This window comes from Roseivirga sp. AWQ4_251, from assembly GCF_056158225.1.
The window spans coordinates 1,091,796-1,149,466 of record NZ_JBSWSW010000001.1 but is presented as its reverse complement, the minus strand read 5'-3'; the positions used below and the strand labels follow the sequence as shown (position 1 = coordinate 1,149,466).

Below are 57,671 nucleotides of genomic sequence, written 5' to 3'. Positions count from 1 at the left end.
CGAGGAAGCTAAAGCCTTGGCTCGTGAAGGCAAACCTTTCGTTCATATCGATGGCGGTTTGCACGCCAGCGAAGTGGCCGGAGCACAGCACACCATTTCCTTAGCCTATGAATTGCTCAACAGCGATGACCCAAAAATCAAAGATATTCTGGACAATGTGGTGCTTTTACTCTGGCCATCTCTCAACCCTGATGGTCAGAATATTGTGGTTGATTGGTATCTGTCCAATGTAGGCACTCCTTATGAGGTGGCTCCGCTGCCCAAACTTTACCAAAAGTACATTGGCCACGATAACAACCGCGATTCTTACATGCTGAATATGATTGAATCACGCGTAGTAACCCGAAATTGGAGAGAATGGGAGCCTCAAATTATTCATGTCCATCATCAGTCGAGCCCCTTCCCTACCCGCATTTGGCTGCCTCCTTTTGCTGAACCTATTGCTACACAAACCCCTCCTATTATGGCTCGCGAAGTGAATATGATCGGTATGGCGATTGCCCAAGCTTTGGAATCCAACGGCCAACCGGGGGCGGTTCATATGGGAACCGGCTTTGATGCTTGGTATCCTGGTTATATCGATTATATGCCTATGCTTCAAAATATCGCATCTTTTTGGACAGAAACTGCACTTTATCGTTACGCCACACCTCATTTCTATACCATTAGTGATTTTCCACGAAACCGTTCCGATTTAAGAGCCGAATCGCTCTATTCCAGTCCTTGGAAAGGTGGCTGGTGGCGTTTGAAAGATGCCGTGGACTATATGCAAACCGCTTCAATTGCAGTATTGGAATACGCTTCAAAATATGGAGAAACTGTTTTGTATAACCGTTACCAATCAGGCCGAAATACCATCAAAAAGTATAAGGAAGAACCACCATATGCATACTTCATTCCGCAAGCGCAACGCGATCCTGTTCGCCCTGTGGAACTGTTAAAACGCTTGGCTTTTAGTGGCGTTCGGGTAGATCAGCTTTCTAAAGACCTTACTTTCAACGATGTTTTCTACCCTAAAGGCACTTGGGTAATCCCGATGGATCAAGAATATGCCGAGTTAGCAAGGCAGCTATTGGATGTTCAAAATTATCCCGACTTAAGAGAATATCCGCAAGGCCCACCAGAACAGCCTTATGATGCTGCCGGCTGGACCTTGCCTTTCACTTTCGAAGTCAATGTAATTCCAGCCATGACACCGCTAACGGATCAGGTTAAAAATGCCTTATCGCCCATTACCAGCAAAGCGGTAGACTGGAGTTCCACAACCGATGCCTCTACAGTCGATATGGCTCCAGGCTCAGGTTTCGACACCAATGCAAATGCAGCAGGCGTTGTAGCGCCAGCCGCAAAAATTACAGGTTCTGGCGCTATCGCGCTGGTTGATCCCAAAGAAAACAACAGCTTTAGGTTGATTAACAAAGCTTTGGCCTCCAATGGAAAAGTGAGTTACGTTTCGGGCAAATACGCCATTGAAGGCATTTCGAAAGGTGACTTAAGTCAATGGTCGAAAGAGTTGGCAGTAAACATTCAAATGACCAACCAAAAAGGAACTGCTGTAAAAAGCAGAATCGCCCTATACCGACCTCACACCGCCAGTATGGATGAAGGCTGGACACGTTGGCTATTGGAACGTTTCGGTTTTGAGTTCTCCAACATAGGCAATACCGATTTTCAATTAGGCAATTTAAACGACCGATTCGATGTAATCCTGTTTGCTTCGGAACGATCTTCAACCTTCACAAATGGCTTTAGAGAAGGCTCAATGCCAGCCGAATACGTGGGCGGACTTGGAGATGCAGGCATCCGCGCCATGGATGAATTTGTGGCGAATGGAGGCACGCTGGTTTGCCTGAATCAAAGCACCTTGTTTGCCATCGATGCGCTTCAGTTGCCAGTAAAAAATGTAACTGAGGGCATCAATCGAAAGGATTATTTTGCAGGCAGTTCTATTCTGGGTGTAGAAACCGATCCTTCACACCCTGTGATGGCCGGCATGCCCAAACAAGCCAATATATTCGTTTCCAATAGCCCAACTTTTGTGACTACTGAAGGTTTTGAAGGCCAGGTATTGGCTAAATATCAAACCAAAGGTTCTCCCCTCCGATCAGGCTACTTGTTGGGAGAAAAGCATATTCAGGGATTTGCGGCTTCGCTAGACGTGAAATATGGAAAAGGACATGTAATTCTTCACGGTTTCAGTCCACAATGGCGAGGGCAAACCATGGGTACTTATCGAGTACTTTTCAACTCATTGCTTTATAGCGGAGCTTTAGCACAAAGCCATAAACCCAACAATGATTTCTGGAAAAAACCGGAAGGAAATCGATAAAATATAAAGTCTAAATTTGACCGTTATGTAAATCAGAAAGCGGAAAAATCATGTCATAATCGTTCCAATTGAGGTTGCCATTCTTTACTTCAAAGGAGCGGAAATTCGCTTCAGTTTTGTATTTGGCAATCGAGGGTATTTTACTTTTATCTATAAAGTTTCTAAAATCAATTGTTTGCTCGGAATTGTCAGAAAAACGGATTCGAATAGTAAAACTTCCCTCGTAAAAAGCCTCAACAACCTTAGGAACTAAAGTTTTATATGCAGTATATTCTTCTGAAATTTTCATCTCAATCTTTCTGTAATTCTAACGAAAGGAACTGGATTATGGTAAACAAAATATTCAACCCATTTCTTAACAATATCGTCAGCAAAATTCTTCAAAAATAATTTAAAATCTTTAAGCTCCTTTCCTTTTAGAGGTTCGTATCCCTTCACATTGGTAATCTTAACCTCTATAACTTGACCATATTCTATTAGAAACTCTGCCTTGCTCTCATACTCTCCTTTTCTTGCATGAACATGAATTGGCTCATGTTCATTTGAATAGAAAAATATCACGATCCCTAAATATTCATAAATTTTTGGCACATCTATAATTTAAGCATTATTGAGAAACAGAACAGTTGATATTATAATTATAACTCAAAAAGCCTCCTTCCATCCATTAATACTTCAAATAATAAAACCTTGCATTTCAGCAAAAATGAGAAGTGATTCTTAATTTAGACAAATTAACTAACCATTATTTCTTCAATCCATGAACTCAAAAGCTTTATCCCTTCGACCTTTTATTGGCGCCAAAGATTATGAAACTTCTCGAAGCTTTTATCGCGATTTTGGTTTTGAGGAAAACGAATTATCTCCAGATATGTGCGTTTTTAAGCTGGAAGGAAACGTAGCTTTTTACCTTCAGAGATACTTTGTGAAAGATTGGGTAGAAAACACGATGCTCTTTTTGGAAGTAGAAGACACAGAAGCTTTCAGAAACGGGTTATTAAAACTCGATCTTGTTAAAAAATACGCTGGTGTAAGAATATCAGCCATCAGAAATGAACCTTGGGGCCGTGAATTCTTTGTTCATGATCCTTGCACCATTCTTTGGCATATCGGAGAATTCAAAAATTAGGAGATATTTGAATAGAATAGCATACTGGATCACATCGATAAATTGTGTCAAATAGTAGTAAAACTCTAAATTTTCAGAAATGACCACCACACCAGAACACGATCAACGTATTGCAACAATGACTTTTTCTTCGGTTTACCCGCATTATGTTACCAAAGCAGAAAAGAAAGGACGAACTGTCGAAGAACTTCATCAGGTAATTGAATGGCTCACTGGTTTTGATCAAAAGAAGCTTGATGAACTGATTTCAAGGAAGGTCACTTTTCAGGAATTCTTTGCCGAGGCTCAACTGAACCCAAATGCAGAATTGATTACGGGAACCATTTGCGGATACAAAATTCAAGATATTGAAACGCCTTTGACCAAGCAAGTTCGCTACCTCGACAAGCTTGTAGATGAATTAGCAAAAGGAAAGAAAATGGAGAAAATTTTGAGACAACCTGCTTAGTTAGAGCCAGAGAAAAGCATCAGAATCCGCTAATTTTTAGCATTTTCCTAAAATCTCTTCTGATTTTGATTTATCGAATTATGATATAAGTCCGAAAGAGGAAATACCATTTCGTAATTATTCCAATTGATATTTCCGTTATGGATCTCGAACGTGATGAAGTTCTCTTCCTGAGCATATTTTTCTAAACTCGGTTTTTCCAAATCAGATTCATCCACTTCATATTCCGCAAGCTTCTTCAAAAAAGGTTTAAAATCCACCTCCTGTTCCGACTCATCGGAAAACGTAAAACGTATAACAAAGTCGCCATTGTATTCCGCCTCAATCACGGTAGGCGTATCGGTTCTGAAAGGCTTATGTTCTTTATGGACTTTCATGTCATCATTTTTTCTAGAAGAAGAAACCCATATTGAGATAGAATGAATCCTCTCTTCCTGGGGTGAAACCGTAATGGGCAGTCACTACTATATATTCGTAACACTGCAGGTACAAACCTGTTCCGTAGGTAGTCGTAAATCGAGTCGATTCCTCTACATTATCTGCCCACACTTTTGCATTATCCATAAAACCAAGCATTCCAAAATCTCCATTCAGAATTACATTTCGGATTTTTGCCAAGCTTAAACGGGCTTCAGTATTCTGATAAACGCTTCCTTTTCCTGCAAAGCGGGTTCTTCTATAACCTCTTAAATTAGATCGTCCGCCCACGAAATTCGATTGGTAGAAAAGATAATCTCCAACATTTTCAGCAACTCCAAAACGCCCTGCCAAAGTCAATCTAAAAGGAAGATTTGGCGTGTAGTAAATTGAAAAATCGGTGGTTAATCGGGCAAAATTCACATCATCTCCATCGATTTCATTCAAATATTGCGCTTGAGCATTCCATCGAATTCCTTTGCTGGGATGAAACGGATGATCCAAATAATTGAGTTCTGCAAACATCTTCGCTCCCATCATTCGCTTACTCATAGTATTAAAAAGTGGGCTATCTTGTTGGGTATCCAGAATCGAATTGGGCCTTTCCTGAACATCAGCATACTCGAACATAGGACCAAAACCAAAAGAGAAAATTCTTCCAAAACGCTTTACCAGTGGAGTTTCTATATGAATTGTACTTAGTCTAATGCGGTAGTAATCGATGTTATATTCATATTGAGTATCATTTCCTTGTCCAAAATAATTGAAAGCAAATTTTGGATTATGCCCCCAAGCGTTGATTTCCAAATCCCAATCGTGAGCAAATAACGAATAGAACTTCGCTTCAGATTTTAGGTTAAAGCCTCGAGTTTTGGTCGAAAAATTACCGGCCACTTTCAAAGAAGCTTTTGGATTTCGCCTAAAACCTTGCCTTTCCATATACACACCCGCTCCAATGAAAAGTCCATCGTCAGGATTGATTTCAAAAGAAACACGCGGTCCCAAGTAATCATAGTCGAAAGCATCGCGGGTAAATTCATTGACCCAGGGATTATTCGAAGCCGTAGGATTCATCTCTTTTCCATGTTCAATGGCTCGAATATCTTCAGTATTATCGTAAACCTTGGTTTTGTGGCTCCAGCCTTTTACCGATGATTTATCTACAAACTTGTCGGTTCCTTCACCCCCAACTATGCGCACAATAATGCTTTTGTTCACATCTCCATTGATCCTGAATTCGTCTTCTCCTTCCAGCCCATACAACCATATTTCTTTGGTTACATCTCGAGAAAAAGTACGTGAGTAAATCTTCTTTTCCAGTTCATCATCGCTGTTGATTTTGAAAACCTCTACCCTAACGGAATCATCATTGATTCGGTCAATTTGAAAGCGTTCATGCTTGTTGCTCCCCACAATTCTTACAAATTTTGAAAGAAAGGTGTAATACAAATCAGCATATTCATCGAGTTTATTTCTTCGTGAAATCAGCTTGTCTTCAATTTCCTGAGCCGAAAAATCATAAACCTCTTCTGGAAACTGAAGTAAAGCTTCGTGTATAATTTCATCGGTGAGTTTCTCTTGAATTTCATGAGCAAGTTCCACCCAATCCTTTCTGGTTAGCTCATTCAACAAGTTGTTATCAATCTGCCTTCCTGCGTAATTAATGTCCTTATAATTCTCTATTTCATAGTTGAAATTAGAAAGCGACCTTTTAGCCGAAGGACGCTTAACCATAGAAGGAATAAGGCCATCCATCAACACAAATGCCTGATCTCGATCACGGGGTACGGCTTCAAACCGCGAGCCCTTATCTTCATTTTCGAACTCTGCCCAACGCCACTGATCCCAATGTCGGTCCCAATCACCAATCAACATGTCGAACAAGCGAGATTTTGCCAATTGACGCTGATCTACATAATTGTCATTGTCTTCATACAGGTGCTCAAACAGCTTTTCCGTACCGATAATATTTTTACTGTTCGCGAATCGATCGTAATTCGATAAATCTTCGTCAGGTCGTATTTCAGACATAAAAAGCGCATCTCCGTATTCTTCCAAAAAGTCTTCATAGCCTGGAATTTTAGTCGATTTCTTCACATAGAAAATCTCTGGAGAAGTGTGATGAACTCCGATAGCATCTGCCATTTTTGGAATAGCTAAGAATGCATAAGGATGAGCCGAAGAGATTTGATCTTTCAGAAGATTGTTCACCCAAGTGCCTCGAAAAGCTGTAGGAAGTACAAGGCCGGGAAACTTATCCAAACTCCTTAAATTATACTGAACTCCATTTTCAGCTTGAAACCTCATGCTTTTCGTCTGGTGGCCTCCACCCAATTGAAGAATGTCAACACCACCTTTAAATGTCTTCGGATCGAAAATAGGAGCTTTTATTGGAGTCACCCATTCCTTTCTATAATGGTTTCCCCAGAAAAAAGCCCAAAGGCCTTCTCTGTCAAAATCGGTATTTGGAGCCGCGGTAACATATTCTACCGAATCATTTTCTTTTTTAGTTTGAGCAGTAAGGCCGATGCAAACCAGCATCAGAATGGTAAAGCAAGTGAGTTTGGTTCTCTTCATATTTCTTGCTTAGGCAAAACTTCAACCAAATGCATAAACCGCTTTTCGGTTGTGTTTTTTATAAATACTGGGGAATTTGATTCACAAAATGATTTTCAAATCATGTGGATTTTCTTTCCCATTTCTCTTCAAAAGTGGCCTTACAGCATCGTCTAAGCATGGTATGTTTTTGGCAACGGAAAGATCAAACCAATTGCCATGCTAACTCACATCACTCAAATAGACCAAGCCAAAGAATATGTAACCCGGTTATACCAGGCCATTCACCATAAGGAAGTGGTGTATTATACTTTGCCTCATGCTTTGTGTTTACATGAACAGGTGAAAGAAATTGCCGAAGCAGAAGGATTGGAAGATTCAGAAAAGGTTGAAATGGCCTCACTGTTTTATTACTCAACTTACTGGACTCCAAAACATAAAAAGTGCGATAGAGATGATTTTGTAAAACGATACATCAATGAGTTCGATGTACCTTTAGATGCGAATGAAATCATTGCTTTGATGAATTCGATAGACAACAATTCGCATGAGAAAAGCCAAGAAGAATCCGTTTTGTATGATGCGTTTTACAGCTTTTTGGGTAAAAAGAACTTCATCAGAAATCTGACTCTAAAGGCTAAAGACGAACAGAAACAATCTTCGGCCATTGAGCTTCGCAAAAGGGAATTTCAATTTATGATCGATCATAATTTCAGAACCAAATATGCGATCAAGAAATTTGGGGAACGGAAATCAAAGAATATTTACAAACTACAAACCGTTGCTGATAAGGAAGTTGAGAAACAAAGCAAGCGCAAAAAGAAAGACAGAAAATTGGGGCGTGGAATTGATACGATGTACAAATCGGTTTATCGAAACCACATCAATTTGAGTGAAATAGCCGATGGAAAAGCAAACCTGATCATAAGCGTAAACACCATTATTCTCTCCATTATTGTCACTTTAGGAGGTACGGGTTATACCTTTTTCGAAACGGGATTCTTTAAATACGCGAGGTTTACAGTGCCAATTCTTGTTCTTCTGCTGAGTTCGCTAACAGCAGTAATTTTGGCCATTCTTTCCGCCAGACCAAATGTTACCAAAAAGAAAGTAAATAGAGAGCGATTGCTTGCCAAAAAGAGTTCAATCCTATTTTTTGGGAATTTCGCCACTGTTGAACTTCAAGATTTTGTGAGAGAAATGAGCGTTTTCCGTCAGGAACAGCAAAGACTTTATGATAGCATGTCAGTAGACATTTACCAACTTGGGATTGTGCTTCACCGAAAATACCGCTTGGTTCAAATTTCTTATAATGTGTTCATGATGGGACTCGCCATAAGCGTACTTTCTTTCTTAGGCATATTCATCTATTCACAAGTCGAAATAAGTGCTTTGGCTTCTGCTATAAATAAGTAGAAGAAAGTGGTTGGCTTGAAATCGGTCTTAAGCCAACCTCTTCTCAAGACATTTATTTCTTCGGCTTTTTAAACAATCCTGCATTCAATTCCTTTCCATCAGAATCGTCACTAAGCGTCCAATAACCTTCTGGAATATTGGCCAAACTACGCTGAACGAGTTTTACAGTTCCCTTTCGTTTTACATTATCCAAAGTGAAAGTCGACATGTCTTTGGCCTCAACTAAACCGTTCGCACCGTAGTAACCCATATGTCCTTCATTGTTCACAATTAGGCTATTTTTGAACTTATAGTGAGGCTGCGATTTATCTGGCCTTACCCAGAAGTAAGCATTATTTGCCACAATGTTATTCTCGAAGGTGAAATTGGAATCGATTGGCCCCATCCAAATAGCGCTTTCCGTAGCGCCATACAAAATGGAATTTGTAATCGAAAAGCCATCAACATTATTGAACAAGAGTACAGCATTTCTGCAGTTATAAAATATGCAATGATCGACCTTAGTGTTTTGTCCATGAGCCCAAATTGCTCCTTGAATTGGTGAAGCATTATTCTCACTTACAAACAGACATTGAGAAACCTCCAATCCCGAAATCTCTGGGTTTTCCTTGGAAATTGGATAATAGTAACCAACGGCCGCGTTAGGATTCCCCAAAAACTTCAACCCCTTGAATGAAACGTTTTTAGTAGCCACCAAAAAGCCTGTGGAATGGTTAAACTGAGTTTGCGAATTGTTTTCTGAAACTGAAATAATGATTGGCATTTTGGTGTAATCCCAATCGCTGTCATCCGGCATTATCACCGCTTCTATGGTGAATCTTGTGCTATCATTCAGCATTCTGGCCGTGTTCAAAACGAGCTTATCGTGCAAAATATACGTACCAGGATTCAGCTTTATATGGATATTACCGATGCCTGTAAAATCATTGGCTACTTCCACAGCTTTGGTCAAAGTCGCAAAAGGCTGATCCTTATTTCCTTCAAAAGAATCACTTCCTTCAGTTGGGTTTACATAAAGAGTTTGACCATAAATGGAAGGAGCGAAAAGTGTAATCGCGAGTGCTAGCAAAAATTTCTTCATTATTGTTTTTTCTGCCATTCTAGTTTAAGCGCTTCAAAATCTGTAGTTTTTGCTTGTACAAAGCCATTCAAAGTCGTTCAAACCGATTCTTTATATCTGACTTTGTAATTTTGAGCACCATTCTCACTTTCCAATGAATAGAAAATACCTTCAGCAATGCCTTTATAAAATCGAAGAAAAACTTGGTTGGGGTCCGAGCAGTGAATGGATGAATCAAGAATTTCAATTATTGAGCGACCGTATTTTTGAAGAAACAAAAGTGCGATTGAGTATCACCACGCTTAAAAGGGTTTGGGGAAGGGTAAGTTATACTAGCGATCCGAGCGTTTCCACACTCAATACTTTGGCGCAATTCTTAGCCTTTGAAAATTGGAATGATCTAAAACAAAACATCGCTCTTGATGAAACGCAGCCAGCTGAAATTTCTAAAAAAAGGAAGTTGCCAAAAGCAAAGTTATTAGCACCGGTGCTTGTTGTGTTGTTCAGCATTTTGATTTTGGTTTCTCTCAACAAAGGCCGAAGAAATATTTCATCCGAAGAAAAAGCCAAAGTACAATTCAGCAGTAAACCCGTTTCGTTGGGGCTACCTAATTCAGTGGTTTTCAACTACGACTATGCCGACATAGAAGCCGATTCCTGCGCCATTCAGCTTTCATGGAATCAGCAAATGACCATTCCAGTCAAAAGAGAAAATCATGAAGCCACCGGAATTTATTACTTCCCGGGTTATTTCAGGGCAAAACTGATAGCCGATGGACAAATTTTGAAGGAACACGATGTACTCATAAAAACGGATGGCTGGATGGCCACCATTGGGCTCATGAATAAACCCAGATACATCTACAAGAATGAAATGGAAAACTCAGGTAGCCTTAAACTGAAGGAAAACATAATTGCCGAATATTCTGACACCGAGTCTCCTTGGCTTTCTTACTTCTACTTCAATGACTTAAAAAACATCAATGGTGATGATTTCACCTTGGAAACGCGATTCAAAAACACCTATCAGAAAAGCAATGGGATTTGCCAAAAAACTGGAGTTTCCATTCATGGAACAGAAGGCGTGTTCATGATTCCCTTCTCCATTCCCGGCTGCATTAGTGATCTCGGACTGATGATGGTCAATCAAATGATTGATGGCAAATCCAACGATCTCTCAGCATTCGGCACAAACATTAGCGAATGGCAAAACCTAAAATGTACAGTTTCCGAAGAAAATGTGGATATCTACCTAAACAATAAGCTTATTCGCTCCTTTAAAACCGATCAGAAACTGGGCAAATTGGTTGGCCTAAGTTTTAGGTTTGAAGGCAATGGCGAAGTTGACAAAGTCGTTCTGAGCAATTCTGAAGGAACAACTTACTCAGAAGAATTCTAGGTGAATTTCGCACCTCAATAGTCTTCAAGTAAACCTTACTTTTCAGATGCCATTTTGCAGCAACAAAAGCCATTGAAGAGCAGGCTTGTTTGCTCAATTTTCTGTACTTTAGATGTCCTTTCCGATTCAGGAAAAGACCAATCCGACTAACAGCCTATGTACCTGATATTTGATACCGAAACCACCGGTTTACCCAAAAATTACAATGCACCCGTATCAGATTTAGACAACTGGCCTCGCTTGGTTCAGCTTGCTTGGCAGCTGCACGACAAGCACGGAAACCTAATTTCGGCTCAAAACTTTATTGTGAAGCCAGATGGCTTTACAATCCCCTATAACTCGCAGCAAATTCACGGAATTTCTACAGAGCGTGCCTTGGAAGAAGGTCACGATTTGAAAGAAGTTCTGGAAGCTTTCACTTCCGATTTACACAAAGCCGAGGTAGCGGTTGGGCACAACATTGAGTTCGATTTAAACATTGTTGGTGCTGAATACCTTAGAACGGAACAAACCAATCAGTTGGAAGATGTCGATTCCATTGACACCAAAGATGTTTCAACAGATTTTTGTGCTATTCCTGGAGGAAAAGGCGGAAAGTTCAAATGGCCTACGCTTACAGAGCTTCACCATAAACTTTTTGGAGAAGGATTTGACGATGCTCACGATGCGGCATACGATGTAGCCGCTACCACGCGCTGTTTCTTTGGTTTGATCAAAGAAAGCGTAGTTCCGCCTCGCGGTGGAGTAAATATTGGCGAAGTTGAATATGAAGCTCCAAAGCTAGATGCCGCCAATTTCGCCAAAGCGGAAGAAGAGCAATCTTCTTCTAGCGGAGCTGGAAAAATAGACAGAGAGGCGCTTTCAGACCTGAAAGAAGTACCTTTCACCCACCTGCATTGCCACTCGCAGTTTTCCATTTTACAAGCCACTTCTGAGGTTGGCGCTATGGTGGAAGCCGCCAAAGAAATGGGCATGCCAGCCATAGCCATAACCGATCATGGTAATATGATGGCGGCTTTCCATTTTGTGAGGGCCGCACTTACTGCTGAAATCAAGCCTATTGTAGGTTGCGAATTCAACATTTGTACCGATAGAACCAACAAAAAACAGCAAGACAACGGCTATCAATCTGTTTTGCTGGCAAAAAATAAAACAGGGTACCACAACTTGGTAAAATTGGCTTCCATAGCCTATACCGAAGGATTTTATTACGTTCCGAGAATTGACAAAAATGACCTCATTCAATTTAAGGGCGATGTAATTGCTACCACGGGAGGTTTGTGGGGAGAAGTTCCTTACTTGATTCTGAACGTTGGAGAGACACAGGCCGAAGAAGCCTTTGTGTGGTGGAAAGAACAATTTGGTGACGATTTTTATGCGGAAATCAACCGACATGGTGTTCCGGAAGAAGATCACGTAAACCAGATTCTTCTTCAGTTTTGCGAAAAGCACAACGTTAAATACGTTGCCACAAACAACACCTATTATACCAAGAAAGAGCAGGCCGAAGCCCACGACATTTTGCTTTGTGTAAAAGATGCCGAGCAGGTCAGTAAACCTAAAAAGTACATAGGCAAGCGAGGTCGCGAATTCCGTTATGGTTTCCCTAACGATGAATTCTACATAAAATCTCCTGAGGAGATGAAAAAGCTATTCACCGATTTGCCAGATGCCATTTCGAACACAAATGAAATCGTTGACAAGATTGAGCCTTTCGAACTCGCTCGTGATGTACTTCTTCCAAAGTTTGACATTCCATCAGAGTTTCAAGATCCACAAGACGATGAAGATGGAGGCAAACGCGGTGAGAACAACTATTTGCGACACCTTACTTACGAAGGTGCCAAAAAACGATATGAAGAAATTACACCTGATATTCAGGAACGACTCGATTTTGAGTTAGAAACCATTGCCAATACAGGCTACCCTGGTTACTTCTTGATTGTTCAGGATTTCACCACCAAGGCCCGCGAAATGGATGTTTCCGTAGGACCTGGAAGGGGGTCGGCCGCTGGTTCGGCTGTTGCTTATTGTATTGGAATCACCAACGTAGACCCGATTAAATACGATCTCCTTTTTGAGCGTTTCCTAAATCCAGACAGGGTATCACTTCCCGATATTGATATTGACTTTGATGATGAAGGTCGCCAACGTGTTATCGATTATGTAATTCAGAAATACGGAAAAAATCAGGTCGCCCAAATTATCACTTATGGTACAATGGCCGCTAAATCTTCCATTCGAGATACGGCCAGGGTTATGGAACTTCCGCTGCAAGAAGCGGATAGAATTGCCAAGCTAGTTCCTGACATTAAACTGAATAAGCTTTTCACGTTAGATGATCGCGGGTTAAAGGAAAAACTGAAGTCCGATCAAATTCCTTTAGCCAATGAGCTAAAGAATATCGCTAGAGGTCATGACGATTCTGCCAAAGTACTAAACCAAGCCAGAATTCTGGAAGGTTCAGTTCGAAACACGGGAATTCACGCTTGTGGTGTAATCATTACGCCAGACGACATCACGAAATTCGCACCCGTTGCCGTAGCCAAAGATTCGGACATGTGGTGTACCCAGTTCGACAACTCCGTAGTAGAAAGCGCGGGGCTGCTAAAAATGGACTTCTTGGGGCTTAAAACCCTAACTCTGATTAAAGATGCGGTAAGAAACGTCAAGGAAAGACACAGCATAGAATTAATTCCGGACGATTTCCCTCTTGATGATCAAGCAACTTACGAGCTCTTTCAACGTGGTGAAACGGTTGGGATTTTCCAATACGAATCCAACGGTATGCAAAAATACCTTCGTGATTTGAAGCCCACTGCGTTTGCCGATTTGATTGCCATGAACGCCCTTTACAGACCAGGGCCATTGGAATACATTCCTTCCTTCGTAAGAAGAAAACACGGTGAAGAAGAAATCACCTACGACTTGGACGACATGAAGGAATACCTAGAGGAAACTTATGGTATTACGGTTTACCAAGAGCAGGTAATGTTGCTTTCGCAGAAACTAGCTGGCTTTACCAAAGGTGAAGCTGACGTTTTGCGTAAGGCGATGGGTAAGAAACAAAGGGCCGTTCTCGATAAAATGAAGCCTAAATTTGTGGATCAGGCCAAAGCCAAAGGTCATGGAGAAAAGCAATTGGAGAAAATCTGGAGAGACTGGGAAGCTTTTGCTTCTTACGCCTTCAACAAGTCACACTCCACCTGTTATGCTTATGTAGCCTTTCAAACGGCCTACCTAAAAGCCCACTACCCTGCCGAGTACATGGCTTCTGTGCTCAGCAACAACATGAACGACATCAAGCAGGTGACTTTCTTTATGGAAGAATGCCAGCGTATGGGAATTCCCGTTTTAGGCCCCGATGTAAACGAATCGAATTATAAGTTTACTGTAAACGCCAAAGGTGAAATCCGCTTTGGTATGGGGGCTATTAAAGGTGTGGGTGAAGCAGCCATTGAATCGATAATTTCTGAAAGAAAAGAAAACGGGCCTTACCAGAACATTTTTGATTTTGCAGAAAGAGTAAACTTAAGGGCTGTAAACAAAAAGAACTTTGAATGCTTGGCCATGGCTGGTGGTTTCGACTGTTTTGAAGCATACCACAGAAGGCAATATTTATATGCTCCTGAAGGCGAACAAACCCTGATTGAAAAGGTAATTCGCTATGCGAACTCCATGCAAGCTGAAAAAGATGCAGCCCAAGTTTCTCTATTTGGTGGCGACAGCAATGTAGCGACACCTCTTCCGAAAGTTGTCGCTTGCGAGCCTTTCAGCGAAATGGAAAAGCTGAAAATAGAAAAGGACGTTGTGGGTTTCTACATTTCAGGCCATCCGCTCGATCAGTTCGAAATAGAACTAGAAAGCTTTTGCAAACCCATTTCCGACATTAAGAAATACCCAAATCAAGACATTTCCATTGGTGGCATTGTGAGTGGCGTTCGAAACGGGCAAACTAAAAATGGAAAGCCTTTCGCCATAGTTCATATGGAAGACTACAACAGTTCCGTAGAGCTGTTTTTGATTGGCGAAAACTACATGAACCACGCTCAATATCTTTGCCCAGGCGAATTTCTTTTCATTACGGGTCGTGTTGAGCTTAACTGGCGTAAAAAGAAAGAAATCAGGGAAAATCCGAATATCAATCCAACTCCGGAAGACTGGGAACTTCAAACCATGGCGATTTCTTTGCTGAGCGAGTTAAGGGAAAAACGTGGCAAAGGCATTAAAATCACAATCAATGCGCGCTCTGTAGATCAAGAATTTATCGATTTGATTACCCGATTGACTCAAGAGCATGAAGGTTCTACCGAATTGAGAATTCAACTGGTAGACAAGTCAGAGAATATTAGTGTTGAGCTGATGAGCAGAAAAGTTAAAGTAGACCCAAACAGTCAGCTTATAAAAGAGTTAAAGAAACATACTGAAAATGCAAGACTGCTGACCGCTTAATGGAACTATTTGATTTTCAAAAACCATCATAGCTATTGACTATAAGGCATTTACAACAACAATAAAGAGTTGAAACGCATTTTGGCTTCACTTGGAACTTTTTAAGTAGCTTTGCTGTCAATTCTTCAACTAATTAGGAAATTAAAACATAACTAAATAATAAAATGGGAAAAGCAATTGAGATTACTGATGCTAACTTCGAAGAGTTAGTTTTGAATTCAGACAAACCAGTTTTGGTAGATTTTTGGGCAGAATGGTGTGGACCTTGTAGAATGGTTGGCCCTGTAGTTGAAGAAATTGCCGGAGAATACGAAGGCAAAGCTATTATTGGTAAAGTTGATGTGGATGCTAACCCAAATGTGGCCATGAAATACGGAATCCGTTCTATCCCTTCTTTGCTTTTCTTTAAAGGCGGAGAAAAAGTAGACGGTGTTGTAGGCGCTGTGCCTAAAAGCACTTTGACTTCTAAATTAGAAGGTACTTTAGCTTAATTTAACACACGATTGAAAACATAAAAAGCCGCTTAAAGCGGCTTTTCTTTTTTCTGATTTATGGAGTTTTTCTCTATCAGTGAAACCCTCCAAAAGTTGATATTCACAAGTAAGTCAGGACTAAACCTTTATGATGAGTTTGATTTATGAACTTTAAATACTCCCTCTCCTACTATCCAAACTCAGCTTGTTATTTCAACTCCTTCTAGTCGTTGTACTGAGTCATAGTTCTGGAAATACCGATGGTGCAAAAGCCAATAATCATATCAATGGCCTTGTCCATGGCAAAAGGCAGTTCTTCAAATTCTTGCTTGGTAAAAGGTGCTAACACATAGTCAACCTGCCTTCCTTTTGGAAAGTCATCGCCTATTCCAAACTTAAGTCGAGGATAATTCTGCCCGCCTAAAAGCTCTTCTATATTTTTCAATCCATTGTGCCCAGCACTAGAGCCTTTTCCCCTCATTCTCAACTTCGCAAAAGGAATGGCCAAGTCATCTACAATCACTAGTACATTCTCGATAGGAATTTTAAGCTCCTGCATCCAATATTTAACCGCCTTTCCGCTTAGGTTCATATAAGTGGTTGGCTTGATCATGTGAATCGATCGTCCTTTGAATTTGAATTCTGCAGTATAGGCCAATCGCCCCATTTCAAAATTTACTCCCTTTTGATCGGCCAAACGATCGAGCGTAAGAAAGCCAATATTATGGCAAGTCAACTCATATTCAGGACCAATATTACCCAAGCCAACAATCAAATATTTCATGATGTAAAAATCTTTAATACAAATAAAAAATCCTGCTTTTAGGGCAGGATTTTCATTCTTTCAATAATTAAATCTTAGTCTTCAGAACCTTCTTCATCATCTCCAGAATCAACCAATCCTGCACCTCTTAGGGCTCTTGGGATAGTTACTGAAGCGATAGTTACCAACGGGCTGTTCAAAATCTCGAAGTTTTCAGGAGTAAGCGCACCTACTTTAGTAGATTTACCTAATCTCAATTTAGAGATGTTAACACCGATGAACTCAGGCATATCTTTTGGAAGAGCCTTGATAGAAAGTTTTGGTTTTTTGATTACCAAAGTACCACCATTCATTACACCAGGAGCAGTTCCTTCCATTTTAACTGGAATTTCCATTTTGATGTATTTTCCTTCGAACAATTGTAAGAAGTCAACGTGTAGAAGCATGTCGCTTACTGGGTGGAATTGAGAATCTTGAACGATAGCTTGGAAATGCTCTCCTTCAACGTTCAAATCTACGAAACAAGGCTTTGGAGTGTACAACACATCACGGAACTGGATAGCTGGTGCATAGAAATGCACTTGATCGTCTCCACCGTAAAGCACACATGGTACATTACCTTCGGCTCTCAGTCTCTTAGATTCTGTTTTGCCGAGATTTGCTCTTTTAAACCCTATAATCTCTACTTTTCTCATAAAATATAAATGTTAAATAAATAATTTACTGATTGAACCGTCATTGGTAATGCTTGTAATGGCTTTAGCGAAAAGCTCGGCCACGGTAAGCACTTTAATTTTTGGTGACTCTTCTCTCAAAGGAATGGTATCAGTCACTACTAATTCTTCCAACACGGAATTGTTAATGTTTTCATAAGCCTTACCTGACAAAACAGGGTGCGTACAAAATGCTCTTACAGAAAGGGCTCCTTCATCTTTAATGATTTTAGCAGCCTTACAAATTGTACCTGCAGTGTCTACCAAATCATCGACAAGTACTACATGCTTACCTTCAACATTACCGATAATTCGCATTTCGGCAACTTCGTTGGCCTTTTTGCGATGCTTATCGATTACTACCATTTCAGCATTGAAATGCTGAGCAAAAGCCCTGGTTCTTTTTACCCCTCCAACATCCGGAGAAGCAAAAAGCAAATTATCCAAATTCAGCTTGCGGATGTAAGGCACAAACACGGCAGCTCCATCCAAGTGATCCACAGGAATATCGAAGAAACCTTGAATCTGACCCGCATGAAGGTCGCATGTCATCACCCTATCGCAACCCGCTGCCACCAAAATATTGGCCACCAATTTTGCTCCAATGGCAATCCTTGGCTTGTCCTTTCTATCTTGACGCGCATAACCGAAATAAGGAATTACAGCAATCGCCTTGTAAGCACTGGCTCTTTTTGCTGCATCAATCATTAAACACAACTCAAACAAATTGTCAGCTGGAGGAAGCGTTGACTGGATCAAAAACACTCTATTACCACGAACTGATTCCGTGTAATAAGGTGCCATTTCTCCGTCACTAAACTTCTGCATTTCAATGGAACCCAACGATTTACCGTAGAATTCGGCAATCTTTTTTCCAAGATAAGCTGACTCTGTTCCGGCAAATAACTGATTATCCATATTACTGACGTTTGGTGCTTTAAAAATTGAACCGCAAAAGTAAAAATATTTATCCGAATTTCAGAGGGAAGAAAGAAGGTATTTTGAAGACTTAGTGATCTCCAAAAACTATCAGAATAATAAATACACCGAAGTGGATTGACAAAACAAAGTTAACCCATCAAAGTCTTCTGCCTTTTAAAAATCTGATCAAAAATATCAGCGGCTTGTTGAGCTGCATTTTCTGGTTTTAAAGCGGTATCTGAAATACCTGAAACCACCCTGGAAATATCGTGATCCACTTTTCCCGTTTGATGCCAAACGTTTGAGTTTGCAGCCGTAAGATAAGCTGAAAAATTATGGTGCCCCGAACCTGGTCTTTCTCCTATAATGTGAATCACCCCTTTGGTAACTGAGTTTCCGTTCTTTTCTCCAAATAGCTTTTCTCCACATTCATAACCAGCCCGAACCCTACCGTGCTTGATTACTATGTTTTCATGATTTACCGCATAGCCTTTCAGTTCCAATGCATCTCTCAAGAATCCCAAGAAAGGCAACAAATGACCATCATCGGATAAGGCCCGAACATTCAATCCATCCGAAATTATAATCTGAACATCGGGCACATCGGTTTTCCATGAAGACCTTATTCTTTTAAGTTGTTTAAGTGCACTTTCGCTCAACTTTTCGCCTGATTCAGGGTGATACACATAATCCTTCTTATTTAGAGAAGAGGTTGAAACCACAACCCCTGAGGGAACAGAATTCAAAAAAGATTGAGAAGTTTCCGTCCACAGACTTTTCTTCGCATCCTCATAAAGCGTTTTCACTTGAGTTTCAAGTTCAGGCTCTAAATCCCAAATTTCTTTCCCATAACCCTTCGCAATCGGAACCCCTCTTGCCTGAATTTCATCAATCTTCGCTTTACCCTCTTCATAAATTTCTGATTGAGGGCGGCCATCTCCCTGAACTTCACAAAACTTATAATAAACCCAAATCGGGTCGCCAAACTTTGAAGTAGGCCTATTGTCTTCACCTATTATTTCTAATCGCTTGAAGAAATCCCACATAGCATCGTTCACCTTATATCCAAACTTCTCGCGAACCTTCACATGATTGGAGAAGGAAGTCGTGAGGTAACTCAGCATAGGATCATTTTTTGTAGGAAGCGCCATCAAATAAGCTGGATTTGCTGGCATAATCTGCTCTATGCACCAATCCAAATCATCCAAACTGACGTCCATATGAAGGGTGGAGCAAACATCTAAACCAATAGGCAAACCATGCAATTTGCCCATAACCGTATCTTCCAAACAGCAACGAACCAATTGTTCCTTGGTTTTAAAAACCTCTGGACCAATAAAACCAGCCACATCATTTACATGCACCCAAGGCACTTCAGTCTCAGATTTACCTTCGGCCATTTTTAATTTCAAAGCTCTTAAAAAACCATATTTCCGCGCTTCGTGAACCAGCATATCAAACCCTTGCCCGTGGCCATTGGTGAAATCCGCACCTTGACCAGTTTCTGCATAAAGCCCATATTTCCCGGTTCTTTTTGCCACATGATCTAACATTTTCTGAATGGTGACATCAAAGGTTTGATTGGCTTCAACTGTTCCCGCTAAACTCTGAAACCAAATGCCAGTAGATCCTGGTTGATCGGCCTCAACCTGCGCTTGAATATCAATGTGCGACAGTACACAATTCGGGAGAACTTCTTCAAGGCCAAAGACACTGATTATATGAAACAAAACCTTCTCGATTTTTGCCACGGATTCTGGCTCACTAGAAACTGGGTTTGTACCTAAAACCAAATCCCCAACAGCGTATGACCAAGCATCAAATACCTGCCACATAATGTCCTCCACATTATCCGTAGGCGAATTCGGCTGAACGCGCGCGCTTAAATAGCCTTTGCTTCCTATTTTGCTATTTGGCAATGGATTGAAAACCTTCTGCCCTACTTGAATCAATTCTTCATTACTCATCAGCTTTACCGCACAAGCAATCATATCGCTGCTTAGGCAAGGCATCACCTGCTTAATCTGGTTTTCATTAGCGCTTAACAGAAAATCCTTGAGCCCAGCGAAAGTCCACAGTTGGATCTCAGAATTGTTATTGAAACTTGTGGAATCATTAATCAGCTCTTCAAGAGCATCGTTAAATAAAGAATGCTTGCTGAAATCTACCAACTTGGTGTTTGCGAGAAGAAACCGAGCATTTTCTCGAGACGCTTGGTCGAAAGCCGCTACCCCAAGTGTTTCATCACCTTCCTTGAATTCGTTAGCAGAACCAATAATCTGCCTGAAAAGCGTCAAATCCATCTCTCCCTTTTCAGCATTGATATAACTGAAAATATCCTGATCCTTCACTGGTTCTTTAATGGGAATCGCTTTTCTGCTTGCAGAACCTTCCGAAGTAAAAGAACAGCCATTGAAAACCATTAACGATGTGCTTATCAAACCAAGTTGATACAAAAACTGCTTTCGATTGATCGTATCCATAAAATCAAAAATGAAATAAGAACCGGTTAATAATTTAACCAACATTCTTACAAAACTCTACTCAAAGAAGAAATTCAATGGAAAAAGAAACCATTTTTCATTTAAATCAAACTAGTGACACTTAAAAGCATCAACATACTTTCTTCTTCAATGAAAGAAATTTTTATACATAATTTTCTTATGCATAAGAAAATTATGTATACTTGAATATGTCATCGAGTAAACTATTAAAAGGAAGCCTAGCCACCATTGTACTCAAGCTTTTAGAAGAGCATGAAAAAATGTATGGTTATGAAATCACTCAAAAAGTAAAGGAGCTTACCGCTGGAGAATTTAAAATCACAGAAGGTGCGCTATACCCTACCCTTCACAAATTGGAAGCTGAAGGACTCCTGACTACTCAGACACAAAAGGTTGATAATAGAATCAGAAAGTACTATTCGCTCACTAAAGAAGGAAATGCTGAAGCCAAAACGAAAGTGGCCGAACTGGAAGATTTTTTAGTGAATCTGCAAAAATTGCTCAACCCTAAACTCGGATTAGGATGAAATTGAGCAAAGAGCAACACGAACAAATTGTGTTTTACCTACAGCATTTGGATATAAACTCTCAAGAACTGTTTGAAGAGTTTTACGACCATATTGCCAGCTCTTATGAAGAAGCTATCAAAATCGATACTGAAAGAAGTTTGAAAGAACATATTTGGCAGTATCTGCAACCCGAATTTGGTGGAGTAGATGGATTTAAAAATGTAATCAAAAAACATAAACGCCTTATTCATTCTCAGATAACAAAGCGCTTTTTTTCAATAGCATTTTCGCATTTCAGATGGCCAGCCCTCATGCTTACATTAGCAATTTTTCTGACATTTTGGGCACTTACGAAAACAACTCATTCTCCCATTTTAGTTTATGCTATTACTGCATTAGGGTTACTAATCCCTTATATAATAACCACCAAAAACAGCATCAAATTCAAGAAGGAAATCAAGAAACTTCAACCTGGTTTTTCTTCGAACATGAGAAATACAGCAATTAAGGAAATCACTATTTTCTCAGGGGTTGGAACTTATTATTTGTGGTTTTTCTACAGAAATTTCATTGACAAAACTTGGTTCGACTACTACTTCAATCAAGTACCTATATTGCCAACCTTATTAATGGGCTTATCATTTCTATACGCCCTTACGATTTTGCAGCTGATCAAGGAAGACTTCAGGATTAAATTAACTCTATCATGAGCCTAACTGCTGAACAAGAAAAATATTTGAGTGAATACTTGAAAACGGTAGGTATTTGTACTCAAGAGCCTTTCGAGGAATTCTATGATCATATTGCTACGGCTTTTGAGAACAGCGATGCTGACGATTTAAAAGAATTTGTTCGTGAAGAAATTCAGCCTTCGTTTGGTGGTGTTGATGGAATAAAGAAAATCGTAAAAGCACAAAGCAAACTTCGAAGCAAAATGATTTGGAAAAGGGCCAAAGAAATTTACTTAGGTCTTTTCGGCTGGCCGGCTTTAGGGATGGTTATTTTAAGTTTCGCTCTTCTTCAAACATTAATGATTGCGTTTGGGCCAAAAGCGCTTACTCTTTTCTCAATTGTGGTAGGCTTATTCCTTCCCGCACTAATCGTTTTCTATGGCTTTACTAAATTTTATTTAGACTGTAGAAAACAAGAAAAACTTTACACAGCTTCTGATCTTAATCGTTCGATATTGATGATGGTTCACATTCCATTCACCCTTATCAACTTATTCGCTAATCTGCTGATTCCTATTACCATTGGCCGAAAAAGCTTTGCCCCATTAATTGCTGATCATGTTTGGATAGCAGCTTTAATTAGCACACTCATTTTGCTTTACGGCTTTACTTGCTTAAAGCTTTTTAAAGAAACTTTCATTTTAAAAATACAGACGGTATGAAACTAGCGCATTACCAAATCAATCAAATTAAGGAATATATTGGCTTGCAGAACATCTGGTACGATGATGTGAAAAATGAACTGCTGGATCATATCGTTTGCGCTGTAGAAGCCAAAATGGAAAGCCATAACTTGAAGTTTATGGAAGCTTTAACTCCAGTTTTAGATGAAATTAAGCCTGCCAAAATGCAACGCCAAAAATTGCTGACTGAGCTCAAAGCAACTTTTAAAGCTATCGGTAAAGAGTGGCTGTCCTTTTTTATGAGCTCAAAAATTGGCTTGGCATTCATATCATTAGCCTTCAGCATTGCTTTGGTTTCATTTACAAATCCCAAAGAAAGCCTCAAGCTCTTTCAGCTTATTAGCTTGTTGACGCTCTTTTTCTATTTTTTGATTGGCACATGGAGAAACAAATCGCTCCGGCCTCTGAACAATGCTCATTTCATCAGTAGATTGAACGCAATTTGCAGCTCTACCCTTTTGATTGGAGCCATTGTTAGCCTAACAATTTCTGATTGGCTAATCCAAAACCCTTTGTGGCTTATTGCTTACATGAGTATATTTTCTTCATTAATCATAGCGGGCCTTTTTGCGATGCAGCATTCATACAATCAGCTTAAAAAACATGCAACTCTCTAAAGAGCAACTAAACCAAATTAAAGACTTTGTAAACACCAGGGGCTTTACTCACATTGAAGTAGAACTCGAAGCGATTGATCATTTAGCTTCAAAAATTGAAGCTCTGCTAGAAGAAAAGCCAGACATCAGCTTCGACAAAGCACTTGCTAAAGCACATAGTTCCTTCGGAATTTGGGGGTTATCCTCTATTGAGGATTCAATCAAAGGAGGAATAAAACTGAAAATGAAGAATCAGTTTTTGCTTTCTTTCAAAGAGATTTTAACGAGCTGGCAAATCATCTTTATTCCGCTGGTCATTTGGATAGGCAACAGGATTTTATCATTTATTCCACAAACTCAGTATGGAACTGGCTTCCATATCTTTTTCCTTTTCTATGGATTTCTTTGGGCCATATTAGCATATAGCGTATACGCCAAGCCGATAAAGAAATTCAACAAACGCTCCATGTATGTGCAACTCAGTGGCTTTGGACTTTATATCACTCAGTTTTTATTGGGTAATGGATTTGCCCTGCTTACCAAAGAAATCTATATGGAAGGCACTCCTTTCTACAAAACCATATTTGTTTTAGGCTTTGTTCTCACAACCTTCAGCGGTATACTTTCCATTAAACTTATGAAATGGGGAATTTACCACTTCCAAAAATCTTACATCAAGTATTTGTGATTTATATCGCATCCAAGCCCACCCCTAAAAGAGATTCTACTTCACAGCATCCTGCACCAATTTCATCATTGGGCCAATTTTGTTGGGTTCTAACCAACGCAAAACGGTCACCATGTTGTTCTTTTTATCAACCACAATAAAGTTTCCGCCAAAACCTGCTGCATAGTAAATCGATTCGTCTGCCACTTCTTTCCATTTACGTGGTCCGCGATTTAACCACCACATATACCCATAACTCTCCATAGCTTCTGAAGACTTTTGAGCCTGTTCTACCCAATTTTTAGAAATCAGTTGCTGGCCTTTCCATTGGCCGTTGTTTAAAAATAGCAAACCAAAACGAGCATGATCAGCCGCTGAGATAAACAATCCTCCTCCCGAGTGACCACCACCCGTTACGGACTGCATATTAATTCCATCGATATTAACCCAAGCATTATCGTACCCAAACCATCGCCAAGTGGTAGAAGCGCCTATCGGATCCATGATTTTTTCTTTAAGAACCTGAGGTAATGGTTTTCGCCAAACCTGAAGCAGAGAATAAGCCAATACATTCACTCTTACATCATTGTACTCCATAAAAGTACCTGGCTCGCGTAATTCTCTATATCTCCAATCATCAATACCGCCATTTCTTGGAGGTCTATCTGCCCAGTCTTTTCCTCCCCAAAGTTCTCCAGACCAATCAGAAGATTGATTGAGCAAAGCATGCCAATCTACTTTAGCATTATGCTCTCCATCAAAAGTGCCGTCCCAAACGTATTCTGCTACTTTATCCTTTACATTAGCAATCAAGCCTTTATCAATCGCCAAACCCGCTACGGTTGAAAGGTAACTCTTGGTAACACTAAAAGTCATGTCCACGCGATCTACATCTCCCCATTGAGCAACGATATAACCATCTTTAATAATCATTCCGGCAGGTCCGCCTCTTTTTTTGGTTGGCCCAGCTATATGATGAAAAGGTTCGCTTTTAAAACCATCCAAAATGGCTATTCTTAAATCGCGAGAACCGCTGTATTCGTTTTCCTGTGCATATTTTACGGCTTCCTGAATTTTACCTGCATCAAGTCCAAGTGACTGTGCACTTTTTTCTTCCCAATTCCCTCTTTCAGGAAAATAATTTTGGGCTAAAGCGGGAGAAACCGAAAACACAAAAACGAATAAGCACGCTGAAAACAATCTTTTGTTCATGGGGTCTAATTTTAAGAACAACGATTTAATCAGAAAGAGTAGGAATGACAAACCCGATTTTATGGGCGGATAAAAAAGAGAAAGGAGGCCATCACTCCTCCTTTCAACCTAATCAAAAACACTTATGAATTAAATGTCTTTGTAATTGCATATCCCATACGGGCCTGCAAGATAACATTTAATTAACAATTACTTAACAAGTGACCATCCATAAAATTAAAGGCGGTACCTCACGGCACCGCCCTCACCTCAACCAAAATAGATCCAATACCCACACAGTTTGGATCATTTCTTTATTAACGCTTTACCAAACTAGCTTTAACTATGACTGATATACGAAGAGCATTATCACTCTGGATTTAGCGCTTTGAAAAAAATTTAACTTTTTTTATTCAAACTTAAATTATACAAAAATTTTAAACGTTCAATAAACACTTATTCTATTATTTGATAAAATACTTTTCAATATACACTACATACTTCACGGTTAAAATACAACAGTTTGAAAATCACACTTTTCCGTTTCTATAAACACGCATAAAACAAATGCACTCGGTTTATTAAATTGAATGCCTATTTTTACGGCCTCATAAAGAAAAAACACTATGGCACATAATCTCTTAAAAGGTAAAAAAGGTATCATTTTTGGCGCATTAGATGAGCGCTCAATTGCTTGGCAAGTAGCAAAAGTTGCGAAAGCTGAAGGCGCTGAATTTACTTTAACCAATGCCCCTATAGCCATGAGAATGGGCGCTATCAATCAATTAGCTGAAGAATGCGGTTCAGAAATCATTCCTGCTGATGCTACTTCTATGGAAGATCTTGAAAACCTATTCACTAAATCTATGGAAGTTTTGGGTGGCAAAATTGATTTTGTGCTTCACTCAATCGGAATGAGCCCAAACGTTAGAAAAGGCCGCGAATATGGCGATTTGAACTACGATTGGTTGATGAAAACCTTAGATGTTTCGGCAATTTCTTTCCATAAAGTAATGCAAACTGCAGAAAAGCTAGATGCCATGAACGAATGGGGTTCAATTCTAGGTTTATCATATATTGCTGCACAACGTACTTTCCCAGATTACTCTGATATGGCACAAGCTAAAGCCATGCTTGAGTTTATCGCTAGAAGCTACGGAGAGCGTTTTGCTCGTTTGAAAAACGTAAGGGTAAATACTATTTCTCAATCTCCAACCATGACTACAGCTGGTACTGGTGTTGGCGGATTCGATGTTTTCTATTCTTATGCTGATAAAATGAGCCCATTGGGTAATGCAAGCGGATTGGATTGCGCAAACTACTGCGTGATGATGTTCTCTGATTTCACCAAAATGGTAACCATGCAGAACTTAATGCACGATGGTGGTTTTTCTGCTTCTGGAATCACCGATGGCTTAATTGCTGAATTGAAGAAAGACTAATTACATTCTTTTCTACATATTTACAGCCTCCTTGTTCAATAACACGAAACAAGGAGGCTGTTTAATTTACCTCCAATCCTATGATTAGTTTTCCGAACACTAAAATCAACCTGGGCCTTTACATTACAGAGAAATTGCAGAATGGCTTTCACGCTATTGAAAGCTGTTTATATCCTGTGCCTTGGTGCGATGTTTTAGAGTTTGTTCCTTCAAAGAAGATCAGTTTTGGCAGTAGCGGTATTGTCATCCCTGAAGACGGATCAGATAATTTGGTAATAAAAGCTTACAAACGTTTAAAAAAGGATTTCCCATTACCTGAACTTAATGTTCACCTTTTAAAAAACATTCCAATCGGAGCTGGTTTGGGCGGAGGTTCAGCCGATGCTTCTTTTATGTTGAAAATGCTCAACACCGAATACCAGCTTTTTTTAGATGATAGTTTGCTTGAAGAGTATGCAGCAGAGCTCGGCAGCGATTGTCCTTTTTTTATTCAAAATAGGCCTGCTTATGTTTCAGACACAGGCACTACCATGGAGCATTTAGATTTCAATTTAAAGGGTACTTGGATTGTAATTGTAAAACCCGAAGTTCATATCTCAACCAAAGAGGCCTATGCTGGCGTTGAGCCGAAACCTAGCGATATCGATTTAAAGGCTCTTTTGGCTAAAAAGGATTTTGAGCTTTGGCGAAAAGAACTGAGAAACGATTTTGAAACCTCTATTTTTCCGAATCATCCTATTTTGGCTCAAATCAAGGAACAACTTTACGGATTAGGAGCTGATTACGCTGCTATGAGCGGCTCAGGTTCCGCGTTGTTTGGCCTTTTTGATAGTAAACCTGAAAACCTAGGCTCACTAACTCAATATTCTCACAAATTCCAGCAGCTCTAATTGCTTTTTTAATTCGCTTGAACTTGATCGCGAAATAAACCAAATTGAAGAAAGGTTTATTTAGATCATGATGCGTCTTAATTTTCTGGTTATCCTCACCTTCTTCAGTATAAAAGCCCTGAGTCAAAATCAGGAAATGAAGGTTTATTACGAAAGAGTTGACAACCAACTAAACATCTATGCCGACAACGAAAAGCTTTTTCCACAAAGCGTAACAGTTGATTTGAATATTAAGGGACTCAAGCCTAAAAATAAAGTCCCTGAATTCATTGTCGTTCCACCTCAATCCGATCGTTTTATTCTCATCGAACTTATCATTCCTGAACAATCGGGATATAGCTTCAAATATCAATACAGATATTCCATAGGTGATTTCAGTGCCGAACATGATGACACCTATGCTTACCAACTTCCATTTGAAAAAGGATCATCTTTTATGATGAGCCAAGGTTATAACGGCAACCAAACCCATCAAGGCAAAAATGCCATTGACTTCACCATGCCAGAAGGTACGCCTATTTTAGCTTCGCGAAGCGGAAAAGTAGTTCGGGTAAAAGAAGACTCAAACAGAGGCTGCCCTTCTTCGAAATGCCAAAACGATGCAAATTTGATAACCATACTTCATGAGGACGGCACCATGGCCGATTACCTTCACTTGCAGAAAAATGGAGCTCTAGTTAAAGAAGGAGATGAAGTTACAGTTGGTCAAAGAATCGGACTTAGCGGTAATACTGGCTGGAGTTCCGGTCCACACCTTCATTTCATGGTTTATACTTTTGGACTTCCTTCTCAAAAGTCAATCCCCACAAAGTTCGAAGTATCAGATGGCAATGTTGAATTTCTGACCGAAGGACGCAGATATACCGCATTCAAATAGCATTATGGAACTGATCATCAACAATAAAAAGCATGAAGTAGATGTAGAACCAGGAATGCCAATACTTTGGGTGCTACGCGATGAACTTAACCTTACGGGCACCAAATTTGGCTGTGGCATTGCATCCTGTGGAGCTTGCATGATTCACTTGGATGGTCTTCCTGTAAGATCATGCGCTCTTCCTGCTTCTGCTGCCGTTGGAAGAAGAATCACTACCATTGAAGGTATTTCCCTAAATGAGCAACTTTCAGCTGTTCAAAAAGCATGGATCAAGCATCAGGTTCCGCAATGCGGCTATTGTCAGTCAGGAATGATTATGGCCGTAGAAGGCATGCTGGCGACAAACCCAAATCCAGACGAAATCACCATAGAAAATTCCATTTCCAATATTTGTCGCTGCGGAACTTACCAAAGAATTAAAGAAGCCATAAAAGACATTCTTTCAGAAAATGAACAAAGCAATGGCTGATCAGAATTCGCATAAAAGAAAGATTTCGAGGAGAGCATTTATCATATCTGGTTCTGTGTTGGGTGGCGGACTTGCTTTGGGGCTGGGCGGAATAGCTTTTTCTAACTACAAACGAAAACAATTTAGCGGCATTGGTTTCGAAGGAGCCCAAGCCCTGAACCCATTTATTCATATTACACCTGAAGGCAAGGTTAAATTGGCGGTTGCTAGAGCAGAAATGGGACAAGGCATTTTTACTTCCTTGGCAATGCTTGTGGCTGAAGAACTGGACGTTTCCTTGGAAGATATCGAGGTGATTCATCCACAAGTAGAATCGCCATATGCGAATATCAACTTGGCTACACATTATGAAAAGTCTTCGGGCATGGAAGGCTTCAATTTTATGGAAAAAGTGGCCTATATTCTCCCTTACATCGCTACAGGCGGCAGCACTTCCATAAGAGATGGCTATTATCATTATCGTTTTATGGGGGCTTCTGCAAGGGAGATGTTAATGGCTGCAGCCGCTAAAAAATGGCAACAAGAAATAACTGACGTAAGTACTGAAAATGGATCTGTGCTATCATCAACTGGAAAAAAGCTCTCTTATGGTGAATTAAGCAGTTTAGCAGCCAAAGAAAAACCAAGTGAGCATCCACAACTAAAACCAGATAGTAGTTTCAAACTGATAGGCCAGCCGAAAGAACGGATTGACCTTAAAGAGAAAGTTACAGGAACCGCAACTTTCGGCATTGATGTTCGAGTTCCTAAAATGCTTTTTGCATCAACTCAGCATGCTTCAATTGTAGGCGCGAAGGTATTGGGAGTAAGCAATGAAGCCGAAGTTTTAAAAATGAGAGGCGTCAAAAAAATAGTGCTTCTACCTGAAGGAGCCGCGGTTATTGCTGACAATACTTGGCGTGCCATTCAAGCTGCAAAAGCCCTAAAATTAGACTTAGATCAAGCTGAAGAACTCTTCGACTTAAAAACATATAACCATCAACTAAAAAGTGTGCTAAACGAAGACATAGAACACGTAAAAGAAAAAGGCAATCCAGAAGATAAATTCGATTCAACTCGGACTTTAGAAGCAACTTATGAAGTTCCATTTTTAGCACACGCCACTATGGAGCCAATGAATTGTACTGTTCTGATTGAAAAGGGAAAAGCAAAATTGTGGGTTGGTCATCAAGCTCCTTTTCTAGCCAATATGGCCGTTGCCAAACATGGTGATGTCAGTAAAAACGATATTGAGATCGACATCAAATATCTGGGTGGTGGATTTGGAAGAAGGGCCGAAAGCGATTTTGTAGCCGAAGCAACCATTATAGCCAAAGCAATGGAAGGCACGCCAATCCAAACCACTTGGTCAAGAGAAGAAGACGTTAAATTCGATGCTTTTCGTCCTGCAGCAGTAAGTCAATTTAAAGCTTTGCTTAGCGCTTCGGGCGAAGTAGAAGCCTATAAAAATCACATTGTGCTACAATCAACTTTGAGAAGTAGCATTGGCAGAAATTTTCCATTGGCAAAACCACCAGCTTCGCAGGACACAACTGCAGCAGAAGGAGCAATTGAACTGGCTTATTCCCTAGGAGAAAAACAAATTGGTTATTCTTTCATAGAAAGCCCGATGAGATTGGGCTATTGGCGCAGCGTTGGGCACTCTTACAACGGATTTTTTACAGAGAGTTTTATTGACGAATTGGCTTACAAGGCAAATTCTGACCCCTATTTATTCAGAGCTAACTTACTAAGTTCAAAACCTAGGCATAAAAAAGTGCTTGATAAGGCAGCCCAAATCAGCAATTGGTCAACTCCTCTTCCCGAAGGAAAATCCAGAGGCATTGCGTTTCATGAGTCCTTTGGGTCCATTGTGGCTCAGGTAATTGAAATCACGCTAAATGACCAAAAGCAGATCAAGCTCAACAAAGTTTATTGTGTGATTGATTGTGGCAAATATGTGAACCCTGATACGATTGAAGCCCAAATGCAAGGTGGAATTGTATTTGGTTTAACAGCGGCCATTTTTGGAGAAATAACCGTTGAAGATGGCCGTATTCAACAATCCAATTTCCCAAATTACGAAATGCTTAGATTAAGGCATATGCCTGAAGTAATTACCCATATTATGGAAAATCACGAGGCTCCCGGAGGCGTTGGTGAACCAGGTACTCCTCCTATTGCTCCCGCACTTACAAATGCTATTTTCGCTTCAAATGGTGAGAGAATTCGATCGCTCCCCCTGAAAAACCACGGTTATACGCTACTGTAAATCAATCAAGTGCCCAACCGAGATTTCTTCTCTTGAACTTTTCTTTGCCTTCTTCTTACGATAGGATAACTGATGACAGCGCCAAGAATAATGAGCGTTCCGTAGTAAAAGCCATTGCTCATTTCCTCGTTTTCTCCATAAATAATTACGGCAAGAATAATCCCATAAACGGGTTCTAAGTTGACTGTAAGATTGACAACATAAGCGGTAATTCGTTTCATCAATTCTACCGCTGCAGAAAATGCATAAACGGTACAAACTACAGACAGAATCAATAGCAAACCCCAATCTCTCAAATTAGGCAAGCTGTAAAAAGTAGATTCTCCCAGAAAGAAATGATTATAGAATGGAATGAAAATCGCAATACCAATAGCCGCAGCCATCATCTCGTAAAGCGTAATGGTATACTGCGACATCACCTTTGAAAACTTCGCATTCAGCACCGAAAATAGTGCAGACATAAAGGCAGAAGCCATGGCCAAACTTAACCCCAAGGCATTGCTGAATTCAAATCTGAAGATTACATACAAACCCGAAATGACCACCAAGCCCAAAACAACTTCGAAAAGTCTTACTTTTCTCTTATCAAAAAAGGGTTCAATCAGACTCGTCCAGAAGGTAGTGGTTGCCATACCGGCCAAACAAACCGAAACGTTTGAAACTCTGGCCGATTCAAAAAACAGAAACCAGTGAGCGGCAATGACCAAACCAGTTAAAATCAATCTCCCCAGATAAGCCTTATCCAGCACGAAGGACTTTCTTCGGAAAAACATAAAGCCAGCCAAAACCAACGAAGCCAATGCCGTACGATACATGACAACATCCGTAGAAGGAATTGTCATTTCATTACCCAGTATGGCGGTAAAGCCCCACAAAAACACAATGAAGTGGAGCTTAATAAAATCCTTAGGGGTTGCTTCCATTATTTAGGAACAAAACGATAGATAAATAGGGCTAGGCAAGTGAATATGATATTCGGCAGCCAAACGGCTAATATTGGATTCATTGAACCTGCTTCTGCAATACTTTTAGTTGCAATAAATAAAATTATAAAAATAAAGGCGATTAAAAAGCCTAAAGCAATTTGAAAACCAACCCCTCCCCTTGTTTTTCTGGAAGACAGAATAACCCCAATAAACGTAAGGATGATGGCCGTAAAAGGCGACATAAATCGAATCAGCTTTTCAATTTGATAAATGGGGACATTATCGGCTCCTTTGGCCTGCAAATCGGAAATGTACTCGTCCAATTCGGGAATTGTAAGCGTTTCTTGGAGCCCTTTATTATTGGCAAAATCCTTCGGACTCATATTGATGAATATGGTGGTATCATTTAAATCCTGATACTTATAGCTTTCGCCAGCCTCATCAATTTCCCGAAGGCTCCAGTATTTAAGTTTCCAACCAACTTCCGTAGTATCCCAACGAATTTCGCCAGCAGAAAGCTTGTAAAGCAGCTTTTTATCTTTGATTTCTTCTAGCGTAAAACGATAACCGATATCCCTAAAAGTATTGTAATTCCCTAAAAACACATACGAAGTAGGACTCACTTTAAAATGAACATCCTTGCCTTCATAGTTGTAAATTTTATTGTCGAAATACTGCCTTTCGAACCGAACCCTGTGCTTATTGGCGTTTGGAATAATCCAACCTGTAAATACAAAACTCACTATAGCGATAATAATCGAACCAATTAAAAAAGGCCTTAGAAAGCGCGGATAACTCACTCCACCCGCTAAAATCGCCACAATTTCTGTATGGCTCGCCATTTTAGAAGTCACAAAAACGGTGGCTATAAAAATGGTAATGGGCGTAATGAGGTTCGCTATGTAAGGAGCGTAATAAAGAAAATACTTCAGGATTTCAATCGTGGCAATATTCTCTTTAATGAAGGTCTCATTACGCTCAGAAAACGTAATAATGAGGATAATGGAAACCAATATGCCCACCACGAACAAAAAGGTGGTCAAAAACTTTTTGATTATGTACCAATCGAGAATTTTCATTACAGGCGTTGAGTCACTTTTTTAACCATGCGGGTTTTCCAATCAACAAACGTGCCTGCAATAATGTGTTTTCTAGCTTCTTTTACCAACCACAAGTAGAAAGATAAATTATGAATACTCGCAATTTGAGCACCAAGAATTTCTTTACTGGTGATTAAATGGCGCAAGTAGGCTTTTGTATAGAAGCTACTTACATAACCTCCCAAATTAGGATCGATTGGGCTATGATCGTTCTTCCATTTCTCATTGCGCATGTTCAAAATACCTTCTGACGTGAACAACATTCCATTTCGTGCATTTCTAGTTGGCATAACGCAGTCAAACATATCCACGCCCAAAGCAATGCATTCTAGAATATTTTCGGGTGTACCAACCCCCATCAAATATCGAGGCTTATCCTTTGGCAAAATATCGCAAACTACTTCTGTTTGTTCATACATCATTTCATGTGGTTCTCCCACAGAAAGACCACCAATGGCGTTACCCTCTCTTTCAAAGGAAGCAATGGTTTCTGCCGATTTAATTCTTAAATCTTTATAGGTACTGCCTTGCACAATCGGGAAAAGGGTTTGGCTATAACCGTACTTACCTTCTGTACTATCAAACCTATCGCAACAGCGCTTCAACCATCTATGAGTTATTTCCATTGACTCTCGGGCGTATTTATATTCGCAAGGGTAAGGCGTACACTCATCAAATGCCATAATAATATCAGCCCCGATAGTACGCTGAATATCCATTACATTTTCTGGGGTGAAAACGTGTTTTGAGCCATCAATATGAGATTTGAAAGTAACACCGTCTTCTTTGATCTTTCTTGTTCCAGAAAGTGAATACACTTGATACCCTCCACTATCGGTTAAAATAGGCTTATCCCAACCATTAAATTTATGTAAACCGCCAGCAGTTTCAATTACATCCAAACCAGGTCGTAGATACAGATGATAGGTATTCCCCAAAATAATTTGAGCTTGAATATCTTCTTTCAGTTCTCTTTGGTGAACGGCCTTTACCGAACCTGCTGTGCCCACAGGCATGAAAATCGGGGTTTGAATAGTACCATGGTCGGTAATAACTTCGCCTGCTCTGGCCTTCGACTGCTGATCAACTGCTGCTAAATTAAACTTCATGCCTCATTTTTGGTCGCACAAAAATAGCAGGATTCATTTATTCTTATTTGTTTCAAACAGAATTAGTCGCACTTGGAACCGAAAGACCTTTTTTTGATTGTTTTCGCAGGCTTGAATTTAGTACAGTTGTACTTTCATTGGAGCTACTTCAACAAACTGGTTTTCTATAAAAAAGAAGAAAGAAAAAGTAACAAAGCACTTGGTGTGTCAGTGATTATTGCTGCTCGAAATGAGGCCCATCACTTGCTTGGTTTAATTGAAAATTTGGCGAACCAAGATTATCCATTGTTTGAAATCATTATTGTTAATGATCGATCTACAGACAGTTCCACAGAAATATTATTAACCTATTCTAAAAATTTTGATAAGCTGAAGTTCGTCCATATTCACGAACTCCCTGAAAACTGGAACGGAAAAAAGTTTGCATTAAAAAAAGGAGTTGAGCAGGCCGTCCATCCAATTTTATTGCTCACCGATGCCGATTGTTTACCTTCTTCAAATCAATGGATCAAACAAATGGCTTCTTCCTTTTCAAAAGAAACAGATTTTGTTTTAGGATTTTCACCATACAAAAAAGAAAAGGGTTTCTTAAACCAGTTCATTCAATTTGAAACGCTTTTGACAGCCATTCAATATTTATCCTTCAGCCTAAAAGGGCAAACCTATATGGGGGTAGGTAGAAACTTGGCTTATAGAAAAAACATTTTCGAGCTTAATGGATTTTCTGGTTATGAGCACAAAACCGGTGGCGATGACGATTTATTCGTAAACCGACATGCCACCTCTTACAATACACGTATACAATTAGATAGCACCGCTCAAACAATCTCTTTTCCTAAACAGACCTGGACCAGTTATTTTAAGCAGAAATTAAGGCACTTAGCGATAGGCACAAACTATCGCAAAAAAGATCAAACGCGTTTGGGAGCTTTTGCGTTAAGTACGCTGTTGGGTTGGATAATGCTACTTGTAGCGCTAACGACAAATTTATATACTGATATTTTATTGGTCATTTTCGGTATAAGGAGCTTGTCATTTTATATTATCTTTACCCGGTCAGGTCGAAAACTCGATGTGAAGATGGCTTACTGGGCACTTCCCCTCCTCGATCTGTGTTATAATTTGTATTACCCCACTGTGGGGCTTATAGCGCTAATGGCAAAAAAGGTTAAATGGAGTTAGGTAAGCAGTTTTCTGACAAAGCACTCAAAGATTTCAGGTTAATAGATCAGGCTGTCAATGAGCATGACGAACAGGCTTTTGCTGAATTAATGCAAAGGTATCGCAAGCCTGTTTATCATATGATTTTGAAAATGGTTAGGAATGTAGACGATGCAGAAGACCTAACTATCGAAGCTTTCGCGAAAGCTTTCAAAAACCTCCACAAATTCAAAAAAGACTTCACTTTTAGTACTTGGCTTTTCCGGATTGCCACAAATAATACCATCGATTTTATCAGAAAGAAAAGGCTCGATACCATGAGCTTGAATACATCTTTTAGCGATGATAATGGTGACGCAGTTACTATCGATGTTCAGGATAGAAATCTGAATCCGCAAGAAGAAGCCATTAAAGCTCAGAAAATTGAATTGGTTCGATTGTTTGTCACCAAACTACCCGCTAAATACCAACGTTTGGTAAAACTTCGTTATTTCGATGAACTGAGTTATGATGAAATCGCCACAGAACTAAATGCACCTTTAGGTACAGTTAAAGCTCAATTGCACCGTGCTCGCGAACTGATGTACGATCTTGTAAAAGGGAAAAAAGAGCACATCTAATTCTTTTTTGGTTAATTCGCATTTAAATGGAGTTAATCAAAAAATATTTCCCCAACCTTTCCGAGGTTCAGATTGAGCAATTCTCTCAACTTCAGTCACTTTATGCCGAATGGAATGAAAAAGTGAATGTTGTTTCAAGAAAGGACATCGAAAACCTTTACGAACGCCATATTCTTGCATTCCTTAGGAATTGCCAAGGTTTTTAAATTTCCCGCAGGAACCGACATTCTAGATGTAGGCACAGGAGGTGGATTTCCCGGTATTCCATTAGCTATACTTTTCCCAGAAAGCAATTTTCATTTGATTGATTCTATAGGAAAGAAAATTGTGGTGGTAAAAAATGTAAGCGAAGCCATTGGACTTACTAACCTTAAGGCCGAACAGATTAGGGCCGAAGGTATTAAAGGAAGAAAGTATGATTATGTGGTGAGCCGAGCGGTAGCTCAACTTAAGAATTTCTACCCTTGGATCAGAAACAAGTATAAGAACCCTTCTGAAGCTGGTCCAAAAAGCGGTTTACTTTATTTAAAAGGAGGAGATTTAGAGCAAGAAATCAAAGAATCGAAACTAAAAAAAGTTCGTGTTCATAATCTTGATAAATTCTTTAAAGAAGAGTTCTTTGAAACAAAAAAGGTGGTTTTTGTTCCGAAACAATAAATCACCTCATTCATAAAAACTTAAATTTTTCTAGCTTCTCACTTGATAGGTTTCTTCCGAAGGTTTGTCTTTGGCTGTATAAATTAAAATGCTGTAAACACCAATGGCAGTTCCAATTGGGATGTTCACTAAACTGATGATTCCATACACTAAGGAAGGCGTATTGGCCCAGCGTCTCTGATTGATAAGACCTACACCAATAATGATTTTCGGGATAAAGAAGAGAATCGCTATGGCCCATAAAAACGAATCGATAAGATCGAAAATCCAGCTGGCTTCTGGTGGCATCGGCTCTCCGTTATGAGCGGCTATATCGAAAATTACATCCATAAACATGTCGTAGAAAAAGATACCTAAAAGGCCTAGAGCACTAAATACGATAAATAAAATTCCGAGTATTTTCTTGTGTATGGGATCTGTTAGATTCATGGCATTAAATTTTATTGAATATAAAAAGAGCCACTAAAATATCTGATTATTTTATCCGTACTATAAACCGTTTATTCAAATCTCAAGTCTACAACTGTAACTGACTTCGGAATTTCATTCATAATGGCTAGTGCTTATCGCTATTAGTCTGTCTTAATGTTTCAACTAAAAAATCATTGAGTTTATTCATTTCAAAAAAATTGTGACCTGATCAGCAAGCTTACTCCATCTACAAAGTAAAAAAAAGCCCCAGAAAATCATGGGGCCTTAAATCTCTATCTTTCTTTACTTGATTAAATACCTGGAACAATCGGAATGTTAGTAGCAGATTTTCCTTCTCTGAAACTAAATCCAATTCCCACGGTAGCTGTGTTGTATTCTTGGAAAGCGTATTCTCCAAAAATATTCAAGAACAACAATCTAATTCTCAAACCTACATTAGCTCGCATTCCGCTTTTGTCATAAGACAAATTGATTGGATCTGGATATGTGCTGTTTTCTGTTTCGTAAGTTCCCAAAAGGTCAAATGTAGTAGACGATTTAGCAAAACCAATTCCTCCATAAGCTGTCAAAAACGCTAGTTTCTTAGAAACAATCGCTTGAGCCAAAGTACCTTTTGTTTCGAATGCTGCTGTCTGATTCTTATCAGCATCTATTACAAAATTAGTTTTCATATTGGTATAACCTACAAATACTGAAAGATCGAAAGGTAATGCCTTAACTACAGGAATATGTTGTTTGATATCGTGCATTACACCAATGCCGAAGAGATTAACGTTTACATCGTCATCATCTCCAAAAGATTGTTCAGGCACGTATCTTACTTTAATTTCAGTACCCTTAATCAAACCAAGACTCAACTGAATCATTGGGGTTGGTACCGCATTAAATGGTATTTCCTCTTCTATGCCCAACCCAGTTGGCGCAGAAATCCTGATGGTTTCATTGCCTTGATTATCCAAAAATCTCAGTTGAGGGAGGTCATCTGCACCTAAATTAGGGCCAAACAAAGTTGGTAATTGGGCAGAAGTTCCTGCATTATAAAGCTCAACATTTGTATAATCACTATTTCTGAAAGTAAAGAATTCAGCACTGCTAGGAACCATGGCAGCTGTTGCTGAAACACTTAGTTCAAAACCTAAAGATCTGTGCGGTCTGGCAGTATTGTACCATCCACTATTGATACCATAGCCAATACCTTGGAACATTGGCTCCATATAAGATTGCAGCAGCTTATTAGCATCACCCAAACCAGCTTCTAGAAATGTATCGAAATCAAACTGTGCTTTTGAAACATTCACTAAAGAAACCGACAAAAGCCCGATTAGAAAAAATCTTGTATATAATCTCATCTTAATGTCTTTTTTAAAAATTAATCCAATTGAACTCTTGCCGTGATATCGAACCAAAAACCAAACTCTAACGATACACTCTCTTCGTTAAGCACTACATCCTCTCCGTATATCACTAGCTCAAAACGGAATGACTGGCTATTGCGAATGGCATTTTCCAATTCAGCCATTACTGCAGCATTTGTATCGCCAGGAGCATCTTCATCATATAAAAGAAAATCCTTCACTGCATCCTCATTCGCATCATCAGTATTGTATTGTTGAATAGCGGTGATTTTTCTTGTCATTAAGGTTTGTGCATTTCCATTATTAACAATCAATTTCACTTCGATATTAAGATCAGCTTGATTTGGATCTGAAAAATCAGAGATATCACACCAAATCTTACCAATGGTAATCTTTTGAATTTCATCCAAATAGTCTTCGAACTCATCAGCAGTAATACCATCAATATTCTCATTCATGGTTACTGTTTCAGGATTTGTTTTCTCGAAGTTTTGACCCACAGCAAGAAGTGGCACTTCCATAGTGTAGCTTATCTTTTCATCAATCTGAACAATTTGAGAGATGTCCGACTGAATACCAGCTTCCCCACAACTGTAGAGCGCCATTACCAGACATAAAAATGCTAATAGATTTTTTTTCATTTTGTGTTAGTTAAAAAGCATGTTAAAAATGTTTCTCCAATTAATTCAGAGAAAAACATTCAGGTAGTTCAATATTAGTGAGTTTTTTAATTGGCAGGTTGGGCCACCGATGCAGTGATATCCCAAACCACGTTGACGGTAAAATTACTATCAATTTCGCCATCAAAAGAAGCATTTACGATTAAATTAAATGGTTCTTGATTATCGATAATGGCCTCTAAGCTGGCCACTTGTGCCGAAGAAAGTTGCGAATCGGATTCTCCCAATTCATAGGCTACAAAAAGTCCGTTGGTAAGCTCAATTTCCGAAACCTGGAAAATCTCTGTCAAAACGCCATCCAATTCAGTACTCAAAGTCAAGGTCATATTTTCGGCCTCTCCAGTTGCTGAATATCCCGAAACCTGATAAGTCAATTGATTTAGCGTAATGCCCTTAATCAATTCAGCATCTTCATTGAAAAGTTTGGTTGGGTCAACTGCTTTACTTACTTCAACACTTTTATTGGCATCGGCATTCACCTCGCTTTTCTTAATGCTAAAAGTATAGCTTCCTGCAGAAGGGACTGTAATTACCAGACCACCTTCGTCACAAGCCACAATACAGACAAGCAGAGCCAAAAACAAACCTATCTTTTTCATTGAATGCATTTTAGGAATATGTAAAGTTAGCAATAAATCGCTATTCACTAAGTATTTTTTCTGATTGAACCCAAAGCAAACGTTATTCACAAAAAAACTCACTCAGTTTGCCTTCAACAAATGTGAAACTTATCTTCGCGGCCGATTCCACGCATGCTTTGCCTTTTCTATTTAAGGCTAATGAATTGAATGGAATTTTGAATTAGAATTTTCACATAAACTAAGTAATAAGAATGTCATTAGTAGGAAAAAAAGCACCCGTATTTAGTGCTCCAGCAGTAATCAATGGAGAAGAAATCGTTGAAGGTTTTTCTCTTGATCAATATGTTGGTAAAAAAGATGTTGTATTCTTCTTCTACCCTAAAGATTTCACTTTCGTTTGTCCAACTGAAATCTTGGCTTTCCAAGAAAAATTAGGCGAATTCGAAAAAAGAGATGTAGCGGTAGTAGGTGTTTCTTGCGATACTGAAGAAACTCACCTGGCTTGGTTAATGACTGCTAAAAACCAAGGCGGAATCGAAGGTGTTACTTATCCTTTGGTTGCTGACTTTTCAAAAACTATTGCTTCTAACTTCGGTGTATTGGCTGGAGACTGGAACTACAATGAAGAAGGTGATTTGACTTTCGAAGGTGCGCCTGTAGCTTACAGAGGCACTTTCTTGATCGACAAAAACGGTGTGGTTAGACAAGAAACCATCAACGACCTTCCATTAGGTAGAAACATTGACGAAATGATCCGTTTGGTTGATGCGCTTCACCACGTTGAAAAATACGGTGAGGTTTGCCCAGCAAACTGGGAAGAAGGAAAAGACGCTATGCAAGCTACAAGAGAAGGTGTTTCTGAATACCTTTCTAAAAACTAATTAGTGTAATGTCAATACCATAAAAGCCCTCCCTTATGGAGGGTTTTTTATTTTTGCAGCCAATGAAAGTTCTGCTTTACAATTTATCCATCCTTTTTTATCGCTTAATGGTAAGCCTTGCCGCTCCGTTTAACGATAAGGCCAAAAAATTTATTGATGGCAGAAAAGGCATTTTCGATAAACTAAAGCAAGACTTTTCTAACCAAAAGGCTCCTTTAGCTTGGTTTCATTGTGCTTCTCTAGGCGAATTTGAGCAAGGCCGACCTGTGATTGAAGCTTTCAAAAATCAGTATCCTTCGCATAAAATCCTGATCACCTTCTTTTCTCCTTCTGGATATGAACTCCGGAAGAATTACGAGGAAGCAGATTTTGTGTACTATTTGCCCACCGACAGCAAGGCTCATGCAAAGCAATTTTTGAGCATCATAAAACCTTCTGTTGTGCTGTTTGTGAAATATGAATTCTGGTATCATTACTTGAACGAGGCTAAAAAGAAGCAAATTCCTTTATTCTGTATTTCAGCCCTTTTCAATCCCAACCAGAGATTCTTTAAATGGTATGGCGGGCTTTTCCGTAAAACATTGGGGTTCTTCGATAATATATTTGTTCAGAATGCCATTTCTAAAGAACTGCTCGAAAGCATTGGGCTAACTCAAGTTTCGATTTCTGGCGATACACGCTTCGACCGTGTAAAACAAACTGCCGCAAGCCCAAAAGCCTTTCCAATCATTCAGCAATTTTCTGAAGGCCAAACCACTATGATCATAGGCAGCTGTTGGCCTGCAGATTTAGCTTTTTTGTTCCCAATTATCAATCAAGCTGAAAACGTAAGGTTTATAATTGCGCCACATGATATCAGCGAAAAAAGCATTCAGTATATTGAAAATGGCTTGAGGGTTCCTTCAGTTCGTATCACGGAAACTGAAGTTTTGCCTGCTGAGGCTCCCAAAGTGATGATTATCAATACCATTGGTATGTTATCGTCATTATATCAATATGGTGATTATGCCTACATCGGAGGTGCCTTTGGCGATGGCCTCCACAATATTTTGGAAGCTGTGACTTTTGGTTTGCCGGTGATTTTTGGGAATGGAAAATTGGAGAAATTCCCTGAAGCTACCCAATTGGTGCTCGAAGGAGGCGCGTTTTCATTCAATACACAAAACGAAATTGAGGATATCTTCCAAAAATTGAACGAAAATGTTCGATTCCGTGGTCAGGCTTCCGATATTTGCACATCGTTTATTGAACGCAATACAGGCGCTACAGAGAAGATTATGAGAACGCTTAGTTCTAGAAACATATGAGGGGAAGGGTTATCAAATCGACAGGTTCTTGGTATGAGGTGAAAACGGAAAACGGCAATGTTTTCCGAAGTCGCTTACGTGGCAAGTTCAAGCAAGACGGTTTGAAAATCAACAACCCAATTGCCGTTGGCGACTGGGTAGAAATTGAACAAGAGGGCGAGCAAAATTCGGCCGTTATCAATCAAATTGAACCGCGCCAGAATTACATTATTCGCAAATCTACCCGCAAATCAGGTTTCTCTCATATTATTGCTTCCAATCTCGATCAGGCAGTTTTAATGGCAACACTTTCGTTTCCAAGAACTTCCCTCGGTTTTATAGACCGCTTTCTGGTTAGTGCCGAAGCTTTCAGAATTCCAACCATTCTTGTAATCAACAAAAAGGATTTATTCACTGAGGAAGATTTGGCTTATGCCGAACATCTGAAATCCTTATACGATGGTTTGGGCTACACAACATTTCTGGTTTCTGTGTTAGAAAATGAAGGAATGGATGTTTTGAAAGAGCAATTATCTGGAAAAACCTCCTTGATTTCGGGACACTCCGGAGTAGGGAAATCTTCTTTTCTGAATGCATTAATACCAGATTTGGAATTAAAAACGGGCGAAGTCTCAAAGTTTGCCAACAAAGGAACCCACACCACAACCTTTGCCGAAATGTTCGATATCGATGAAAATTCTCATCTTATCGATACTCCTGGCATTAAAGAATTGGGTTTGGTAGAAATGGAACAAGAAGAAATCAGCGATTACTTCCCTGAAATGAGAGCCTTTTTGGGGCAATGCAAATTCAACAATTGTCTGCACGTAAACGAACCCCACTGTGCAGTTTTAGAAGCCTTTACGGAAGGTGAAATTTCCAACTCCAGATACCTAAGTTATTTAAGCATGTTGGAAGACTCCGACAACAGAAGATAAATCAAAGAAATTATGAATAATCCATGGCATAACGTGTCGCCTGGTGATAACCTCCCAAACGAGGTACAGGCCATTATTGAAATTCCAAAAAACAACCGTGCAAAGTATGAACTAGACAAAGAAAGCGGTTTGTTAAAGCTCGATAGAGTGATTTATAGCGCAATGTATTACCCACACAACTACGGTTTTATTCCGCAAACTTATTGCGATGATAAAGACCCGTTGGATATTTTGGTAATCTCTCAGATTCCGATCGTCCCTATGTGTTTGGTAGACGCCAAAGTGATTGGTGTAATGCGCATGTTAGATCAAGGCGAATTGGATGACAAACTTATTGCGGTTGCTGCACACGACAAGTCAGTAAACCACATCAACGATATCAGCGAACTTCCAGAACACACTTTATTGGAGGTTAGAAACTTCTTTGAAGATTATAAAAAACTTGAGAAGAAAGATGTTGTGGTAGAAGAGTTCCAAAACAAAGAAACTGCTATCGAAATTCTTTTGAAGAGTTTAGAAGATTATAAACTTCAATTCGGAGATTCAAAACAATAGTATATTGGAAGCCACAAACGAAACCTGTGGCATGTCAAATCATAAAGAATATGGAGAGCTGGTAAACCAAATTGAAAACTGGCTCTCCTCCCCCATCTCTTCCTCCCGCGAAGAAGCCATTTCCAAGGCTGATTATTTCATTGCTGAACTTCAAAAACTTATTGGCCAGTCAGCAGAAGCAGGCAAAATTCTAGGTCCTTTCTTGGGTAAGGTTAAAGCCGCTCAAAAGAACTTAGCTTCTATGGAAGCAATTAATTGGGTAGCTGTGAAAGAAGGACATCTCGCTTTAGGTCACCGCCCTAGCGCCAAGCTTTTATCCGACATTAAAACTCAACACGGAACACATATCTTGACTTTGCTGGCAGAAAGTGAAGGTGCAAAAGACACCAAAACATTTGCGCAGAAAGCCAAGCTGTCATGGATTTGGTTTCCAATGGAAAGTGCAAAACCACTAGAAGAACAAAGATTGCCCGAACTCAAAACACTGTTCAATAATCTGACAAAAGCTTTAAGTGAAGGCGCTAACATTTACATTCACTGCTCGGCAGGCATCCACAGAACAGGAATGATTTCTTACACTTACTTGCGATACCTTGGCAATGACAAAGCCACAGCAATGGAGCATCTTCATCAACTTCGCACGGATACCTATGAAGGAGTTGGAGACGAAAGAACAGCTTGGGGAGATAGTATTTTAGAGCAACTTTAAAATACTACCAATTTATTTCTGACTTACCACTAGCTTTTAGGTATTCATTCGCCTTGCTAAAATGCCCATTACCAAAAAAACCTCTGTGAGCAGAAAGCGGTGAAGGATGCGGAGATTTCAAAATCAAATTGTCTGAAGGATTTACAAAAGCAGCCTTTTTCTGAGCATAGCTTCCCCATAACAAATAAACTATTCCCTTTCGTTTTGAAGCCAATTGATGAATGACAGCATCGGTAAAAGTTTCCCAACCTTTGTTCTGATGAGAACCCGCTTGGTGTGCCCTAACCGTTAAAGTAGCATTGAGCAATAAAACGCCTTGGTCGGCCCAACGGTCTAACGAACCGTGTGGTGGAATATCTTTTCCCAAATCTCCTTTCAATTCTTTAAAAATATTGAGCAAAGAAGGCGGAAATGGCATTCCTTCCTTTACCGAAAAACACAAGCCATTTGCCTGGCCTGGCCCATGGTAAGGGTCTTGCCCCAGAATAACCACTTTGACATATTCAAAATCACAATGATCGAAAGCTCTAAAAATGTTTTTGCCCGAAGGATAAATGGTTTGGCTCTGATATTCTTGCTTGATAAATTCTACCAATTCTTTGAAATAACCCTTATCAAATTCCTCATGCAATACGTTCTTCCAGCTTTCTGCAATTTTTACATTCATCGATTTTTCTTTTTCTCAATTAGTAATTTTAAAACTAATCTATATCTTTAAAACTCAGAAGGGAAAGGAAGAAATGATCGTAACAGCGGTAACAGAAGGCATAAAGGTAAGCGTGGAAACCAACTATCAACCGGAGTACTCCAGTCCGAACCAGCAGCACTTTGTTTTCACTTACCGCATCACCATTGAAAATGACGGTGAAAACACCATTAAACTCCATCGCAGACATTGGTTTATTTTCGACACCAACAATTCAATGAGAGAAGTTGAAGGCGAAGGCGTGGTTGGCCAACAACCCGTTCTAGAACCTGGGGAAAAACACCAATATGTTTCGGGCTGCAACCTTCGTAGCGGTATTGGAAAAATGCACGGCACTTACCTAATGGAACGCGTAATGGACGGTAAGCAATTTGAAGTTGCTATTCCTGAATTTACCATGGTAGTTCCTTACTTAATGAATTAATCCCCTTGTTTCAAGTATTAGCATATATAAGCTACTGGCTAAAGGCAGTAGACGAGCATTCGCTTCACTCTCCGTTTCTGTTCAATCTTTATTTAGATGTAATCAAAGAAGATTCGGATTTGGGTTTTCATAAAATCGAAAACCTTCGTTCTGAACTACTTGCATCGGAAAAAAGCTTCCATTTTGAAGACCTTGGTGCAGGGTCGAGAGTAAATTCGGGTGAGGAAAGAAAAGTTTCAGAAATCACCAAGCACTCTTCTACTCCAGCAAAATTCTCGAGGTTACTTTATAGATTCATTCAGCATTTTGGTTACTCAGAAGTTTTAGAACTCGGCACATCGTTGGGCTTAAACAGCCTGTATATGGCTCAGGCTTCGCCAGAAGTTCAAGTGCTTACTTTTGAAGGTATTTCGGAGATTTCCGATTTGGCCAGAAAGAACTTTCAGCAAATGGGGTCTTCCAATATTCATATGGTTGAAGGAAACATTGACCTTACACTAGCGGATAAAGTTGCCCAGCTTAAAAAAATTGACCTTGCCTATATAGATGCCAATCATCGCTACGAGCCCACTTTAAAATATTATGAACTGATTCAACCGAAAATATCGCAACACGGCATGATCGTGATTGACGATATTCATTGGTCGAAAGAAATGGGCGAAGCATGGTTAGTTTTAAAAGCTAAGGCAGAAGTAACCTTGTCTTTAGATTTATTTGAAGCAGGCATTTTGTTTTTCAACCCCAACCTAAAAAAGGAAGATTACATTATAAAATTCTAGGCAGCATTTTCACAAAAAGCTCTGAACCAGCCCGAGGCGTGATAGAATTATAAGCTTCTTCCATGATTTCTATATCAAAGAACTTTTCAAACAAACCACGATATTCCGTTTCTGTTGCTCCAAATGGAGGCTGACTGTTTTCAAGATGGATTTTGAATAACACCCCAACCAGTTTTCCCTTAGGTTTTAAAAGTGATTTCATTTTACGAACATAAGACTGCCGCAATGCGGGGTTTAAAGCACAGAAAAAGGTTTGTTCCACAATCAAATCGAACTCTCCTTCAAAATTGAAAAAATCGCCATGAATAAGTTGTTCTTCTGGGAAGTCACTTACTCGTTCTTTCAAAGCAATCAGTGGAGCTTTTGAAATATCGACTACCCATACGTTTTTAAATCCGCTTCGGAACAAATATTCAGCTTCGTGTGCATTTCCCGCACCTGGAATCAGAATTGAAATTGATTTATCGGTCAATTGATCAAAATACTCCTTCAATGGTGTGGAAACATGCCCAACATCCCAACCCGCTGTGCCTTCTTTATAACGATTGGTCCAATACGCTTCATTGAGTTCTTCCATAGCCTATTTTGTTTCAATTGGCATATTTAAAAAAGATTTAAGTAATTCGCCCAACATTTAGCGCTTTGGGCGTTAACATTTCGAGACCACCGCAGAACCATGAGTGAAGAAGTAAAAAAGAACAACGAAAGCAAGGATAAGGTAAGGATCATTTTAGTAGTGGCAATTGTTATCATTGCCCTTGGAGCTGGTTTTAAAATTTATTCCGATTACCAAGCCAAACAGGCCTTACAAGAAGAATTCGATGCTACGAAAACCACACTCAGCAGCAAATTGGATAGCATCAGTGGTCAATTGAGCAGCAGAATAGCCGAAATCGCCAAATTGGGAGGCAATATCGATTCCCTGGTTACTTTAAAAGACTCCATTACTGCCGAACGCGATCAACTTCAAAGAACACGTACGGCCAATAAAGCCCTTCTCAAACGTCTCGACCGTAAAGTTTCTGGCTATGAGGAATTGCTTCTTGTTAAAGATGAAGAAATCGCTGCCCTAAAGGAAATCAACACCAAGTTGGTAGAAGAGAACATTGGTTTGAAAGAAGAGAAAAACGAATTGAACGCTACAATTCGCCAAGCAGAACAAACCAAACAGGAACTGAAGCAACAGATTTCTTTAGCCGCAAAATTGAAAGCGGAAAACGTTAAGGTTTTCAACATTAACTCTCGAGGAAAAGAACGCGAAGGAGACTTCAGAAGTAGGCAGGCCGAAAAAATTAAAGTCACTTTCAACTTAGCTGAAAATGAAGTAGCACCAGTAGCTGGCCATAAAATCATGATTCAGTTGGTTGACCCAGCTGGCAATGTTGTTTTTGATGTAGCCAGAGGTTCTGGTTCTTTTCAGGTAGACGGCAAAGAACAGTTCTATACTGCCATGCAAGAAATTGTGTTCGATAACTCAAAACAAGAGCTTTCATTCGTTTACGACAAAGGCTCTGAATTCGAAAAAGGTGACCACAAAATCATCATTCTCTCCGACTTTTATGAAATCGGCCAAGCTAATTTCACGGTGAGATAATTGCAAAGAAATTCAAGCAAAAGCCCGAGGTTCAATATCTCGGGCTTTTTCATTTTATAAGCTTTTGTGGATTTAGCAACAACCGAATGCAAACGTTCGCATTTGGCTTTAGCGGGCTTTAAGCTATCTTTCATTTTTAGACTTTACGCTAACCGCTATTCACTCATGCTTGCCATTCAAAGAAACCAAACCACTGGATTTTTCGCTTTGCTCAGTTTACCAGCCACGGCCATGGGCTTTGCGCTTTCTGTGCAAATTGCTGCCCTAAGCTGGATATTGAACACCAAATTCGGTTTCAATCTGGAAGAAATTGGATTCGTATGGGCTGCCGGCCCACTAGCAGGCATCATTGGTCAAGTCTTTATCGGCCTAATCAGTGATAACGTCTGGTTTTGGGGCGGAAGAAGGCGTCCATTTATTCTGATTGGCGGAACCATAGCTGCTTTAATGCTACTAGCCCTTCCCAATATCGATGTAATTAGCGAAGCACTTGGTTTTGAAGAAGTTATGGGAGTCGCAATTGCGGTAGCCATTTCTTTAGATCTGGCTATCAATATCAGCTTCAACCCTACTCGCTCGGTAATTGCCGATGTAACTAAACCTGGAGTAATCAGAACGAAAGGCTATACTTGGATGCAAACCATCTCGGGCTTTTTTGGTGTGGTGGCCTATCTTATTGGTGCTTTTGTGGGCAACTATCCTTTGATCTATTTAGGAGCTATACTCGTTTTTCTTTTTTCAGTTATCCCAACCTTCTTTATTAAAGAACCTGAAGTTTTAAACGACACAACCTCAGAGGCCGAAGGCATGGTAAAGAGCAAAACGGATTTACCAATGTTTTTGAAAATCTGCGTAGCTCATGCTTTTACCTGGCTTGGAGTGCAAACCATGTTTGTGTACACTTTTGGCTATATCAAGGAAGTGATAATGGGTTTCAGCACCACCGAACAACTTGCAGAAGCTCAAAACAATGAAATAGGATTTACCATTGGAATCGCCTTCGCTATTTTAAATACCGTAGGTTTTATTTTGCCAGCCTTGATACTGGAACCTATTACTGAAAAACTTGGTCGAGTGAAAACTCACACATTATGCATTGCGACAATGGCCATTGGTTATGGACTGATCATCTTCTTTGGGCAAAGCACTGTTGCTCTGTACAGCTTAATGATTGTGGTTGGCATTGGCTGGGCGGCAGTGGTAAGTTTGCCTTTTGCCATCATGTCGGAAACGGTAAACCAGAATAAAATGGGACTATTTATGGGGCTTTTCAATCTTTCCGTAGTATTACCTCAACTTGTAGCATCTAGTTTGGGTGGTTTTATTGACGGCCGAGAAGACAAAACTATCATCTTCATTATCAGCGCAGCATCTCTGGCAATTTCTGCCCTGCTGTGGCTTTTAGTGAAAGAACAAAAGAAATCTAAAGTGGCAATGGCCTCTTCTACTCACTAATCATTGCTTATTATGAAATCCAATTTTCTAACCTATATAGCCTTCGTATCTTTCACCCTTATGGTCTCTTGCGAATCAGTTCCTCAATACGAAACTTACAACGATTATCCTGTTTATGAAGGTGACGATTTGGGCTTTACTTATACACCTGAAGCCACCACTTTTAAAATCTGGTCGCCTGTGGCTTCCGAAGTAAAACTTCATTTATATGACAAGGGAGATGGAGAAAATGAAATTGCCAATGTAAACCTCAAAAGAGTTGAAAAAGGCGTTTGGCAAGGCGAAGTAAAGGGAGACCTGAAAAACAAGTACTACACTTTTCAGGTCAAGCAAAATGGTGAGTGGAAACAAGAGAAACCCGACCTCTATGCACAAGCGGTTGGTATAAATGGCCAAAGAGCCATGGTAGTTGCTCTGGACGAAACCGATCCCGCAGATTGGGATAACGACCAGAGACCAGCACTTGAAAATTATACAGATATCATCATTTACGAACTTCAAGTTCGGGATATGTCCATTCACGAAAGCTCTGGAATTACCAATAAAGGCAAATTTCTAGGCCTTGCAGAAACTGGCACAAAAAATCCCGATGGCCAATCTACAGGTCTCGACCACATTAAAGAACTAGGTGTTACACACGTTCACCTTCTCCCCTCTTTCGATAACCGATCCATTGACGAAACACGTCTTGACGAGCCGCAGTACAATTGGGGTTACGATCCGCTCAACTACAATGTACCCGAGGGAAGTTTTTCTACCGATCCTTATGATGGAAGAATTCGAATCAACGAATTCAAGCAAATGGTAAAGGCCATGCACGACAATGGACTTCGCGTGATTCTGGATGTGGTGTACAACCATACCGGCCAAACAGAAGATTCCAACTTCAACCAATTGGTACCCTTCTATTATTACCGCCAAACGGCTGAAGGGGCGTTTTCCGATGCTTCCGCTTGCGGAAATGAAACCGCTTCTGAACGCGAAATGATGCGCAAATACATCATTGAATCAGTAAAATACTGGGCTCAAGAATATCACTTGGATGGTTTCAGGTTCGATTTAATGGGTATTCACGACATGGAAACCATGAACCAGGTAAGTGCTGAACTCAGGGCTATTGATCCTTCCATTTTTGTGTATGGCGAAGGTTGGACTGCGGGAAGCAGCCCATTGCCACAAGATGAGCAAGCGCTAAAAGCAAATACCTATAAAATGGAAAAGGTGGCGGCCTTCAGCGATGATATAAGAGACGGCCTAAAGGGTAGTGTATTCGAAGAAAAAGAAGGTGGTTTTGTAAGTAACCGACAAGGTTTAAAGGAAAGCATCAAGTTTGGTATTGTGGCCTCTACCCAACATCCTCAAGTAGATTACAGCAAGGTGAATTACTCCAAAGCGCCTTGGGCAGCTCAGCCTTATCAAACCATCAACTATGTGTCTTGCCACGATAACAATACGCTTTATGATAAGCTCAAACTTTCGAATGAAGACGCCACGGAAGAAGACCTGATTAAAATGCATAAGTTGGCAGAAACCATTGTTTTAACCTCGCAAGGTGTTGCCTTTGTACATGCGGGTATGGAAATGCTGCGCACCAAAAATGGCATTGAAAATTCGTTTGAATCTCCTGATGAGATCAATCAAATCGACTGGAACCGAAAGACCCAATACGAATCGGTATTTAATTATTATAAGGGAATTATTGCGCTCAGGAAGAATCATCCTGCCTTCCGCATGCCTAGTACAGAAATGATTCAAAAGCATCTGAACTTTTTAGAAACCTCTGATGAAAACCTTATCGCTTACCAATTAACAGACCATGCCAACGGAGATAATTGGGAAGAAATTCTCCTACTTTTTAACGGAAGCAATTTGAACAAAACCACGCAAATCCCTGCGGGCGAATACACCATAGTAGCAGATGGCAAAACAGTAAACGAACAAGGTTTAAGAAGCTATAAAAATGGAGTGATCACCGTTCCTGCTTTCACAGCTTTGATTTTGAAAAAGGATTAGGTTCAGGGTTCAGGGTTCAGGGTTCAGGGTTCAGGGTTCAGGGTTCAGTTAGGGCAACACGGGATCCGTTTCTTCAGGTTGCCCTAATTCCATTCTAATTCCACAATAACTACCAAATCGAAGGCAAGTTAACCACCCTGAAAATATGTAGAATTCAGGAAAAAATAATGCAATATGTATTTCGAAAGTAGGTTGTTACGGAAGTTTTAGGCAAATTCCTCACATAAACGTGTTGTGTTTCATGCTGAAAAACGACCTACGGAACATCATAGATACTCAAAATCTAATCAATGAAGGAAAAAATTGAAGACATAGCGAAAAGCATAAAACGACACAGAGACTTGGAAATATCTGTTGGGGCGACAAACAATGCGGTTGGTCGTTCTATGACATTGTATCATGAAGAAGAGCAGCAATTTTGGCTTATTAACAAACAAGCAACAGTCGTTCAATTTCAAAGAGACATAAATGGTAATCTAATTCCTGAAACAGGATTTTCAAATACGTCAACCTACAAAGGTGACGGATTCCCAGTTCCAAGAGATTCTAAACTAGGTGGACTATTGATTCAATTTCATGAAGGCAAACACCAATATCAAACACCACAAGGTAAAATTGAAATTGAAATTTTTAACCGAGCAAGCTACAATCCTAGTATCGCTGACGGAGAATTTGCAACCGACATTTTAATCAAGCTTGCTGGTGACAGTAAGACCCATTCTTTTCAGAATATTTCAAAAATTTTATCCTTACAAATTGAGATAGATAAAGAAAAAGAGAAATTAGAGCAGGCAACTGACCAAGAAGCCCACCAATTAATTCAGCGTATTGCAGACAAGGAAGCTGAAATGAAAACATACCTTAACAAAGCTCAAGGATTTATCAGGAAATATGCAGAATTACGTTATCAACCAATTCTAGACCCAATTCAGGAATCAATAAAACGCTCTAAAATTTTTGACGGTTCGCTGATTATTAATGGTGGACCAGGAACAGGAAAAACTACTTCACTCATACAAAGGATTAAATTTCTCATTTCATCTTCAATTGAAGAATATACAACCTTAAACCAAAACCAAAAAGACATACTGTTTAATCAAAAAACAAGTTGGATTTTTTATTCTCCAAATGAATTGCTTGCACTTTTCCTTCGGAATAGCATGAAAATGGAAGAGTTGACAGCCGACACGGAAAGAGTTAAGGTTTGGGCTTCTCATAAAAACGAACTTGTCAAAGCATACAAACTTGTTGACACGGCAACCAAAAGACCGTTTCTGATTTATAATAAATCGCAAGGAAAAAGTCTGTTTGCAAATAAGCCCAAGAACGTGCAGAGAATTGTTTCGGGGCTAAACAAGTTCTATTTAGACTTTCAAAAAGACAAGCTAAACAAAATTACCGAAATAGATGTATCACCATTCAAATGGAAGAATACAGGCTTATCAATCCAAAAATACCTTAACGACAGGAAGAACGTCAAAAATATTGATGAGTTAATCCGACTGTTCTTAAACCTAAATGAAACATATAAAACTGAATCAGAAACAATCGCTGAAGAATATTCTTCCCTCATAAAACAAGTTGCAGGCAGGATTCAAGTAATAATTACAAAGGATTTAGAAAGGGCTACCGCCCTTTCTGATACTCTGAATCAGTGGAAAAACTCCAACCAAGATACAGAAGATGATGATGACGATGATACAGAAATTGAGTTAGAAGATTTTGAAGAGAAAGAAGAACAAACCGCTTTTGATTTTGAAAGAGAACTTTTTACCAAGTTAAAATCACTCTGTCGTAAGCAAGCGTTAAAGAAATTTGACAGGAACACAAAATTTAGTAAACGTGACCGAGAACTATTGAAACTAATTCCAGAAGTTGAACAACAGAATGAATACGACCAAATTGGTCAAACCGCTTTTTTTAAAAAATTCTTTGAAAGAATTATAAAAGGTGTTTTAGCTAATGTGTTGAGAGAAATACCAATGACTTACAAAAAACACAGACGAGAACAATTAACGACAAAGAATAAGAATTGGGATTTGCAAATTTTAGATGAATTGGTAAAAAAGGATAAAAACAGCAGAATCCATTCTGATGAACAGGCACTTCTTCTTCATTTTACAAATAGTGTTTGTTTCAGTCTTTCAAAAGGCTTCCAAAGACAATTCAATAGCCTAAATCATCCTTATTTAACAGCCTTCAAAAATCATTGCAAACCAGTTATAGGAATAGATGAAGCAACTGACTTTTCAATAATTGACCTTATTGCAATAAACAGCTTTAGACATCCTCAATTATCATCGGTAACACTTTCAGGTGATATTATGCAAAGAATGACCAATAACGGTTTGACTTCATGGGAAGACTTTTCAAGTGTTGTAACGGGAACAGAAAGAAAAGACTTAGAAGTTTCATATCGTCAAAGCCCGACTTTACTTTCATTGGCACAAGCTATTTACGAAAAATCAACAGGAAACAAGGCGAATTACAAATCATACATTGAAAAAGATGAAGCCGAACCTAAACCGTTAATTCTTGTGTCTGACGATGAAGATGAAAAGCTTAATTGGATAGCTGAGAGAATAATTGAAATTTATAAAGCCTACGGTGATTCAATCCCATCAATTGCAATTTTCTTACCTAATGAAAGTCAGCTTGAAGGCTTTGCTAATAAACTTGGAAATCTTGACACATTGTCGGACGTTGGAATTCTCGTTAAAGCTTGCAGGAATGGCGAAGTATTAGGCGATAAAAACACAGTTAGAATTTTTTCAATTGACAAAATCAAAGGTTTAGAATTTGAAGCCGTTTTCTTTCACAATCTTGACGAACTGCAAAATCAAAATTTATCAAACGACCTACTTTTAAAATATCTGTATGTTGGTTTATCAAGAGCGACATTTTACTTAGGACTGACGGTTTCAGAAGAATTAAACAACGACTTGAATTTTATTTTAGAGAATTTTGACGGGACTGGAAAAATGTGGAGAAATTGACGAAAGTTAAAAAGCACGATGCGCCAATCGAGTAGACGGCCGTAAGTCATAAGCCCACGGTGCGCCTCCCGATGCCTCGGGACGCACAACCCAGCGTACGGGTCTCGTACTGAGCGGCTCATCAGATCAGATCTTCACTTTTTGATAATAGATCACAGGCCTTCGTAACCTCTTTTTGTTAGGCGTTTCTCGGTAATGGTGGTTCGTAGAATTGGGCTTTGGGCTACTTCCCAGCCTCCTACCGAAGTCTCGGTACGAGTTCTGCTCCACTCATAGACTATTCCTTGTTCTACTGTAGCCTTCCTATTTTTAGGACAGAGCCAAATTCCAGAACCAACTGGCAAAACAAAAAGGAAAATCCTAAACGGACTCTTCGAAATTTATGATGCTTGGAAAAAGGAGCTCAACAAGCTTGGCGAAAACTACTATCTCAAAATTTGGCTTTTCGAACCCCGCTTCTCCAATTCTAGAGTAGTTTGTGCCATTGGCGATGCATTAGATTTTTACCAAGACACTTTTTTCAATCCCCATGGGGCCAAAAAACTTTTTCCGCAACATTATGGCCCATTGGAAAACAAAGTGGCAAGTTTCAATTGGGAACACCGCTTAGACGAAGATCAATTCGACAATAGCGAACCAGGAGACCCAACGCTATTTGCTACCTTAGCCGATTATGAAGAAGCTAAAAGAGCATTTGAAAAGGCATTAAAAAAACCACACCGAATCACAGCCATCAACCAACCAATTGGAAAAGCTACCGAGTATTATTCGTTCAAAAAGGGCCATGTTTGGCTAGGCGAAAAACACAAAAACATTCCATAAAATAATTTTAAAAAGATAGATTTATAGAATAACTAGAACAGAGATTTTTTAGGCAAATACTATGACTAAAACCAGCTTCTATGAAAAAGCTATTCTCTTACTTTTCATTATTACACCCAAATTAGTACATCCTCAATCCGAACATGACACTTCCATTTTTCGCAGAACCATTATTGGTAAAAACTGAATTCAACCCAAAAGCACTACCCCACTTACTGAAAAGCACCTTATGCAAGAAAAACACTTTTTAAAGAACATATTTACTTCAATCAACTTTAGTGAAGATAACCATTCCAAAAGCATCAAGAATTCAAGTAAGCCAAATGCTATGATTGTTGTAAAAGAAGCGTATTGCGGAACTTTTCGGCAAACTACTTACATAAACATGTTAAGGTTAATTTTTAACAACATCCAGAAATTGAAATGAACAAAACTTTTAGAATTCTAGGTAAAGCACTAATTTATTTTTTCTCCTTTCTAATCTTACTTATTGCCGGGGGCTATATTTATCTCTATGTGCTTCCTAAAAGACCTAAAATTACAGAACCAAATGAATTAAGCGCAGGAAAAGGCTCATTCGTAATCTATGCCCATAAGAACAGCGAGCGAAAGTCAATCAAAGTTTGGACTTATAAACCCGATCATTGGCAGAACCAAGATAAAATAGTGTTTGTTATGCACGGTGGTGGGCGCAATGCAGATGATTACCTCGATGCTTGGGTTGAGCTAGCCGAAAACAATAACCTACTTATCGTAGCACCTGAATTCGAAAACAAATTTTCAAAATACACGACTAACGACTACCAAGAGGGAAATTTATTCTCCTTTTTCGGAACTGAAAACCCCAAAAGTGAGTGGGCTTATTCGGTTATTGAAAACATTTTTGACCACATTAAATCGGTTAATAATATCACGAACGAACAGTACGATATTTTTGGCCATTCTGCCGGTGGACAGTTTGTTCACAGAATGGTAATGTTGATGCCTGAAGCGAGAATTGGAACGGCCATCGCTGCAAATTCTGGGTTTTACAGTTTACCAAACGAGAATCTTGAATTCCCCTATGGAGTAAAAAATACAGAAACAGATTTGCAAAAAGCTTACAAAAAGAGATTGGTTGTTCTTTTGGGAGAATTAGATAACGACCCAAGTTTAGGCACTTTTAGAACAACAGATTTGGCAATGGAACAAGGGGCACATAGACTGGAACGAGGAACAACCTTTTTTAAGGCGAATAAGGAACTGCAGAACAAGAATAATTGGACATTTAAGTGGGAATTGGACACCATAGAAAACGTAGGCCACGACTATAAAAAAATGTCTGAAAATGCCATTGAGTGGTTAAAAAAATAACCTCAACCATAGTTATAAGTAATTGCTCGTTCTCTCCTACTTCTAAACTCCAAAGCTTCGGGATTTACCTTGGTGTGTACTTTTAAGCCTAAGAGCCACAGCTCCGCAACAACCACCAAATCCAAGGAAACTTAAGCACTTCCCAAATATGAGTAATTAAGGAAAAAATGATGCTATATCTATTGCGAGAATAGGTTATTGCGGAAGATTTTGGCAAATTCCGCATATAAACGTGTTGAGAACGAGCAAGAAACAATCGAATGAATAGTATAATAATAGGAAATGGAATAGACATTCAGTTCGGTGGATTTGAATATACAAACAGAAGCATTGTTGAAAGAGCTTTACTCTATTTGAAAACTGGCGATTTTTCGCCTGAAGTTTACACAAAAGAAATTGAAACATGGATTTATATCCTACATTCATCAGTCCCAAACTTTTTAAATGGGGACTATGACCAATTAGCAGTACTAAATGATGAAAAGGAAGAATTGGAAAGTTTCAAAAGAAACTACTCAAAAAACGTCTCTACTTCAGATATAGGTTTTGAATATTATTTTTTGCTAAATGAATTACACTGTAGAAAAAACAAAATCACCAACCCAGAACGATATTATTTTCAAGAGTTTTTACGTAGACTTTTTTTAGATTCTATATTTAACAAAGGAGAAATTAATAAACTGTATTTAAAGTTCCCTGCTAAAGTTGTGGAATACATCAGTTCTTTTGATAATGTTTTTACAACAAATTATGACAGGAATGTAGAGTTAGCAATTGGTAGAAATGTATTATATCTACACGGAGCCTTTCATGTGCTTGACCCAGTTTATGATTCTAATAGTTTTAGAAATCGATTATCTGATAAGCCTGCTGAAAAAACTCCAGTCATTAAGGGATTTGAACATACATTTTCAAACGCAATCACTGGAAGTTCAGGAGCATTTAAACTTTTCTCTGCAAATCAAACTCAATTAGCAAATTCAGGAATAGAGAAGTTTGCGAAAGGAATGAAAGAAAATCCTGAAATCATTAGTCAAATTGAAGAATGGAAAAATTCGGATAATGAAATAGTAAAAAACCTTTATGAAGCTATTATCTTAAAGACACAAGAGCCTGATTTAGAATTTTCAATTGATTATTCTGTTAATCAACTCAAATCTGTAGAAGGAAAAATAACATTCATAGGTTTATCTCCGAATAATGATTCTCACATAATGAAAATTATAAAGGAAAATATAAAAGTGGACACTATTGAGTTTTATTATTTTGATAAACAAGAATCCCTATATATTAACCAGTTTTTTGACAATAAAAGTACCATAACCAAAAGTATTGTTGACTTTTGGAATGAAAAATCTAGTGTTTAAAACATAGCTAATAAATGCTAACACAAAAATTTGAGTTTACTTGCATAGACCGCCACATTAAAAATTTGGCTCTATGTTAATCCGAAAATTTATTATCTTTTTTTCACGCTACATTTCATACACAGACCAGTAACCTAACTTAAAGCTCCCCAACTTAACAAACCCGCATAAACGGTTTTACAAATTTCAATATCAAATTATATTTTTTTTGAAAAAATTTTACACCTACTAATCTATTGATTTTCAGAGATTTAACTTTTTATATTATAGTACAGAAATTAAAGAC

At 39.3% G+C, this 57,671-nt stretch carries 52 protein-coding genes and 1 pseudogene (1 of these 53 only partly in view); 34 read left to right on the top strand and 19 right to left on the bottom strand.

What is annotated here, in order from left to right; translation table 11 throughout:
* On the top strand, positions 1 to 2,329 hold the 3' portion of the coding sequence (locus ACXACJ_RS05175; protein ID WP_475133207.1) for a M14 family metallopeptidase. Its footprint begins 341 nt before the window's first position; only the last 2,329 of its 2,670 coding nucleotides appear in the window; its start codon lies beyond the left edge, outside the window; the stop codon is at positions 2,327 to 2,329.
* Positions 2,330 to 2,339: 10 nt separating this feature from the next.
* Here ACXACJ_RS05175 and ACXACJ_RS05170 read toward each other — a convergent pair whose 3' ends face one another.
* Both ACXACJ_RS05170 and ACXACJ_RS05165 read right to left on the bottom strand, forming a co-directional pair.
* Entirely contained in the window at positions 2,340 to 2,618 is a 279-nt protein-coding gene (locus ACXACJ_RS05170; RefSeq protein WP_475133206.1) for a DUF2442 domain-containing protein, read from the bottom strand.
* A complete protein-coding gene (locus tag ACXACJ_RS05165; RefSeq protein ID WP_475133205.1) occupies positions 2,615 to 2,920 on the bottom strand; it encodes a DUF4160 domain-containing protein in 306 nt (101 codons plus the stop codon). Before ACXACJ_RS05165 ends, ACXACJ_RS05170 begins: the two co-directional genes overlap by 4 nt.
* A 169-nt stretch (positions 2,921 to 3,089) precedes the next feature.
* Here ACXACJ_RS05165 and ACXACJ_RS05160 point away from each other — a divergent pair, with 169 nt between their 5' ends.
* Together ACXACJ_RS05160 and ACXACJ_RS05155 are read left to right on the top strand one after the other, a co-directional pair.
* Positions 3,090 to 3,458: a VOC family protein gene (locus ACXACJ_RS05160; RefSeq protein ID WP_475133204.1), complete on the top strand. Its 369-nt coding sequence runs from the start codon at positions 3,090 to 3,092 to the stop codon at positions 3,456 to 3,458.
* Positions 3,459 to 3,537: 79 nt separating this feature from the next.
* Positions 3,538 to 3,906 (top strand): DUF2200 domain-containing protein, encoded by a 369-nt coding sequence (locus ACXACJ_RS05155; RefSeq protein ID WP_475133203.1) that lies wholly within the window; start codon positions 3,538 to 3,540, stop codon positions 3,904 to 3,906.
* Positions 3,907 to 3,953: 47 nt separating this feature from the next.
* Here the strand turns inward: ACXACJ_RS05155 and ACXACJ_RS05150 are convergent, their stop codons facing one another.
* Both ACXACJ_RS05150 and ACXACJ_RS05145 read right to left on the bottom strand, forming a co-directional pair.
* Positions 3,954 to 4,283, bottom strand: a complete 330-nt coding sequence (locus tag ACXACJ_RS05150) for a DUF2442 domain-containing protein (protein ID WP_475133202.1) — start codon at positions 4,281 to 4,283, stop codon at positions 3,954 to 3,956.
* Positions 4,284 to 4,296: 13 nt separating this feature from the next.
* Positions 4,297 to 6,900 (bottom strand): BamA/TamA family outer membrane protein, encoded by a 2,604-nt coding sequence (locus ACXACJ_RS05145; RefSeq protein WP_475133201.1) that lies wholly within the window; start codon positions 6,898 to 6,900, stop codon positions 4,297 to 4,299.
* A gap of 198 nt (positions 6,901 to 7,098) precedes the next feature.
* Between ACXACJ_RS05145 and ACXACJ_RS05140 the strand changes: the two genes are divergently transcribed.
* The gene (locus ACXACJ_RS05140; RefSeq protein ID WP_475133200.1) at positions 7,099 to 8,295 is read left to right on the top strand and encodes a Pycsar system effector family protein; all 1,197 of its coding nucleotides are present in this window, start codon (positions 7,099 to 7,101) and stop codon (positions 8,293 to 8,295) included.
* 52 nt (positions 8,296 to 8,347) lie between these two features.
* Here ACXACJ_RS05140 and ACXACJ_RS05135 read toward each other — a convergent pair whose 3' ends face one another.
* Positions 8,348 to 9,376 (bottom strand): right-handed parallel beta-helix repeat-containing protein, encoded by a 1,029-nt coding sequence (locus ACXACJ_RS05135; RefSeq protein ID WP_475133199.1) that lies wholly within the window; start codon positions 9,374 to 9,376, stop codon positions 8,348 to 8,350.
* Positions 9,377 to 9,509: 133 nt separating this feature from the next.
* Between ACXACJ_RS05135 and ACXACJ_RS05130 the strand changes: the two genes are divergently transcribed.
* From ACXACJ_RS05130 to trxA, 3 genes are all read left to right on the top strand, one after another.
* Positions 9,510 to 10,754 carry a hypothetical protein gene (locus tag ACXACJ_RS05130; protein ID WP_475133198.1) on the top strand — a complete coding sequence of 415 codons (1,245 nt, stop codon included), beginning with the start codon at positions 9,510 to 9,512 and terminating at the stop codon, positions 10,752 to 10,754.
* A 156-nt stretch (positions 10,755 to 10,910) separates the two neighbouring features.
* Entirely contained in the window at positions 10,911 to 15,206 is a 4,296-nt protein-coding gene (gene dnaE / locus ACXACJ_RS05125) for a DNA polymerase III subunit alpha (RefSeq protein ID WP_475133197.1), read from the top strand.
* Between the two features lie 164 nt (positions 15,207 to 15,370).
* Positions 15,371 to 15,697 carry a thioredoxin gene (gene trxA, locus ACXACJ_RS05120; RefSeq protein WP_475133196.1) on the top strand — a complete coding sequence of 109 codons (327 nt, stop codon included), beginning with the start codon at positions 15,371 to 15,373 and terminating at the stop codon, positions 15,695 to 15,697.
* A 205-nt stretch (positions 15,698 to 15,902) separates the two neighbouring features.
* Here the strand turns inward: trxA and pth are convergent, their stop codons facing one another.
* From pth to eutB, 4 genes are all read right to left on the bottom strand, one after another.
* Entirely contained in the window at positions 15,903 to 16,463 is a 561-nt protein-coding gene (gene pth, locus ACXACJ_RS05115; RefSeq protein ID WP_475133195.1) for an aminoacyl-tRNA hydrolase, read from the bottom strand.
* A 74-nt stretch (positions 16,464 to 16,537) separates the two neighbouring features.
* Complete coding sequence (locus tag ACXACJ_RS05110) at positions 16,538 to 17,137, bottom strand: 50S ribosomal protein L25/general stress protein Ctc (RefSeq protein ID WP_475133194.1); 600 nt, start codon at positions 17,135 to 17,137, stop codon at positions 16,538 to 16,540.
* 12 nt (positions 17,138 to 17,149) lie between these two features.
* Complete coding sequence (locus tag ACXACJ_RS05105; protein ID WP_475133193.1) at positions 17,150 to 18,073, bottom strand: ribose-phosphate pyrophosphokinase; 924 nt, start codon at positions 18,071 to 18,073, stop codon at positions 17,150 to 17,152.
* Between the two features lie 152 nt (positions 18,074 to 18,225).
* Positions 18,226 to 20,604 (bottom strand): ethanolamine ammonia-lyase subunit EutB, encoded by a 2,379-nt coding sequence (eutB, locus tag ACXACJ_RS05100; protein WP_475133192.1) that lies wholly within the window; start codon positions 20,602 to 20,604, stop codon positions 18,226 to 18,228.
* A gap of 164 nt (positions 20,605 to 20,768) precedes the next feature.
* Between eutB and ACXACJ_RS05095 the strand changes: the two genes are divergently transcribed.
* Genes ACXACJ_RS05095 through ACXACJ_RS05075 form a run of 5 tightly spaced genes read left to right on the top strand, consistent with a single transcriptional unit; the run spans position 20,769 to position 23,787 of the window.
* A complete protein-coding gene (locus tag ACXACJ_RS05095; protein ID WP_475133191.1) occupies positions 20,769 to 21,107 on the top strand; it encodes a PadR family transcriptional regulator in 339 nt (112 codons plus the stop codon).
* A complete protein-coding gene (locus ACXACJ_RS05090) occupies positions 21,104 to 21,799 on the top strand; it encodes a hypothetical protein (protein WP_475133190.1) in 696 nt (231 codons plus the stop codon). Before ACXACJ_RS05095 ends, ACXACJ_RS05090 begins: the two co-directional genes overlap by 4 nt.
* A complete protein-coding gene (locus ACXACJ_RS05085) occupies positions 21,796 to 22,482 on the top strand; it encodes a hypothetical protein (protein ID WP_475133189.1) in 687 nt (228 codons plus the stop codon). The genes ACXACJ_RS05090 and ACXACJ_RS05085 overlap by 4 nt, the downstream gene beginning before the upstream one ends.
* The gene (locus ACXACJ_RS05080) at positions 22,479 to 23,120 is read left to right on the top strand and encodes a hypothetical protein (protein ID WP_475133188.1); all 642 of its coding nucleotides are present in this window, start codon (positions 22,479 to 22,481) and stop codon (positions 23,118 to 23,120) included. Before ACXACJ_RS05085 ends, ACXACJ_RS05080 begins: the two co-directional genes overlap by 4 nt.
* On the top strand, positions 23,107 to 23,787 hold the full coding sequence (locus tag ACXACJ_RS05075; protein ID WP_475133187.1) for a hypothetical protein: 681 nt from the start codon (positions 23,107 to 23,109) through the stop codon (positions 23,785 to 23,787). The genes ACXACJ_RS05080 and ACXACJ_RS05075 overlap by 14 nt, the downstream gene beginning before the upstream one ends.
* Before the next feature lie 36 nt (positions 23,788 to 23,823).
* Here the strand turns inward: ACXACJ_RS05075 and ACXACJ_RS05070 are convergent, their stop codons facing one another.
* Positions 23,824 to 24,978, bottom strand: a complete 1,155-nt coding sequence (locus ACXACJ_RS05070) for a serine hydrolase domain-containing protein (RefSeq protein WP_475133186.1) — start codon at positions 24,976 to 24,978, stop codon at positions 23,824 to 23,826.
* A 605-nt stretch (positions 24,979 to 25,583) separates the two neighbouring features.
* Here ACXACJ_RS05070 and ACXACJ_RS05065 point away from each other — a divergent pair.
* The 5 genes from ACXACJ_RS05065 to ACXACJ_RS05045 all read left to right on the top strand — a co-directional run bounded on the left by ACXACJ_RS05065 (position 25,584) and on the right by ACXACJ_RS05045 (position 30,886).
* Positions 25,584 to 26,399 (top strand): enoyl-ACP reductase FabI, encoded by an 816-nt coding sequence (locus ACXACJ_RS05065; RefSeq protein WP_475133185.1) that lies wholly within the window; start codon positions 25,584 to 25,586, stop codon positions 26,397 to 26,399.
* 80 nt (positions 26,400 to 26,479) lie between these two features.
* The gene (gene ispE / locus ACXACJ_RS05060; RefSeq protein WP_475133184.1) at positions 26,480 to 27,289 is read left to right on the top strand and encodes a 4-(cytidine 5'-diphospho)-2-C-methyl-D-erythritol kinase; all 810 of its coding nucleotides are present in this window, start codon (positions 26,480 to 26,482) and stop codon (positions 27,287 to 27,289) included.
* A gap of 67 nt (positions 27,290 to 27,356) precedes the next feature.
* Positions 27,357 to 28,166, top strand: a complete 810-nt coding sequence (locus tag ACXACJ_RS05055; RefSeq protein WP_475133183.1) for a M23 family metallopeptidase — start codon at positions 27,357 to 27,359, stop codon at positions 28,164 to 28,166.
* A gap of 4 nt (positions 28,167 to 28,170) precedes the next feature.
* Positions 28,171 to 28,635 (top strand): (2Fe-2S)-binding protein, encoded by a 465-nt coding sequence (locus tag ACXACJ_RS05050; protein ID WP_475133182.1) that lies wholly within the window; start codon positions 28,171 to 28,173, stop codon positions 28,633 to 28,635.
* Positions 28,616 to 30,886 carry a xanthine dehydrogenase family protein molybdopterin-binding subunit gene (locus ACXACJ_RS05045; RefSeq protein WP_475133181.1) on the top strand — a complete coding sequence of 757 codons (2,271 nt, stop codon included), beginning with the start codon at positions 28,616 to 28,618 and terminating at the stop codon, positions 30,884 to 30,886. The genes ACXACJ_RS05050 and ACXACJ_RS05045 overlap by 20 nt, the downstream gene beginning before the upstream one ends.
* Before the next feature lie 5 nt (positions 30,887 to 30,891).
* Here ACXACJ_RS05045 and ACXACJ_RS05040 read toward each other — a convergent pair whose 3' ends face one another.
* The 3 genes from ACXACJ_RS05040 to tgt are packed head-to-tail and all read right to left on the bottom strand — an operon-like array spanning position 30,892 to position 34,021.
* Positions 30,892 to 31,809 carry a DMT family transporter gene (locus tag ACXACJ_RS05040; protein WP_475133180.1) on the bottom strand — a complete coding sequence of 306 codons (918 nt, stop codon included), beginning with the start codon at positions 31,807 to 31,809 and terminating at the stop codon, positions 30,892 to 30,894.
* Positions 31,809 to 32,891, bottom strand: coding sequence for an LptF/LptG family permease (locus ACXACJ_RS05035; RefSeq protein ID WP_475133179.1), 1,083 nt, complete (start codon positions 32,889 to 32,891; stop codon positions 31,809 to 31,811). Before ACXACJ_RS05035 ends, ACXACJ_RS05040 begins: the two co-directional genes overlap by 1 nt.
* A complete protein-coding gene (tgt, locus tag ACXACJ_RS05030; RefSeq protein ID WP_475133178.1) occupies positions 32,891 to 34,021 on the bottom strand; it encodes a tRNA guanosine(34) transglycosylase Tgt in 1,131 nt (376 codons plus the stop codon). Before tgt ends, ACXACJ_RS05035 begins: the two co-directional genes overlap by 1 nt.
* Positions 34,022 to 34,093: 72 nt before the next feature.
* Between tgt and ACXACJ_RS05025 the strand changes: the two genes are divergently transcribed.
* The 3 genes and pseudogenes from ACXACJ_RS05025 (at position 34,094) to rsmG (ending at position 36,459) form a co-directional block, all read left to right on the top strand.
* Positions 34,094 to 35,203, top strand: coding sequence for a glycosyltransferase (locus tag ACXACJ_RS05025; RefSeq protein WP_475133177.1), 1,110 nt, complete (start codon positions 34,094 to 34,096; stop codon positions 35,201 to 35,203).
* Positions 35,194 to 35,802, top strand: coding sequence for an RNA polymerase sigma factor (locus ACXACJ_RS05020; RefSeq protein WP_475133176.1), 609 nt, complete (start codon positions 35,194 to 35,196; stop codon positions 35,800 to 35,802). Before ACXACJ_RS05025 ends, ACXACJ_RS05020 begins: the two co-directional genes overlap by 10 nt.
* Before the next feature lie 26 nt (positions 35,803 to 35,828).
* Positions 35,829 to 36,459 (top strand): annotated as a pseudogene (gene rsmG / locus ACXACJ_RS05015) (16S rRNA (guanine(527)-N(7))-methyltransferase RsmG).
* 30 nt (positions 36,460 to 36,489) lie between these two features.
* On the opposite strand, the gene ACXACJ_RS05010 reads toward rsmG, so the two are convergent.
* The 4 genes from ACXACJ_RS05010 to ACXACJ_RS04995 form a co-directional block, all read right to left on the bottom strand.
* Positions 36,490 to 36,888: a hypothetical protein gene (locus ACXACJ_RS05010; protein WP_475133175.1), complete on the bottom strand. Its 399-nt coding sequence runs from the start codon at positions 36,886 to 36,888 to the stop codon at positions 36,490 to 36,492.
* Between the two features lie 293 nt (positions 36,889 to 37,181).
* Positions 37,182 to 38,240, bottom strand: a complete 1,059-nt coding sequence (locus ACXACJ_RS05005) for a DUF6588 family protein (protein ID WP_475133174.1) — start codon at positions 38,238 to 38,240, stop codon at positions 37,182 to 37,184.
* Positions 38,241 to 38,260: 20 nt separating this feature from the next.
* A complete protein-coding gene (locus ACXACJ_RS05000) occupies positions 38,261 to 38,887 on the bottom strand; it encodes a hypothetical protein (protein ID WP_475133173.1) in 627 nt (208 codons plus the stop codon).
* Between the two features lie 86 nt (positions 38,888 to 38,973).
* On the bottom strand, positions 38,974 to 39,525 hold the full coding sequence (locus ACXACJ_RS04995; RefSeq protein WP_475133172.1) for a hypothetical protein: 552 nt from the start codon (positions 39,523 to 39,525) through the stop codon (positions 38,974 to 38,976).
* A 233-nt stretch (positions 39,526 to 39,758) separates the two neighbouring features.
* On the opposite strand from ACXACJ_RS04995, the gene ACXACJ_RS04990 reads away from it, so the two are divergent.
* Genes ACXACJ_RS04990 through ACXACJ_RS04970 form a run of 5 tightly spaced genes read left to right on the top strand, consistent with a single transcriptional unit; the run spans position 39,759 to position 43,876 of the window.
* Complete coding sequence (locus ACXACJ_RS04990) at positions 39,759 to 40,388, top strand: peroxiredoxin (protein ID WP_475133171.1); 630 nt, start codon at positions 39,759 to 39,761, stop codon at positions 40,386 to 40,388.
* A 35-nt stretch (positions 40,389 to 40,423) separates the two neighbouring features.
* On the top strand, positions 40,424 to 41,695 hold the full coding sequence (locus ACXACJ_RS04985) for a 3-deoxy-D-manno-octulosonic acid transferase (protein ID WP_475133170.1): 1,272 nt from the start codon (positions 40,424 to 40,426) through the stop codon (positions 41,693 to 41,695).
* Positions 41,692 to 42,612 (top strand): ribosome small subunit-dependent GTPase A, encoded by a 921-nt coding sequence (gene rsgA, locus ACXACJ_RS04980; RefSeq protein ID WP_475133169.1) that lies wholly within the window; start codon positions 41,692 to 41,694, stop codon positions 42,610 to 42,612. Before ACXACJ_RS04985 ends, rsgA begins: the two co-directional genes overlap by 4 nt.
* Before the next feature lie 12 nt (positions 42,613 to 42,624).
* Positions 42,625 to 43,167: an inorganic diphosphatase gene (locus ACXACJ_RS04975; protein WP_475133168.1), complete on the top strand. Its 543-nt coding sequence runs from the start codon at positions 42,625 to 42,627 to the stop codon at positions 43,165 to 43,167.
* Between the two features lie 31 nt (positions 43,168 to 43,198).
* Positions 43,199 to 43,876 carry a protein-tyrosine phosphatase family protein gene (locus tag ACXACJ_RS04970; protein WP_475133167.1) on the top strand — a complete coding sequence of 226 codons (678 nt, stop codon included), beginning with the start codon at positions 43,199 to 43,201 and terminating at the stop codon, positions 43,874 to 43,876.
* A gap of 4 nt (positions 43,877 to 43,880) precedes the next feature.
* Here ACXACJ_RS04970 and ung read toward each other — a convergent pair whose 3' ends face one another.
* Positions 43,881 to 44,543 (bottom strand): uracil-DNA glycosylase, encoded by a 663-nt coding sequence (ung, locus tag ACXACJ_RS04965; protein WP_475133166.1) that lies wholly within the window; start codon positions 44,541 to 44,543, stop codon positions 43,881 to 43,883.
* Between the two features lie 76 nt (positions 44,544 to 44,619).
* Between ung and apaG the strand changes: the two genes are divergently transcribed.
* Both apaG and ACXACJ_RS04955 read left to right on the top strand, forming a co-directional pair.
* Positions 44,620 to 45,006, top strand: a complete 387-nt coding sequence (apaG, locus tag ACXACJ_RS04960; protein WP_475135073.1) for a Co2+/Mg2+ efflux protein ApaG — start codon at positions 44,620 to 44,622, stop codon at positions 45,004 to 45,006.
* Positions 45,007 to 45,011: 5 nt separating this feature from the next.
* Positions 45,012 to 45,785 (top strand): O-methyltransferase, encoded by a 774-nt coding sequence (locus ACXACJ_RS04955; RefSeq protein ID WP_475133165.1) that lies wholly within the window; start codon positions 45,012 to 45,014, stop codon positions 45,783 to 45,785.
* Here ACXACJ_RS04955 and ACXACJ_RS04950 read toward each other — a convergent pair.
* Positions 45,772 to 46,362 (bottom strand): methyltransferase domain-containing protein, encoded by a 591-nt coding sequence (locus ACXACJ_RS04950; protein ID WP_475133164.1) that lies wholly within the window; start codon positions 46,360 to 46,362, stop codon positions 45,772 to 45,774. The genes ACXACJ_RS04955 and ACXACJ_RS04950 overlap by 14 nt on opposite strands.
* Positions 46,363 to 46,461: 99 nt before the next feature.
* Here ACXACJ_RS04950 and ACXACJ_RS04945 point away from each other — a divergent pair, with 99 nt between their 5' ends.
* The 7 genes from ACXACJ_RS04945 to ACXACJ_RS04915 all read left to right on the top strand — a co-directional run bounded on the left by ACXACJ_RS04945 (position 46,462) and on the right by ACXACJ_RS04915 (position 57,385).
* The gene (locus ACXACJ_RS04945; protein WP_475133163.1) at positions 46,462 to 47,379 is read left to right on the top strand and encodes a chromosome segregation protein SMC; all 918 of its coding nucleotides are present in this window, start codon (positions 46,462 to 46,464) and stop codon (positions 47,377 to 47,379) included.
* A 66-nt stretch (positions 47,380 to 47,445) separates the two neighbouring features.
* The gene (locus ACXACJ_RS04940; protein WP_475133162.1) at positions 47,446 to 48,834 is read left to right on the top strand and encodes an MFS transporter; all 1,389 of its coding nucleotides are present in this window, start codon (positions 47,446 to 47,448) and stop codon (positions 48,832 to 48,834) included.
* 12 nt (positions 48,835 to 48,846) lie between these two features.
* Positions 48,847 to 50,847 (top strand): type I pullulanase, encoded by a 2,001-nt coding sequence (pulA, locus tag ACXACJ_RS04935; protein WP_475133161.1) that lies wholly within the window; start codon positions 48,847 to 48,849, stop codon positions 50,845 to 50,847.
* Between the two features lie 290 nt (positions 50,848 to 51,137).
* The gene (locus tag ACXACJ_RS04930) at positions 51,138 to 53,843 is read left to right on the top strand and encodes an ATP-binding domain-containing protein (protein ID WP_475133160.1); all 2,706 of its coding nucleotides are present in this window, start codon (positions 51,138 to 51,140) and stop codon (positions 53,841 to 53,843) included.
* Positions 53,844 to 54,410: 567 nt separating this feature from the next.
* Positions 54,411 to 54,665: a hypothetical protein gene (locus tag ACXACJ_RS04925; protein WP_475133159.1), complete on the top strand. Its 255-nt coding sequence runs from the start codon at positions 54,411 to 54,413 to the stop codon at positions 54,663 to 54,665.
* A 423-nt stretch (positions 54,666 to 55,088) separates the two neighbouring features.
* Positions 55,089 to 56,018: an alpha/beta hydrolase family protein gene (locus tag ACXACJ_RS04920; protein ID WP_475133158.1), complete on the top strand. Its 930-nt coding sequence runs from the start codon at positions 55,089 to 55,091 to the stop codon at positions 56,016 to 56,018.
* Between the two features lie 260 nt (positions 56,019 to 56,278).
* On the top strand, positions 56,279 to 57,385 hold the full coding sequence (locus tag ACXACJ_RS04915) for a hypothetical protein (RefSeq protein WP_475133157.1): 1,107 nt from the start codon (positions 56,279 to 56,281) through the stop codon (positions 57,383 to 57,385).
* The last annotated feature ends 286 nt before the right edge of the window (positions 57,386 to 57,671 follow it).

Bases quoted from the DNA above. Each gene is read 5' to 3' on its own strand.
- ACXACJ_RS05170 (WP_475133206.1), bottom strand. From the start codon at position 2,618: ATGAAAATTTCAGAAGAATATACTGCATATAAAACTTTAGTTCCTAAG.
- ACXACJ_RS05130 (WP_475133198.1), top strand. From the start codon at position 9,510: ATGAATAGAAAATACCTTCAGCAATGCCTTTATAAAATCGAAGAAAAA.
- ACXACJ_RS05095 (WP_475133191.1), top strand. From the start codon at position 20,769: ATGTCATCGAGTAAACTATTAAAAGGAAGCCTAGCCACCATTGTACTC.
- ACXACJ_RS05035 (WP_475133179.1), bottom strand. From the start codon at position 32,891: ATGAAAATTCTCGATTGGTACATAATCAAAAAGTTTTTGACCACCTTT.
- ACXACJ_RS05110 (WP_475133194.1), bottom strand. From the start codon at position 17,137: ATGAGAAAAGTAGAGATTATAGGGTTTAAAAGAGCAAATCTCGGCAAA.
- ACXACJ_RS05075 (WP_475133187.1), top strand. From the start codon at position 23,107: ATGCAACTCTCTAAAGAGCAACTAAACCAAATTAAAGACTTTGTAAAC.
- ACXACJ_RS04950 (WP_475133164.1), bottom strand. From the start codon at position 46,362: ATGGAAGAACTCAATGAAGCGTATTGGACCAATCGTTATAAAGAAGGC.
- ACXACJ_RS05155 (WP_475133203.1), top strand. From the start codon at position 3,538: ATGACCACCACACCAGAACACGATCAACGTATTGCAACAATGACTTTT.
- eutB (WP_475133192.1), bottom strand. From the start codon at position 20,604: ATGTTGGTTAAATTATTAACCGGTTCTTATTTCATTTTTGATTTTATG.
- pulA (WP_475133161.1), top strand. From the start codon at position 48,847: ATGAAATCCAATTTTCTAACCTATATAGCCTTCGTATCTTTCACCCTT.
- ACXACJ_RS05005 (WP_475133174.1), bottom strand. From the start codon at position 38,240: ATGAGATTATATACAAGATTTTTTCTAATCGGGCTTTTGTCGGTTTCT.
- ACXACJ_RS04990 (WP_475133171.1), top strand. From the start codon at position 39,759: ATGTCATTAGTAGGAAAAAAAGCACCCGTATTTAGTGCTCCAGCAGTA.
- ACXACJ_RS05045 (WP_475133181.1), top strand. From the start codon at position 28,616: ATGAACAAAGCAATGGCTGATCAGAATTCGCATAAAAGAAAGATTTCG.
- ACXACJ_RS05080 (WP_475133188.1), top strand. From the start codon at position 22,479: ATGAAACTAGCGCATTACCAAATCAATCAAATTAAGGAATATATTGGC.
- ACXACJ_RS05150 (WP_475133202.1), bottom strand. From the start codon at position 4,283: ATGAAAGTCCATAAAGAACATAAGCCTTTCAGAACCGATACGCCTACC.
- ACXACJ_RS05020 (WP_475133176.1), top strand. From the start codon at position 35,194: ATGGAGTTAGGTAAGCAGTTTTCTGACAAAGCACTCAAAGATTTCAGG.
- ACXACJ_RS04970 (WP_475133167.1), top strand. From the start codon at position 43,199: ATGTCAAATCATAAAGAATATGGAGAGCTGGTAAACCAAATTGAAAAC.
- ACXACJ_RS04985 (WP_475133170.1), top strand. From the start codon at position 40,424: ATGGAGGGTTTTTTATTTTTGCAGCCAATGAAAGTTCTGCTTTACAAT.
- rsgA (WP_475133169.1), top strand. From the start codon at position 41,692: ATGAGGGGAAGGGTTATCAAATCGACAGGTTCTTGGTATGAGGTGAAA.
- dnaE (WP_475133197.1), top strand. From the start codon at position 10,911: ATGTACCTGATATTTGATACCGAAACCACCGGTTTACCCAAAAATTAC.
- ACXACJ_RS05135 (WP_475133199.1), bottom strand. From the start codon at position 9,376: ATGAAGAAATTTTTGCTAGCACTCGCGATTACACTTTTCGCTCCTTCC.
- ACXACJ_RS05070 (WP_475133186.1), bottom strand. From the start codon at position 24,978: ATGAACAAAAGATTGTTTTCAGCGTGCTTATTCGTTTTTGTGTTTTCG.
- ACXACJ_RS05105 (WP_475133193.1), bottom strand. From the start codon at position 18,073: ATGGATAATCAGTTATTTGCCGGAACAGAGTCAGCTTATCTTGGAAAA.
- pth (WP_475133195.1), bottom strand. From the start codon at position 16,463: ATGAAATATTTGATTGTTGGCTTGGGTAATATTGGTCCTGAATATGAG.
- ACXACJ_RS05160 (WP_475133204.1), top strand. From the start codon at position 3,090: ATGAACTCAAAAGCTTTATCCCTTCGACCTTTTATTGGCGCCAAAGAT.
- ACXACJ_RS04930 (WP_475133160.1), top strand. From the start codon at position 51,138: ATGAAGGAAAAAATTGAAGACATAGCGAAAAGCATAAAACGACACAGA.
- ACXACJ_RS04920 (WP_475133158.1), top strand. From the start codon at position 55,089: ATGAACAAAACTTTTAGAATTCTAGGTAAAGCACTAATTTATTTTTTC.
- ACXACJ_RS05040 (WP_475133180.1), bottom strand. From the start codon at position 31,809: ATGGAAGCAACCCCTAAGGATTTTATTAAGCTCCACTTCATTGTGTTT.
- ACXACJ_RS04995 (WP_475133172.1), bottom strand. From the start codon at position 39,525: ATGAAAAAGATAGGTTTGTTTTTGGCTCTGCTTGTCTGTATTGTGGCT.
- ACXACJ_RS05145 (WP_475133201.1), bottom strand. From the start codon at position 6,900: ATGAAGAGAACCAAACTCACTTGCTTTACCATTCTGATGCTGGTTTGC.
- ACXACJ_RS05055 (WP_475133183.1), top strand. From the start codon at position 27,357: ATGATGCGTCTTAATTTTCTGGTTATCCTCACCTTCTTCAGTATAAAA.
- ung (WP_475133166.1), bottom strand. From the start codon at position 44,543: ATGAATGTAAAAATTGCAGAAAGCTGGAAGAACGTATTGCATGAGGAA.
- ACXACJ_RS04945 (WP_475133163.1), top strand. From the start codon at position 46,462: ATGAGTGAAGAAGTAAAAAAGAACAACGAAAGCAAGGATAAGGTAAGG.
- ACXACJ_RS05010 (WP_475133175.1), bottom strand. From the start codon at position 36,888: ATGAATCTAACAGATCCCATACACAAGAAAATACTCGGAATTTTATTT.
- tgt (WP_475133178.1), bottom strand. From the start codon at position 34,021: ATGAAGTTTAATTTAGCAGCAGTTGATCAGCAGTCGAAGGCCAGAGCA.
- trxA (WP_475133196.1), top strand. From the start codon at position 15,371: ATGGGAAAAGCAATTGAGATTACTGATGCTAACTTCGAAGAGTTAGTT.
- ACXACJ_RS05090 (WP_475133190.1), top strand. From the start codon at position 21,104: ATGAAATTGAGCAAAGAGCAACACGAACAAATTGTGTTTTACCTACAG.
- ACXACJ_RS05050 (WP_475133182.1), top strand. From the start codon at position 28,171: ATGGAACTGATCATCAACAATAAAAAGCATGAAGTAGATGTAGAACCA.
- ispE (WP_475133184.1), top strand. From the start codon at position 26,480: ATGATTAGTTTTCCGAACACTAAAATCAACCTGGGCCTTTACATTACA.
- ACXACJ_RS05065 (WP_475133185.1), top strand. From the start codon at position 25,584: ATGGCACATAATCTCTTAAAAGGTAAAAAAGGTATCATTTTTGGCGCA.
- ACXACJ_RS04915 (WP_475133157.1), top strand. From the start codon at position 56,279: ATGAATAGTATAATAATAGGAAATGGAATAGACATTCAGTTCGGTGGA.
- ACXACJ_RS05085 (WP_475133189.1), top strand. From the start codon at position 21,796: ATGAGCCTAACTGCTGAACAAGAAAAATATTTGAGTGAATACTTGAAA.
- ACXACJ_RS05000 (WP_475133173.1), bottom strand. From the start codon at position 38,887: ATGAAAAAAAATCTATTAGCATTTTTATGTCTGGTAATGGCGCTCTAC.
- ACXACJ_RS05140 (WP_475133200.1), top strand. From the start codon at position 7,099: ATGCTAACTCACATCACTCAAATAGACCAAGCCAAAGAATATGTAACC.
- ACXACJ_RS04975 (WP_475133168.1), top strand. From the start codon at position 42,625: ATGAATAATCCATGGCATAACGTGTCGCCTGGTGATAACCTCCCAAAC.